Genomic DNA, 57671 nt, shown 5'->3' on the forward strand with positions numbered 1-57671 from the left:
CAGAAAACACCAACGGCGTTGCACGTCATTGTTCATCAGTCCGACCTAACGCGCGCAGACGAGTACTTCATATAAGGGAACAGCGGTCATCCGACCTATCGCGGGGCGCCAGTAGAACATCGCTACACAACGACTGTCAATGCGGCGGTCGACCGCGGACGAATTACGAAATGTTCACCTCTCAGTTCGACCGCGTACGCTCCTCGATTCGCCCCGCGAGGCGCAGCCACACCGCGCCCCGCTGCCGCGCCAGTCGTGCGACGGTCTCGAGGTGGTAGGGCGGCAGGCATGCGACAGCCCGCTCACAGCCTTGCTCGTCGAAGGTCATCGTCGCGAGCCAGCGCAGTACCCACCGACCGCCGGCCGTCCGACGCACCGCCGGGTCGCTACGCAACCGCTGCATCATCAACTCTGCGGCCATCGCATCCGCCTCACCCAACTCGGGCTCTGCAACCACAGCGCCGGACAACGTCGCTCGCTGTCGGGCGGGCAGCGGATCCTTGCCGCACCGCACCCGATTGCGCACGTCCTTAGCAGTAGTCAAGGAGATCCCGGCCTCGTCCGCAATCTGCCGCAGCGGCGTGTGCGGCCGCGACCGGATCAGTTCGGCCGCTCGCAGCCGACCCTCCACCAGCGGGCGGCGGCTGATCGTTCCGTCACGGGCAACCCGGTCGGTCGGCTGCGGAATCTCCGCGGGCGACCGCCGCCGGATTGCCCCAACCGTCTTGTCGGAGACGCCAGTCACCGAGGCGATCGATCGGTCGGACCACTCGGGATAGTCGTGGAGGATGCGGGTAGCCGCCGCTTTCCGCTCCGCCAGCGACAGTGGCAGCCCATGTGTCACATTGAGCCGAACCGCGAGGACGAACGCCTCGCGGTCGCAACCGTCGAACAGCACTGCTGTGATCGTCCGCTGACCGCACAGCAGCGCTGCCCGCACCCGATGGGCACCGTCAATTACACGCATGGTACTGCGCTGCACCAGAATCGGCGGCAGCTCCGCCCCCGACTCGGCCAGCGCACGCGCGTAGGCCAGGTTCACACCACCGAATCGCAACGCCTCGACTCCGTGAAGATCGGCGATTGGCAGCTCAGCGATCGCAGCATCGGACCGGTCATGCCCGTGGACATCCGTCACATTCCGCTCGAGCAGCGCGGCACCACCAACCGAATACCGGCCTGACATCAGTTCTCCCCCGCAATCCGCCCGTACCTCCCCCAGGAGGTTCGGATATGTCGTATCGGCTGTGCCGCATCAGGACTAACAAATGCCTGGATTGCCGATCGCAGGACCTACTGCGCCGTGCCATTGGTCAGCCGCACGATCCGGCAACCCCCAAATCTGACCGGCCCGCCGCAGCACCTCGATCGCTGCGACGCCCCCGTACCCAGCGGATCGGGAGAGATGCCGTGGGTCGGCTCCCGCCAGTGCGTCTCGACCCTCGACATGACCACAAGCACGCTGACCCACTGAGTGTCTGACCAGCGAGTCGATCCGTCAGGTGGATTTCATCGCTGTCCAATCCGCCCTCGACGTACGTGCTGTCTCGGACGTCTGGGTGGCCCGCCTGCCCCTATCCATCGCCGTGCACTTCGGAACTGGGCTCGGGGGTGACCGCCGAGTGCCCGGATACGCAGGCACAGGCGGCCGTTTCCACCAGAACGGCGTGGGCAAGGGCGAGACCGGCAGTGTGCGAAATGGAAATCTCTACCTGACCCGCGCCCCGCCTTCGCCAGACCGCCTCCACCTCGCCGTACAGGTGAACCCGCGGCTTACCCCACGGCTCGTTGACGATCTCGACATCCGTCCACCGCATCCGTGGACCTAGGCCGGTGCCGAGTGCCTTCAGGACCGCCTCCTTGGCGGCGAACCGACCGGCGAGCCGCACGAACCGGTCTCGCCGGCCGGAGCAGGCGGCCAGTTCCCGTTCTGTGAACAGCTCACTGCTGGCGGCCGGCTGCTGCTTCAGCAATGTCTGTACGCGGTCCACCTCGACGAGATCGACACCGACCCGTACTCCCATGAGATCAGCCGACGAGCTCGGTGTTCCGGTCGACCACCAGATCCACGAGATTGTCCGCAGTGAACAACCCCATGACCTCCTCCGCCGGCAGCTTCCCTCGCAGGTCCTCCACCGCGATCTGTGGCATGACCTTCTTCAGGTGGGCAAGCCCGACCTCGGAGACGACCCCCTCCGGCGTACCGAACTCCTCCTCAGGGATACCACCCTGGATGCGTTCGGCCAGGTCGCCGGCGGTGACCTTGATACCGAGGCTGCGCTCCAGCCGGAAGAGGATGTCCAGGAGATCGATGGACTCCGCGCCGAGATCACCGAACAGTGTCGCCTCCGGCGTCACCTCCTCGGGCTCGACGCCAAGCGCGTCCACCATTGCCGCTTTGACGGCGCCCACAACAACATCATGCGTGACGGCCACAATGGGTCCCTTCTTGTTGTCACCGAGCGGCCCTCGAAAGACCTCTCGCTTTTAAAGACCCGACGTGGCCCCGAGTTCGTACACCTCCACGCTAAAAATCTTTGTCCGACTCTTGGAACCGCTCGACCCGTCCCACACCGCCACACATCAAAGCGCTGCGGGTTATCCTCGCCAATAACAGACCTAAGCCGGACAAGAGCAGCCGATCACTAACCAGGCCGACAACACGTACAGCCACCTGCCGCAACCGGGTCCGTCGTTGAAAGGGTGTAACTCCGAACAAAGGGAGACACCGAGATGGGAAACGCGGTGCGCGTGAGGTCGGCGACAGCGACACCCCCCGGGTGTCCGAACGCCACCCGGGTGAGTGGCGTCACCGCCGTGAAGCACGGCTTGACGTCGCGTTTCCCAATGTCAACCAGAACATTACGGATCAAGTGGAGCCGTGAAGGAATACCACGTTGCTCCATGCTTCGGCGTCATTGGTGTGGCCCGCGGTTTCCGAGAATTATTCGCGACCGCTTGTGATGCGCTTCGAGGTGTTGTTGCCGCATGTGAAGAGCGGCAGCGAAGGTTGGCGTTGGCGACCGCCGCCAGGTTGTTGGCCCCGCCGACAGACCACCCGGGTGGTCACCGTGCGGATCGGTTGGCCAGCCGTGGCCTGCCCCCACCATCCCGGCGGGGAGTCGCTCGACCGCACCTGCGGCGAAGATCCACAACACCATCGGCAAACCCGGCGGTCAGTGGACATCGGCACTAGAAGCGGCGTCACCATCGCATGCGTTGGTGATGGTCCTGAGGAGGCCAACATTGCTCGGGTAGGTCGCCGAGAGGAGTTCGCGTACGACGGGTTCACGGTCATAGTCATCGGCCAGGCGTAAGCCGAGGATGACGTTGGCCATCATGCCGGCGGCGAGGGTCTGACTGGCTTGCTCGGGTGTGAGCTTGCCGCGGTCGACGAGCACTCGGTAGACGCGAAGGAAGCCGTCTCTGGCGAGTGGCCCGATCTCCGGATCGCTGCCGGCGGTGAAGGCGTGCGCGAGGCAGAGTTGCAAGCCCTGCTCCTTGAACAGGCGAAGGTAGGCGACACCAATACGCGGCGCGAGGTCGCCGAGTGCGTCGTCGTCGATCGTCTGCTCGAACACCTCGATCACCCTGTCGAGCGCGTGCTCGATCGCGGCTCGTATGAGCGCGTCCTTGCTGCCGAACAGGGACACCACGTAGGGCTGGCTCACGGCGGCCTCGCGGGCGATGTCTGCCGTGGTGGTTGCGGCGAAGCCCTTACTGCCGAAGATCCGGATCGCCGCAGCGAGCACGGAAGCACGCCGCTGGGACGAGGAGACTCGTTTCTGGCCCATGGTTGACATGTTATCAATCAATCAATAACCTTCGCGGCATGCGCTGCTGATCAGCCACCTCCGCGGGAGCACCGGCCATCGCGGCGACCGACTCCTGTCGTGCCTTCCCATGTGCGGTGTCACGTCGCGGATGCTGCGGCACGGCTCGCCGATGTGGCTTGGCGCCGCGCAGGCCGCCACGACGAGAGAGGAGCGGGTATGGACGTGCTGATGTTCGCCACCGTCGCCGTACTGGGGTTCACGGCGTGCGCCGAGTTCGGTTCATATGCTTTTGTGCATCCGGTGGTCAAGCGTCTGGCGCCGCGTGACCACATCCTGGTCGAACAGGGCCTGCTGCGTACCTTCGGCATTGTGATGCCGGTGGCGATGACGGCTTCGCTCGTACTGGCTATCAGCTACGCGGCCCGCCCGGATGGGGCGGGATTGCCCGAGGTGTTGCGCTGGGTAGCGGCCGCAGCCTGGGCCACGGGTATCGTCACGACCGTGGTCGTGAACGTGCCGATCAACCTGTCGACGCTGCGCTGGGACAAGGATTCCCCTCCCGAACGCTGGCAGGAGCGCCGTAACCGCTGGGAGTGGTTTCAGGGATACCGTTCGTGGGCCTATCTCGCGGCCTTCCTGCTCGTCGTTCTCTCGATAGCCACGGTCGACTGAGCCTGAGTGGGAGGAGTAGTGCCCCCAGCTCCGCGGCTCCGTCTTTTTTGATCTGTCCCGCCTAGGTGATGAGACCGCGTGCAGGGCCGCTGCCGACCTTGAAGGCGTCCTGCCGGTGGGGCTTGAGCCCGTGCCCGCGCCGCAGCGTGGCCATCCAGTGGCGGGAGACGCGCACATCCTCAATTCGTCCGACATAGATGGTCATTCTCCGCGCCGGATCCGCGCGGGCAGCTACTCACGAGGAGCGGCGTGCGAGGCACCGGTCAGGGCTGCCCCGTCAACACGCCACGTCCTTACGACTACGGCGCCATAAAAGGTGACGACCTGGACGCAGCGGTGGGTGGTTACGTCACCGATGTGCTCGCGGGACAGCCGAACATCGGCCACACTCGCGGCGAACCCCCACAACTGCGCGGACTTTTTTCGCCATTTACGGCAGATTTTTTATCCGACTTTTCCGAACGTACCGCGCCCCTATCACTCTGTCCACGCACTACAACTGTGTGTTACAGTGTCCATAACGGACGTAAGCCGGACAAGAGCAGGCGATCACGAGCCAGGCTGACAACACACACATCACTCGGAATCCCGTGCACATGATCAGGAACCGTGGACAGCCAGGCGGTCGTCGGATCGTGGAACGCGGGCAGCGGTTGGTATAGATCGATCCAGGATCCACGCGATGCGGGCGGCCTGGCTAGGCGCATCGCCGGGTTTGACCGGTATGAGAGTTCCGCGAGGCCGCCATAGGGTGGGTCTGGGCAGGCGGATTCTTGCGGGACAAAGAAATTAACAAAACTGGTACGATCGATTCAAGGCACGGGGGCCACGTCAAGGCGCGGGGCATGAATATGTCATCGAGCCCGATCGGAATGCTTACACGGCCTTAGGAGGTAGGGCATGGTTCGGCGAGTGACGCCCGATGACCCACGTCCGGCAGCGGATGAGCAGCTCCTCGCAGACCTCCGACTCGCCCTCGGAGGCGGCGTGCGCGCAGCGGAGATCGACCTCGCCATCAAGGTCCAGCAGGTCGCGCCGCCCTGGCGTGGTGCCGGCACCACGCCCGACGTGGCCCCTGGGCCAAACGTCGCTAGTGCCCTGACCACAAACGTTGGCCGGGTTGGGTGACACAGCATCCTGGGCCAACCCGATCGAAGCCCATTTCGGGCCACTACGCACGTTCGTGGTCGCCGGATCCGACCACCAAAACCACGTCGCACTGGGCCGCCACCTGCACCGATACCTAAGCTGGCGCAACGCCAACGCCCGCCACGCCGTAGCCATGGCCGCCCAACCAACCCGGCGAACGTTTGTGCTCGGGGCACTAGCACCGCGGGTTAGAGAGCGCCTCGACGAGGCGGCTCGGCGACCAGACGTCGTCCAGCGCCGGCTGTTGAGTTGCCGACACCCGACGCTGGCGACCCGAAGCGGGGACAATCAGCCTCGGACGGATGTCGCCGTTTGCGGATGTCCGTCGCCGCAGGTGATCCAGAGGCTCGCGTCAGTTCTCGGCCCCCAAGTCTAGCGCTGGTACGCTCGTCCGCCCCCGAGACGCAAGCCGGAACCTGCTCGTCTGCCGGGGACATCCGGCCGGCATCGACTTGATTCAGCGCCCTGCGAAGGTCGTTCAGGCACCGGGACCGCACCGGCCCCACCGACCCGGGAGCCAGGCCGAGTGACTGCGCGACCTGCGCGTAGCTGAACTCGTCCATCAGGAGCGCGAGCATGTGCTGACAACGAGGGGACAGCAGCTGGAATGCCTGCCGCAGCCGCTCCGCCCCTTCCCGCGAGAGAACCTCCTCCTCCGCCGAGGCCGCGCTACGCTGCCCGCGTTCAAGGATCACGACCTCGTCTGTCGGTGCCGGCAATCGCCTGCCACCCAGATGTCGTAGCACCTCGCGCCGAGCCACCATCGAAAGCCACTCGGCCAGTAGCTCCGGCTGACGCAATTGATCGAGCCGACGCCAGAGCCGCAGCCAGGTGGCCTGGCTGACATCCTCGCAGTCCGCCTGGCTCAGCCCATACGAGCGCGCGATCGCGCTGACCAACGGACCGAACCGGCGTACCAGAGTTGCCCAGGCAACCTCGTCACCCCCTCGACATGTCAACACGAGCGACTCCGTTGTGGCCGACTTCTTCACGAGGCCCCCCTACCGAAGGTGAAGAAATGCCCAATTGCGCCTCGGTGACACGTGAGACCATCCCGGAGATTCGTACCGGGCGACCACGTTCGACCGGGCATGCCTGCTGCACGAGTCCTTTGCGCTTGGTCCGGGTGATGACATGATGAACTCAAATTATATGGAGCAAATTAAGGACTCAGCATAGGAGACCGTTGATGATCTGTCAAAAAGTTATGGCCGTCTGTCGCATTTATTAACGTGCCCGTAAGGTGACCACGGAGGCGCGCACGCGCGACCGAGGTGGCGTAATTCCTTGCTCTCGCCGTGTCCATGTAGGCCCACCTGGGCATCGTCGTACGTCATCCGACCGGCGACGTGCCCGACCCGGAAATCTCAACTCTTCCGGTCGATTGCCACATCGACGCCCCCGCCGGCGTTCGCCGAACCCGGACCGCCCGGCACCCCGTTCCCGGCGGGCGCCGGCTCGTGGCCCGGGCCGTCCGGAAGACTGTCGTGCTCCTTGATGCCGTGCCGATCCCACCAGCCGGCGACGGGCGCCGGCAGCCACCACGCGGCACGTCCGAGAAGCCGCATCGTGGCCGGCACCAGCAGTCCCCGCACGATGGTGGCGTCCACCACGATGGCGATCACCAACCCGACACCGACCATCTTGATGAAGACGACTCCAGAGGTGGCGAAAGCCCCCACGACCACCACCAGCAGGAGAGCCGCACTGGTGATAATGCCGGCCGTACGTTGGACGCCGACTGCGATGGACTCGATCGGGTCACCGGTGCGGTCCCACTGTTCCCGGATCCGCGACAGCAGGAAGACCTCATAGTCCATCGAGAGACCGAAGGCGATGGCCAGCATGAGGACAGGCATTGTCACGTCGACCATGCCGGTGGGTGTGAAGGCGAGCGGTCCGGCCAGGTTGCCATCTTGGAAGATCAGTACCAGCGCGCCGAAGGACGCGCTCAACGAGAGCAGGTTCATCACGACGGACTTGAGCGGCAGCAGCACCGAGCCGAACGCGATGAACAGCAGCACTAGCGAGGTCACCAGGACAAAGAGCCCCATCCAGGGCAACCGCTCGCCGACAGACGCGAGCAGATCGACCAGTTGGGCAGGACCACCGGTGAAGAGCACCTCGGTCCCCGACGGCGGGGGCACGGCACGCAGCGCGGCGAGCATCTCCCGTGCCTGCTCGGACTGCGGGTCGAGTGCGTACCGGAGGTCGATGCGCGACACGCCCTGCCCGGTGGCGACGAGTTGGGCGCTGTCCACCCCGGACACCGCGTCGAGCCGGCCGATGTAATCCTGGACAACGGCCTGCTGCTCGGCGCTCTGAGTCGCACCGTCCGACCGGACCACCGCGGCGCTGATCAGTCGTGGCGGGCCGCCTGGGAACCGCTCGTCGAGCACCTCTGCCACGGTCCGGCTCTCCGACCCCACCGGAAGCACTCGCTCGTCCGCGTTACCCCACTCGACCCGCAGGAAGGGAGAGCCCAGGACCAACAGGAGGGCGACGATGCCGATGCTGGTCAGCACTGGACGGCGCATCACCCTGTGCACGAAGAGGTACCAGCCACGACCGGGATCCTTCGACGACGCCTCGGCCGACCTGCGCCGACGCGGCAACGGCACCCGCAGCGCGTTGATCCGATGCCCGACGACGGCCAGCACCGCCGGCAGCATCGTCATTGAGCCGACCAGCGCCAGGAGCACCGCCGCCACGCCCCCGAACCCCATCGAGCGTAGAAAGACCTGGGGGAAGAGGGTGAGACTGAGGAGCGAGATGGCGATGGTGAGGCCCGAGAAGAAGACTGTCCGCCCGGCCGTGTTCATGGTGCGTACGATCGCGTCGCCGACCGATCTGCTGATCGGCAGTTCCTCCCGGAAGCGGCTGACGATGAACAGCGCGTAGTCGATGGCGAAGCCGAGACCGAGCATCGTGACGATGTTGATAGAGAACGGCGACACGTCGAACCAGTAGGTGAGCACCCGCAGCAGGGTGAACGACCCCAGGATCACCAGGCCCCCGACGAGCAGCGGCACCAGCGCCGCGACCGCGCTGCGGAAGATCAGCACCAGCAACACAAGCAGCAGCGGGATGGAGATCGCTTCAGCGAAGAGGATGTCCTCGGCGACCTGGGCGCTGATGTCGCGTGACACCGCCGCTGGCCCGCCGAGTTGCACCGTCAAGCCGGGCGCGGCCAGGTCGTCTTCGATTTCCCGCAACGCCTCGCCACGGTCGGCCGCGTTGTCGCCGGCGAGTTGTATCGCCACGTACGTGGCGCCCCGGTCGGTCGAGACGAAAGCATCCTGGTTGGTGGACCAGTAGGACGTGGTCCGGGCGACCAGGTCGGTCGGCAGTGCGGCGATGACGCCATCCACTGCGGCGCGGAACGACGGATCGTCCACGGTTCGGCCCGCGCCGTCGTACAGCGCGATCACGTCGACCGTCTCGCGCCCCAGGGCCTGCTGGATGCGTTCCTGAGCGCGATAGGACTCGCTGGCCGGGTCGTCGAACCCGCCTTCGGCGTGCATGACACCGAACAGTCCGGTGCCCCAGACACCGGAAAATACTACAAATGTTAGGGAAAGTGCCAAGAACAACCAACGTCCGCGCATAGCGGCGCGACCCAGAACACCGAACACATCGACCCCCCGTGTTAACGCATCGGCGCAGCGACGCCCCACCCATCGACGACCGTCCGGCCCATCGCCACTCTGGCATCTGGCACAGTGGAACGTCAAGACCTTCCCTTATGCTAGGTCGTCAGAGAGCAGGCTCCACCCAGATCAAAGATTTGCCCAGGCCGCTGGTGCCCGCGACGACACCGGGGCGGGCCAGATGAGCGGGCACCAGACCCGGTGCCGGCACCACCGCACGGGGCGCGACGGGCTGCCAACCCGGACACGGCCGGCACCACGACGCAGGAGGTCGGCTATGCCCAGCAAACCGTTAAACTCCACTGCCGCCTCGATGCTGGGTCTCCTGCACCAGGGGCCAATGACAGGCTGGGACCTCCTGAGCGCCGCCGAGCGGTTGATCGGCAATTTCTGGTCGCTCACGCAGAGCCAGGTCTACCGCGAACTCGCCGCTATGGAGACGGCCGGGCTGATCACCGCCGGCACCCGCGGCCCCCGGGACCGCCGGCCCTACGAGCTGACCGATTCCGGCCGGGGCGCCTTCGCCGAATGGGTCAACCGCGAACCGGGGAAGGAGCACATCCGCATCCCACTGCTGCTCTCCATTGGATTCGGCCAGCACATCAACCCTGAACTACTAGCGCACTATGTCGCCGAGCACCGGGCCCGGCACGCCGAACGGCTAGCGAATTACATGAATGTGCTTCAGAATGCCGAGGAAAGCGGGCTCGTGCCCGACCTGTACCGGCGGGCGACCCTGCGCTTCGGCCTCATCTACGAGCAAGCGGTACTGGAGTGGTTCGACAGCCTGCCGGCCGAGATACGCGGCGAGAGCTGACCCGCGGCCGCCCGGTTCGCCGCCCAGCACGACCAGGACGAACAGAAGCGGATCCGATGACTGACGCACGCAGCCCCACCTCTTGGCGGTCGCGGGCGCTACAGGCGGTCGCCTCCCTCGCGGGCCTGGTCGTCGTACTGGGCGATGGCGCGCGAACCCGACCAGGCTGCCCGACCTTCGGGCAGGACGATCGGGCCATCCGGGGCCGACGCGATCACCATGCCGGCATCCCGTCAACGCGCTTGGCCCGAGCGTCCCAGGGTCCCAACGCGACCGCTTGAGACGCCGCACGAAAACAAACTCAACGACGGGGCAGCCGTGACGTGCTGCCGAAGAACCTCTCGGCTGGGACCGAGGGCCGCAAGGCCGGTTCGCTCGCCTCGCCGCGCGCGGTGCATTCGGAGCGCATTCCCCCGACACCGCACACGGCTACTGTCCCCTACCCGGACGTGGGCGATGCGACGTGGTTCGCCTGCGACCAGGTGCCGGCAGCAGGCACGGAGGTAAGGACCTTCACCGTGGCCGGCGCACGTACCGCGAACTAGGTAATTCTTGCCGATGTGTAGCGGTTGCCGTCTTGGCACGATCGCATCTGCCGGGTGTGGATCGGGCGGCTCGCTCTCATGCCCGGCGATCCGATGGTCAGGGACCGCAGAGAGGCTTCACGATGGAGATCATTACGGACACCGACGAGGCCGGCATTGACGTGTCGGCCCCGGTGGTCAGCCGCCACAGCGTCACGGTGACCGCGTCGGCGGAAGCCGTGTGGCGGATCCTCACCGACATCGACGCATGGACGACCTGGCTGCCAGAAATCCCGTACGCACGCGTGGAAACACCCGGTCCGCTCGCCCCGGGCTCCGTGTTCCGCTGGTCGGCCGCAGGCATGGAGATCGAGTCGACGATCGTTCAGGTACGGCCGCGGGAACGCCTCGTGTGGCGGGGATACGGTGACGGACCGGACGGGGTCCTCGGTGTCCACGTCTGGGCGCTCACTCCGGCCGGCGACGGTGTGGAGGTGTCGACCGAGGAGTCCTTCGCGGGCCCGCCTGTCGACGCCGACCCTGGGCCGTTCCAGGAGGGCCTCGACACGACCCTCGCCAGGTGGCTGGAACGACTCAAGGGCACCGCCGAGGCGGTGACCGCCCCGTGAAGAATCGTGTGTTTGCCGTCGCGACGGCAGTGGTCGTGGCCGGCCTCGTGGGCACCGCAGGTGCGCCGGCTCGGGCCGAGGTCAGGCGCGATGTCGGTGCCGACCACGCGACGCTGCGATGTGCGGGACGGACCGTCGACACTGCGGCGAAGATCCGCTATCGGACGGAGACGACGATCGACGCTCCGCTGCGAACCGTCTGGAAGTTGCAGACCGACGTGGAACGCTGGCCGTCTTGGCAGAAGCCGGTTTCCTCCAGCAAGCGGCTCGATCGTGGCCCACTGCGTCCCGGTTCATCCTTCCGATGGACGACACCGGTCCTCGAGACCGCGCTGAATCCCGCCACGACCCTCGTCGTCACGTCCAGCGTCCGGCAGCTTCAACACCAGAGGTGCCTCCGGTGGGACGGCCCGGCGATCGGTGTGGGGCTGCGCATCGACGAGGGGGTCCACGTGTGGACGTTCACCGAGATCGCCGGTCGCGTTCTCGTGCGTACCGAGGAGACGTGGCGCGGGGACCAGGTGGAGCAGGACGTCGCCTTCTCCACCGTGGCTCTCGGGGCGGGCCTGGAGACGTGGCTGACGGAGCTGAAGACGCGTGCCGAACGGGAGTGTGACCGGGCCCGGCGCCCAGCGCTGACGTGACCCAGCGGGCCCCGCCGGTCTCGTACCGGCGGGGCCCTTTCGTCGCTCGGTCGGCCCGGCTCCGTCAGCGGAGTAGTTCTCGTAGCTGCCGGCGTGAGGTGATGCCCAGCTTGCGGTAGAGGTTGCGCAGGTGGGCGTCGATCGTTCGCGGGCTGACGAACAGCAGCGCGGCGACTTCCTTGGTGCCTGCACCGGAGGCGACCTTGCGGGCGACGAGTAGTTCGCGGGCGGTCAGCCCCGCGAGCGGATCGGCGTCGTCGGCCAGGGTCGGCTCGCCGATGGCATCTAGTTCGCGGGCGGCGCGGCCGGCGAACCCGCGCGCGCCGATGGTGGAGAGCAGTTGGTGCGCGGCGCGCAGCTCCACCCGCGCCTCGGCGCGGCGGCCGACCCGTCGCAGCCACTGCCCGTAGAGCAGTCGGGCACGCGCGTAGTGGACTCGCATCCTGCTCCCGGCGAACCGGCTGATCGCGGCACGGTAGTGGTCCTGCGCGCCGAGCCCCGGGTCGAGCAGCGCACTCGCCAGTAGATGCGCACCGGTCGTCCACGCGTTCGGGTTGACCCGTGCGACATCCGCGATCCATTTGGCCGATTCCTTGGCTTCTTCGGGACGTCCGACGTACGCGGCGGCTTCGACCAGCTCGTGGTGGAAGACGGAGGCGGCGTACGCCCCGCGCCGGTGCTGGTCCCGTACGAGCAGCAGCGCGTCGATCGCGGCCTCATGGTCGCCGCTGCCGTTGCACAGAACGCCGATCGCGTAGTGCAGCGCAGTGGGTTTCACCCCCACCCAGTCGCGCAGCCTCTCCCGGATCTCGCGGAACCGTTCGACGTCCCCGCTCCAGGCGGCAAGCATCAGGTCGGACCCGACGAGGTTTGACGTCCCGGCGGCCTCGTCGACCGCACGCGCCTCGATGATGCAGAGCTGCGCGTCGGCGAAGCGACCCACGATCGTCCGGGCGACCGCCTGGAAGCGCAACGCATGGGGAAGGATCGCGTAGGCCCCCTGCGCCCGGGCGAGTTCCACCTGACGGTCGGTGATCTGCTCCATGGCATCGCTGTCACCGATGTCGACGCTCAACACACAGGCACGTTCCATCCACCACGGATCCGCGCCGGGCGTGTGGGCGTGGTCCCGGAAGGCGTCGACCGTACGCCGCATCAGGGGCATCGCCTCGTCCACCGGGCGGAGATGCTGCTCGACCAATGCCCGCAGCAGCAGATCGACCGGACGTGGCGGCTGACGCTCGGGTACCCGTTCCCGGATGTGCAGGGCGAGGCGCCGTAACCTCCCCGGCTCGTCGACGCTGAACATGAGCGACGCGAACGCCTCCAGGTAGGTTTCGCGGACCTCGTCGGGCCCCACGCCGTCGGCCGCGTCGATGAGCGCGATCGTCGCCAGGATGGTGCGCGCCACGTGATAGTCGATCGTGGCGCGCAGTAGCCGCGCGGCGTGGCGGTCGGCGGGGTCCGGGTGGAGACGCTCGGCCTCGTCCACCAACTCCCGGGCGGCAGATGGTGCCCCCGAGCCCAACCGCGCCCGGGCCGCGGCCAACAACCGGCGGGCCTGCCGCGACCGGCCGGGGGTCAGTCGGGCCGCGCGCTCGAGGAACGCGGCCACGGCCGCGAGTCCGCCGCGGCGCTGTGCCCGGCCGGCCGAACGCTCCAGCTCGGCCGCGGTCTCCTCATCCGGGTCGGTGATCGCGTTCGCCTGGTGCCAGGCGCGACGGTCGGGATCGACGTCGGCGTCCGTACCGGCGGCGAGCGACGCGTGCGCCTGCCGTCGCGCCCCGGCGCCAGTCGACAGGTACACCGCGGAACGCGCCAACGGATGCCGGAAGTGCACCCGGGGCCCGGCCACCAACAGGCCGCTGTCCTCGGCCGCGGCCAGGTCCACGGCGTCCAGCCCCTGGATCGCCATCGCGCGGCGCAGCAGAACGAGATCGCCTGTCGGCTCCGCCGCGGCCAGCGCCAGAACCGAGCGCGTGGGTGCCGGCAGCCGCAGGAACCGACTCACGAACCGGTGTTCCACGGCGCGGTGCCCGGCGTCCCCGGGTAGCCCGAACGGTCCGGCGTCGCGGGCGAACTCCACCAGGGCGAGCGGGTTGCCGGCCGCTTCGGCGAGGATCCGTTGCACGATCGCTGCCTCGTGGCCGAATGGTGCCCGATACCGCAGCAGGGTGAGGGCCTCCGAATCGGAGAGCCCGGTGAGGGTGAGGGCGGGCAGGCGACCGAGCGCCGACACCGAGGCGGCGTCGCGGGCAGCGAACACCATGGCGACCCGCTCCGCCGCAACGCGTGCCGCGACGAAGGCCAGTACCTGCCGCGAGCCGGCGTCGATCCACTGCACGTCGTCGACCACGCAGAACACCGGCCTGCGCCGGCCTACGGCACTCAGCAGGCCGAGAACGGCCAAGCCGACAAGCATCGGGGTCGGCGTGGCCCCGGCGTGCAGTCCGAACACCGCGTCGAGCGCGTTCCGCTGCGGTACGGGGAGTCCGGCGCGGTGGTCGAGCACGGGCGCGCACAACTGGTGCAGGGCCGAGTAGGGCAGCTCGCTCTCGAACTCGACACCACCGGCCCGCAGCACCCGCCATCCGTCGAGCCGCGAAGCGGCCGCACCGATGAGCGTCGACTTGCCGATCCCCGCGTCACCGAGAACGAGCTTCGCCCCGCCACGGCCCCGCGCAGCGGCTGCCGTCACCGAGGCGATCTCGCCCAACTCCGCCTCGCGAGCGACGAACAATCCCGACCTGATATCTGTCATCAGCTTCTGCGTGTCGCCGGACGAATGGTGCCCTCTGGTTGTTCGGCCCCACCGATGGTATCCAGAGCAGCGCACCGACCGGGACGGGCGCCGGGTCCGGAGTCGGCGCTCCTACGAGGGCAACTCGAACAGTTCCAGCTGGATGCCGTCGGGGTCACGGAGATAGAGGATCTTCGTCCCGGCCAGCGCCCCCGCTTCGACGCCATCGCCGTCCTGGAGCACGACCGGATCGGCGTTGACGTGCACGCCCCGCCGCACCAGGTCGCGGTGCGCCGAGTCGAGGTCGTCGACCTCAAAACACAGGTGCATCACCCCAACGTCAGAGTTGCGCCCGGTGAAGGGCCTCGGCTGCGGGCTGTCGTACTGGATGAGTTCCAGCAGGACGTTGTCACCGGCCAACGCGAAGGATGCCCGCATCGACGCGTTCTCGACCTCGACAACCGCACCGATCGCCGGGTTCGTCGCCGAGATCGTCACACCGTTCGGCGCGATGCCGAGGACGTCCTCGTACCACCTCACCGACCGCGCCAAATCGCTGACCGGCACTCCGATGTGATGCATTCTGGTCACTTTGCTCATGATCCCCATCCTGAAGGGCCGAGCCAGCACTGTGGAAGGCACAGGTCTTCCGCGTATCGCTGGTACCACCCAGCTCCCCGGAGGTCCGATGGCGGATCATGGGATCATGAATGACCTCGGCGCCGCGCTGCGGGCCTGGCGGGATCGCACGGACCCGGCCGCGGTCGGTCTCCCGAACGCCTCTCGTCGCCGCGTCGTCGGGCTACGACGCGGCGAGCTGGCGGCACTGGCCGGCATCTCCCCCGAATACGTGGCACGCCTCGAACAGGGCCGGGCCGCCACACCATCGGCGCAGGTGTGCACCTCCCTGGCCCGCGCGCTGCGACTTTCCGACGACGAGGAGGCGCACCTGATGCGCCTTGCCGGCTTCGCCGCGGCCCCGGACCGCATACCCCACCTGATCCCCAGCAGCCTGCACCGCGTCATCGACCACCTCGACGACACCCCGGCGGCCGTCTACGACGCCGTGTGGCGGCTGCTGCACTGGAACCGGCCGTTCGCGGCCGTCTTCGGCGACCCCACCGGCGCCACCGCCGACGATCGCAACGCCTTGATCGTCCAGTTCGAAACCCGAAACCCCCGAGTCCGGCAGACCGACACCGAGCGCGCCTACTTCGAGCAGTCGTTGGTGGCCGACCTGCGCGCCACCAGCGCCCGCTATCCCAACGATCCCGACGTGGCGGCACTGATCTCGCGGATGGCCGGGAACGACAGGTTCTGCCGCCTCTGGGCCCTCCGCGCGGTGGCCAATCACGAGAGCGCGCACAAGACCGCCGTACACCCGGACGTGGGGGCCATCCCGCTGGACGCCAACGTTTTGACCACCCAGAACACCGACCTGCGCCTCGTGGTCCTCACGCCTCGGCCCGGCACTGCCGCTCGCGAGAAGCTGAATCGACTGCGTTGACGTTACCGTCCAGGAGACATCCACATCGACGAGGCGCACACCGGCCGACGTGTCTACACCCGGCCGGACGCCGACGACGTCGCGTCGCTGATCTCCGAGCTGATCGACTGGCTGGCCGACGGCGAACCCGAGACCCCGCTGCTCGTCCGAACCGCCATGGCACACCTGAACCTGGTCAAGATCCACCCTGGCGGGACGGGGACGGCCGAAAGTCGCGGTCCCTCCACATCCTCGTGCTCGCCCGCGAACGTCTCGCACCGGTGGGGATGCAAACCCCAGTCCCGCCAGATCCGGGCGACCTCGGCGAAGCTGACCGGTGTGCCCTGCCTGGTCAACTGGTCCGCAGGGCTCTGGCCGACCAGTGCGTGATCCCCGACTCGGCCGGTGGTGGGTTCAGGTCGCGGTCACCACACCGGCCTCGTCGACGACCGGCGGGCGTCCCGGACGCGGCAGGTCCGCCAGGGCGGCGATCCCCCCGCGTGTACCGGGCCCGCCACGCGACCACGGTCTGACGGGTCACTCCCACCCGGCGGGCGATCTCCGCGTTGGGCAGTCCATCCGCGGTCGCGCAGGCGGCGGTGATCTCCGAATTCAAGATCCCTTCCCCGTACGATAACATCGACAAAGTCCCCCGTAACCCCAGTGGCAAGATCCGGCGTCGGATTCTCCGGGACCAGTTCTGGGTGCATGTGGACCGCGACGTCAACTGAATTGAGATTCCTATGAGCATCGCCCTTTCCACGGTGAAGGCTGGGCTGCGGGTCGCCTCGGTGGTCGTACCGGGTCTCGCCGGGAAGTGGACGTTCGCACTGTTCTGCAAGCTCCGGACCCCGTCGCGGGTGCGCCCCAACGAGGCCGAGGTCCACGCCCAGGCCCAAGTGGACAGCATCGAGTACAACGGTCGGCGGGTCGTCACCTACCAGTGGGGGGACGGCGCCAAGCCCATCCTGGTGGTCCACGGTTGGGAGTCTCGCGGCTCGCGGTACGCACCCCTGGTGGCGGAGTTGCTCGCCCGTGGATACAGCGCGGTCACCTTCGACGCACCCGGTAACGGCGACTCCGAGGGAAACCGCACCACGCTGCTGGAGTACGCGGACATCGTCGAGAAACTGTACGAGCGGCACGGCCCCTTCCAGGCGGCCGTCGCCCACTCGTTCGGGTCGTTGGCGCTCTTCCAAGCCATGCGCAAAGGGGTCAAGGTCGACCGCGTGGTGACGGTGAACGCCGTGTGCGACTTCGACTACCTGGTCCACCGGTTCAGCGAGGAACTCGGTTTGTCCGAGCGCCTAAGGAAGGATCTCAGCCGCCGGTTCGAGGGCCTGTTCCCGCAGGAGCAGGACATCTACCGCCGTTTCTCCGTCCCGTACCAGGCGGACCGGGTGACCGGTCCCGTGCTGGTGATCCACGACGAGGACGACCTCCGGATCGAGATGTCGCAGGCCAAGAAGATCGCCGCGGCCTTCCCCGACCAGTCCCGGATGATCACCACTCAGGGCTTCGGACACAGCAAGATCCTCACCGACCCTAGGACGCTGACGGCCATCGCGGACTTCGTGTCGGAATCCACCGTCTGACCGCACCGCCGGTCGTTCTCCCAGGTAACGCGCCCGGTGGGTCTGTACCCACCGGGCGCGGTCATCGTGACGATCGGGTACGGCTACCGGCCAACCTCGTCGGCAGCTCACGCAGTGCCTTGACGACCTCGGCCGGGGCTTCCTCGGCCATGAAGTGGCCGCAGGAGACCGTGGTGTGCCGCACTCCGGGAGCCCACGCCCGCCACAGCCACTGATCAGCTTCTCCGGCAGCCCGGGAGGCCGGGCCATCAGGTAGAGGTGGAACCCGACCGCCGCGGCGGCGGCCCTTCGGCTCGGCACGGTCAGATGGTGCACCTGTGGGTAGGCCGACGGGGCGGTGTTCCCGTACTCCCGGATGGAGCGTTGGTCAGGCCACGCGCGGGTCGCCCGGAGAACGTGAGGGTCACCGACGTGCCGCTGAACCGGGGGTCCACCAGGGCGGCCTGGTGCCGGGGATGGGTGCCACTCTCCGGGGTACGCAGGAACGCCGTGCCCAGTTGCGCGGCGCCCGCCCCGGCCGCCAGTACGGCGGCGACCGCACCACCGTCCATGATGCCGCCTGCCGCGATCAGGTCGAGGTCCACCGCGTCGCGGACCTCGGCGAGCAGGGGTAACAGGCCGACGCCGTTCCCCTGCGACGGCTCGGGCGTGAACGAGGCGCGGTGCCCGCCAGCCTCGGGTCCCTGGACAACCAACACATCGACACCGCCCCGAGAGCAGGCCCTGGCCTCGTCGGCACTGGGCGCCGTCCCCACCACAGCGGTGCCGACCTCGTGGAACCGGTCCACCACCGACGGGGACGGGCAGCCGTAGGTGAAGCTCACCAGCGGCACTCGTTCCTCGACCAGCAGAGCCAGCTTCTCCTACCAGCCGTCGGTGTCGCCGACCGGCGGGTCACCGAGCGTGACGCCGTACCGCTGTGCCTCCCCCGCGAGTGCCCGGCGGGAGCGGTCCAGCGCCACCGGATCGGCGGCCGACGTCGCGGGCACGAACACTGACGCCGCACAGCGCCCCGGTCCGCGCCCACACCTGCACCAGGTCGGCCCGCAGGTCGGCCGGCAACCGGTAACCGGCGGTCAGAAAACCCAGGCCGCCGGCCGCCGAAACCTCACCGACCAACGCGGGGGTCGAGGCGCCACCGGCCATCGGCGCCGCGACGATCGGGTGTCTGAGCCGCCCGAGCACGTCCCGGGTGGACGCGCCCACGGTCAGGCCGGCCAGGCCGGGGACCGACCGAGCAGCCGCAGCAGACGGTCCTGGTCCGAGCCCTCTGCCGGCAGCGGCGGCGCGAACGACGAACCCGGCAGGCTGCGGGACGCACCGACGGGTACCGCCCGTCGGGTGACCTCCAACGCCGCCTCGACGATGTCGTCGTCGAACTTCGGCGGCGCACCGAGCGCGGCACCCACATCCCACCCGTGCACCACGTAGTCGAGGAAGTGGAAGCTGATCGCCATCCGGGCCGGGAAGCCGCCGACCCGCCGGATCTCCGGCAGCCAGAACTCTCGGCGCATGACGTCCGGTCCGTCGAACGCGCCGATCACCCGTTCCGCCGACCGGAGGTAGTCACCGCCCGGGTCGGCCGCCGGCTGCTCCCGCCAGACCGAATCGTCCTCGGTCTCGCCGTCGGCCGCCGCCGCGAAGCCGTTGTTCTGGGCGGTCATGTGGGCCAGCAACTGCCGCAGGCTCCACTGCGTGCAAGGGGTGGGCAGGTCCCACTGTTCCTCCCGTGCACTGGAGACGATCTTCACGCTCTGCCGCACCGCCCGGCGGTTCAGCTCCTGGATGTCCACCACAAACCCTCTTCCCGCCGATCCATCTGCCGCCCTACCCGCCCCGGTCAATCGTCGAACTGGCCGTGCTCCCGGGTCACACCGCACCGCTTGACCGTATTACCGCAGGTCAGAACCATCGTCTCTGTCCGACGTCGGTGAGCACTTCGGACGCGGAGACCTCTTCGCCAACCTGCACCCAATCTGCTCCCAGTCTGCTCCCCCACCCGGGCTCGCACCCGGCCGCCCACCAATCGCGAGCTGTCAGCCCAGTGCCTTGGATGGCACCTGCGCTGGCTCCCACGGCCGCATCGGTCGACCGGGGAGCACGCCCACGGCCGCCGCGCCTTATCAGCCGGCTGCGCGCCCGCCCGGCGAGAGGCGTGGGAGCGTCGCCCAGCACAGCCGGTCGGTGGCGTACGAGATCTATGCTTCCGGCGCGTCTATCGCCCTATCTGGCGGTGGCTGATCGCGCGGGGGAGGCAGGTCGATGGGGGTACCGACGCTTGTCGTATCGCTGACCCGGCCGAACACGTACCGCGGGATCGGGCCGGCGGTAGCGGCTGCACCCCATGGCGCGCTGATCCTGGTGGAGCCGGGCCGTTACGACGGGCAGGTCGTCGTGCGCGCTAAGGCAGAACCTTCTACGAACCGCGAACAGCGATGGTCACCTGACCGGCGGCTCCGCCAACACAACGACACCGTCCGCCTCAACGTCGAAGCCGAGCACCGGATGGCTCCCGTCGCCGCCCTCCGAATCCATCAGCACGGCTTTGCCCAGGCACCTTCCGATCGCCGTCACGAAACTGCAAAACACATCGAGCCGCTCCTGCCCCTGAAGCTCCCGCAGATCGACATCGAAGTCGATCTCATTCGCCGCATAGAACCGGAAAATCGCCAGGACATCCACCGACGGCCAGACCCGCAGCTCCGGGCACTCAGCGCCAGCCGGGCGGGACAACACGGCCGCCGCCGCAGGCAACGGCAGCACCACCGCGCCTTCGGAGTACTGGAACGCCCAACCCTGAGCGACGACGAGATCTAGGACCGATTGCCAGTCCTCCACCGAGGCGCCAGGCACGCAGACGTCCGGCAACGCCCCCATCACCCCGGGATCGAAGAACCACCTGACGTCATCCCACAGCAGATCAGGCACCACGCCATCCTGCCCTCACCACGGCCCCCACGCCGACTCGATTCCTTGACGAAACCCACAGGGGCATCCCCCGAGGGATGCGTCTAGGGTTGTCCGGTGATCGAGATCTTGGACGACCTCGGTGTGCTCGTCCGATCCGACCTGGACCCGGAGACATTGAGCCTTGCTGGTGTGCCCTTCGGAGCGGATGCCGCTGACAGTGTCCAGCGACGCCAGATCACAGAGGCAAGCTCCTCGATCGTCCACCGCTCAATCAGCGGCACCGACAGCGCTCCGGAGTACTTCGCGGCGGATGACCGAAGGCTGACCCTCGAGGAAGTGATCGACAGCGCCATCGGGGATGGCGGCATGGTGCATTTCGCAGACAAGCTCAGCTACAAGATCGTAGGCTCGCTGGTCGTCGGGTTCGCGCTCTACGGTGCCGGCTGCGGTCATCTGGCCCACTTCGGCTATCTGCGGTCCTACGAGCAGTTACTCCTCGCGTTCGGGACAGGGGACCGGACCGAGGAATCGCGGGTCTACGGTGACCTCTTGGGATACCACAACTACTACTGGCACTCGCGGAAACACGTGTACTGGAGTGCTGGTGATGAAGACGGGACTGGTTGTCTGTCATCGATCAGTCTTGGGGACTATCCCGGCAACGCCGGACCCGAATAGGCGCAGTCGTACCGATCCGCGAACGCATCCGCTCCTCGACGTGAGCGGACACCGCCCTACCGCCTCTGAGACAGCGCCAACGCAGATGCCTTCGGATCCGCCGAAGAGGTCACCAGCCTGAAAGACGTGGTCAGGGCGTTGCCCGTGGGATCGGCGTCTCGAAAGACAGGAACTGCGGGGGAATCCCAGCAAGCTCGCCCCAACGCTTCACATCGATCTGCAGCAGACCTACAGGCAACGCGTTAAGCGACCCGAGACGCCGACCGGCGCCCGCCATCCCGGAAGCTACCCCTACGCCTGCCGAGACAACCGCTACCCGTAACGACCGGCTCGCGCCCCAGAACGCCTGACCCCCGTGGTCGAGTTGCGGTGATTTTGCGGTCAACCGCGCGGCGCTCGGTCCGTAGGAGCGTCGAGACGCCGAGCTGCACGGCTCGGCGGCGCGGGGATGGTGCCGTCAGCACGAGTCGTGGCCGCCGCAGTCGCAGCCGCAGCCTTGGATGTGCGGCGGTGGAGCGTGAGAGTCATGACCAGCACGACCAGCGCCCCGACGATCAGCCCGAGGATCGCGCTGGCCACCGTGTTGACGAGCCAGCCGACGAGCCCGCCGAGAACACCCGTGGCGTCGTGGGCGGCGACCTCCACGTGGTGCACGGCCTCGTACAGGAAGTGCAGGTTCAGCTCGTTCGTGCCTAGCAGCAGGATGTGCCCGCCCACCCACAGCATCGCCGCGGTGCCGACTACCGTCAGCACGGTGAGGACCACCGGCATCGCCCTCACCAGACCGCGGCCGAACGTGGCGACGGCGCCGGAACGTTGCGACAGGCGCAGCCCGGCGTCGTCCATCTTTACGATCAGGGCCACCACGCCGTACACCAGGACGGTTATGACGACGGCGACGACAGCCAGGATCGCCAGGCGGGACCAGAACGCCTCATCGATCACCTCGTTAAGGCTGATGACCATGATCTCCGCCGAGAGGATCAGGTCGGTTCGTACCGCCCCGGACACCAGTGTCGTCTCGTCCTGCACCGTTTCCTCGCCCGCGCCGGAGGCGCCGTGATGGGCGATCTTGGCCCACACCTTCTCCGCGCCTTCATAACAGAGGTAGGCACCGCCGAGCATGAGGATCGGAGTGAGCAGCCACGGCACGAACTGACTGAGCAGCAGCACCGCCGGCAGGATGATGAAGAACTTGTTGCGCAGCGACCCCACGGCGATGCGCTTGATAATCGGCAACTCGCGCTCGGCCGCCAGGCTCCGCACGTACTGCGGCGTGACGGCAGCATCGTCGACGACGACGCCCGCAGCCTTGGCGCCGGCCTTCGCGGCGGCCGCCCCGATGTCATCGATCGACGCTGCAGCGGCCCGGGCCAGCACCGCCACGTCATCCAGCAGGGCTACGAGTCCACCGGCCAAGGGAGGGTCCTTCCAGGGGTGTGCAGAATTCGAACTGGCCCATTCTCGCTCAGGTCCCTGCGCGCGGCACGCCACCGCCCGGGTCGCATACCGGGCGAGAGCTTGAGGTGAGCGACTATCGCGCTCGGCCGATGACCCGCCACCACCGCGGCCGGGTCATCACCTGGCGCCAGCTCAGGCCGAACCCGTCCGCCGCAGTCACCGTTAACCGGGGTCGGCGGAGATGCGTTTCGGTCGCTGTCTGGATCGGCCGCGGATGCCCTTGATCGGCGGGATCTTGTCGACCAGGGCAGTAGTTGGGTGACGCCGTGACGGTTGCCGCCATCAGGGACACGACGAGTGGGATGCCACCCCGTCGGTGATGGCGTGGTGTTTCGAGCCTGGCTTGCGGCGGTCGACCGGGCTCGGACCTGTTTTGGGCCGCCCTTGAGCGCCCGAACATACGTGCCGTCGATCACCGCCCCGGGAGATGTCCAACTGCCCGGCGATGCAGTGGATCGACGGAGCGATCGAGTCGATCGGCACGGGCTACGCACTGTCCGCCGACGAACTCTGACATCACCATGCGCAGCTAGCGACGGAGCAGCGAGAAGGCTCCTGCCGCCGTCAGCAGCAACAGCAGTGACACCGCGAACAGGGCGCGTCCAAGCGGAAGGGGCATGGAGATGAAAAACGGTGCCTGTGCGATCAACAGGCCCGCGCCGATCACGGCTTGGGCGGTTCCCACCTGCACGGGCTGGGACGGCTCTCCCACCTTCAGCCGCGCAAGCCGGACCCAGGCGGCGGGAATCCTTCGGGACACGGTCACACGCACCCCGATTACAAGCGAGCCCAGGCTGAGGACCACGACCCCCACACGCAAAGCGATCGTGACTGGGTCCTCGTCATACGGACTCATGCGCCCATCCTCGGAGAGGCGTCAAGCGCGCGAATCGGACGACAGACGCACGACAGCCTCTGGCGTCCTCCTGACCTGCCGAACGGTCACCGCCAACCCTGATGGCCTGGTCGAATTGACCCAGAGCGCCGTGCCGACTCGCAAACGTATCGACGGCCAGTGGAAGGAACTTGGTCAGCCCTTAACGGAGGGCCGAGGCGCTAACGGATAGTGAAGGTCAGCGGGTTCGAGATGCCGACGCCGCCGTGGGAATCGTGGACCCGCACGGTGAAGGTGGATGACGTGCCGGCCGACAGGGCCGTCTGGAACTGGTACCGCTGTCCGCTGTTGGTCGGCGTCACGGCCAGCCGGGTTGCGCCCAGGTAGAACTCCACCCGGCCGACGAGGTCCCCGGGATCGGTGTCGGCGACGTCGGCGACCAGCGTGACGGTCGTCGGCTCGAGGAAGTAGGTCTGCCCGCCGGGGGTGCTCAACGCCACCGCCGGCGGGTGGTTGGCGCCGGTGGACGCCGGCGTCACCACCGTGACCAGCAACGGCGGCGCAGCGCCAGACAGCGACTGGTCGGTGCCGGCCGAGACGTACAGCACGAAGGTGGTGCTGGTGCCGGGCTCCCCGGTCGGTGGCGTCCACAGCGCCTCGAACCGGTCACCGGTCGTCCTCACCCCCCGGGCCACCGTGACGCCGTCCACCCGGAACGACACCGAGGTGATGCTGTGTCCGCCTCCCACGGTCGCGGTCGCCGCCAGCGGGACGGTCCCCGGCGTGGTGTACACCGCGCCGGCGGTCGGGCTGAGCCAGGTGACGATCGCCGGCCAGTCAGCGACCGGCGGTGTGGCCGTCCGGGTCGGCGTCACGCTGGGCAGGACGCCGCCGGTGCACGTGACGCCGTTGAGCGTGAACGACGCCGGTATGGGGTTGCTGCCCGACCAGGCGCCAACGAAACCGATGTTCACGGAGCCATTCGTGCCCAGGGTCGCGTTCCAGCCCAGATTGGTCGCGCTGACCTGCTGGCCCGCCTGGGCCCAGGTGGCGCTCCAGGTTTGCGTGAGCCGCTGATCGACTGCAGGGAACGCGAACCGCAGCGTCCACCCGTTGACTAGGTCACCCAAGTTGGTGACCGCGATGTCGGCGTGGAAGCCACCGGTCCACTGGCTGGTGACGACGTAGTTCACCCGACACCCGGCCGCCGCGTTCGCCGCACTGGCGTGTGAGATCGCCGCCATCATCGCGACCATGGCAACAGCGATGGCGGCCACAGCAGTCAGCGACTTCCGCATGGGCACACCTCGCCGTAGATAGTTGCATGTCTATGAATATGTCGACTGTCCTGCTGCTCCGCCTTCCTGTCAAGGCACGCACGGCAGTCCTGCCGCCGACAGGACAACGGACAGCCCGCCCATGGCTGATCGGTAGCGGCCACAGCGCCGAGCAGGCAGATCGGAGTCTTAAATGACGGTCCTGCGGCGGATTTCGGCCCGCTGACTCGCAACGCTCTACTTGGATCTACAGCACCTGCAGGCGCGGCGTTAGGCAACTCGAGACGCCGGCCGGCGCCAGCCATCGTGGGAACAACACCACCTGACCACTTTGCACCCAATCTGCTCCCATCTGCAAGGCCAGGCCAACCAGTGGCTCCTTACCGCCTTGACCTGCGCACACTCCCCTGCCAGGTAACATGGAGCGTTGTCGACCGCTGCGCAGAACCGCAGAGCACTCCGCGCCGAAACAGGACGCCGCACCCGACCTGACCTGGGTAAACGTGGAGCCGCAGGCAGGGGTGGGTGCAGTTGAGGAACGTTCGATGCCGTTGGGCGCAGTTCAAGGCTGTTCAGGGCACGCCGACGTCTTGAGCGCCGTCAGCGCCGGCATCGGCGGTACTGCTGGTGTCACGCTCGATCGCGAACGGATCTATGCCGGCTCGCGCACGCCGCCGGCGTTGCCACCGTCGTCTGGCATCGGTTCGGTCGGAGCTTCGGGGAGCTCGTCCGGCGCGCCAGGCAGAAGCACGCCCGCGTCGTCAGGCACCGGTTCACCCGGGTCGATGGGCGGATACTGTTCGGGGTCGAGATCCGGTCCAGTCATCAGGCGAGCATCCGTCGTCTACCGGACTGCCGCTCGTCGGGCCGCGAGCCGGGCAGCCTACCCCTCGCCTCAGGCGACTGGCGGCACTGATCCGTCGGCTGCCTGCCACCTCGGGCGGCACTCATCGGCGTCGGCCGGAGCCCACTCGCCCCGATGGCCACGGTGGCGGCGGACCGGGCGGTGAGGCTACCGGGGTGTTGATCGGATCATCACCACTTGTTGAATAGATGCTGACAAATCTTGGCCAGGCTTGGCAGCATGGCTATCACTTACCGACGCCTCCTCGCCGCCACCCTCGTAGCCGGGCTGGCTCTGCTCACCGCGTGGACACCGGCACGCGGCGCGGAGCCCGCTCTGGCGCCCACGGCCACCGCACCCAACATCATCTTCGTTCTCGTCGACGACCTCGCGTGGAACCTCGTGCAATACCTGCCGCAGGTGCAGCGACTACAGAGTGAGGGGGTCACCTTCACCAACTACACGGTGACCGACTCGCTGTGCTGCCCGTCCCGCTCGTCGATCCTCACCGGCCAGTTCCCACACGACACCGGCGTGTTCACCAATGGTGGGACCGACGGCGGGTTCGCGGTCTTCAAGGGCCGGGGCAACGAGAACCACACCTTCGCGACAGCATTGCAGGGCAAGGGCTACCGGACCGGCTTCCTCGGCAAGTACCTCAACGGCTACCTGCCGGGGGACACGCAGGGTGGTTCGCTGCCGTACGTCCCACCCGGCTGGTCGGAGTGGTACGTCGCGGGCAACGGATACTCCGAGTACAACTACGACCTCAACGAGAACCACACCATCGTCCACTACGGCAACCAACCGGCCGACTATCTGACCAACGTGCTGTCCCGCAAGGGCAAAGACTTCATCCAACGCTCGGCTGCGGCGAACACGCCCTTCCTGCTGGAGGTCTCCACCTTCGCCCCGCACAGCCCGTTCACCCCGGCCAACCAAGACCTCGAGGACTTCCCCGGCCTCACGGCCCCGCGCACCGCAGCGTACGACCGGCTGCCCACCAACCCGCCGTCCTGGCTGGCCGGCAACGGGCCGCTGACCGCACAGGAGAAGAGCACCCTGGACACGAACTTCCGCAAGCGCGCCCAGTCCGTACAGGCGGTCGATCGACTGATCGGCAACCTGCGCGCCCAACTCACCACCAGTGGCATTGCCAATAACACCTACGTGGTGTTCAGCTCCGACAACGGCTTCCACATGGGCGAGTACCGGCTGACCGGTGGCAAGCAAACGGCTTTCGACACCGACGTGCGGGTTCCGCTCGTCGTCGCCGGGCCGGGCGTCGTCCCCGGATCGCAGCGCGCCGAGATCGTGCAGAACATCGACCTGGCACCAACCTTCCAACGCATCGGCGCCGCCGACGTCGGCACACACGTCGACGGACGCAACCTGCTCCCCCTCGCGCAGGGCGACCCGGCACCGAACTGGCGAACCGGGGCGCTGATCGAGCACCACGGCCCCAACCAGGCAGCCGACGACCCCGACGCCCAGGACCGACGCAACGGCAGCCCCGTCACCTACGACGCCCTACGGACAGCGACCTACACCTACGTCGAGTACTCAAACGGCGAACGGGAGTACTACAACCGCACCGTCGACCCCCACCAGCTCAACAACATCGCCGCCGGGCTCTCGGCAACGCGACTGGCGGCGCTGCACGATGCGCTCGCGGCATACGTCGCCTGCCACAGCCACTCGGCGTGCTGGACGGCCGGTCACGTGCCGGCCTGACGGCGCACCAACCGCAACGGCCCTGACCTGCGGTCTCGCCCCGTCGCAGGTCAGGGCCGATCGCCGTCCTGGCCGGGCCGGCTGCGCGACTGAGCCGGGTGCTCTCAGTTCGCCGGGATGCCGGCCCGATGCGCCAGCAGGCCGGCCTGGGTGCGGTTGTCGCAGCCGAGCTTCTCCAACAGTCGGGAGACGTACCCCTTGACCGTCGCCTCGGAGAGGTGCAGTCGTCGGGCGATCTGCTGATTGGAGCGGCCGGCGCCGAGACAGCCGAGGACCTCGACCTCCCGGGCGGTGAGCGTGGCGACCAGTTCGCGGACCCGTTCTCCGTCGTGCCGGCTCGTCACCAGCCGCTGGGTCGCGGACGGGGACAGCACCGTGTGCCCGGCTGCGGCGACCCGTACCAAGTTGACGAGATCCTCCGGCGCCGTCGACTTGAGCAGGAAACCGACGGCACCCGCCCGCATCGCCCGAAGCACGTACTCGTCGAGGTCGAACGTGGTCAGCGCGATGATCCTCGGCGGCGCCGAGGCCCGGGTGAGGTGCTCGATGGCGGTGAGCCCGTCGACGCCCGGCATCCGCAGGTCCATCAGGACCAGGTCCGGCCGGTACCGGGTCACCGCCTCCACGGCCTCTGCGCCGTCGTACGCCTCGCCGACGACCTCGACGTCCGGGGCTGCTTCGAGAATCGTCCGCAGGTACGCGCAGACCATCCGTTCGTCGTCGACGAGCAGGATCCGGATCATCGCGTGGCGGTGGTCGGCACGTGCCCGGGCAGGGTGGTCCGCACCGCGAAGCCGCCCTCCGGGGTCGCCGCCGCGGCCAGGGTGCCGCCCAGCACGTCGACCCGACTCCGCAGGCCGGCCAGGCCGGAGCCCCCGCCGGCGGCGGCGAGGTCCGGGTCGGGGGCACGATCGGGCCGGTCGTTGGTAATGGTCGCGCGGACCAGATCCGGCTGATAGCGAATCGACACGGTCACCTGCGAGCCCGGCGCGTGCTTGTGGACGTTCGTCAGGGATTCCTGTACCACCCGGAAGAGGGTGCGCCGCACGGCCGGTGCCAGTGCCGACGGGTCACCCTCCTCGTCGAGACGGACCGGCAGACCGACCGCGCGCGAGTCGGTCACGAGATCGTTCAGGCCGCCCTCCGCAGCCCGGTCCTCCGCTGCGACGCGGGTTGTCGGTGGGTCGCCATGCCTCAGCACACCGACCAGGTCGCGCAGCTCGGCCAGCGCCTGGCAGCCCGCCGTCCGCAGCTCTTCGGCGGCGCTGCGCACAGCGGGATCCGTCGCGCTGGTGCCCAGCGCCCCGGCGTGCAGCACCATCAGGTTGATCCGGTGGGTCACCACGTCGTGCATCTCGCCGGCGATCCGGAGCCGCTCGTCGCTACGGGCCTGCTCGGCAAGGAGCAGCCGCTCCCGCTCGGCTCGTTCGGCGCGGTCGAGCAGCTCCGCGACGAGCCGGCGGCGGGCACTCACGTAGAGGCCGAGCAGGGCCGAGATGGCCAGCAGTCCGGGCCCGCTGAACGGGTCGTCAACCGTCCAGAGCCGCGCGCCGAGCAGCCAGCACACCCCGAGCGCCGCGATCACCGCCCAGGACCGCCGACGGTCGCGTCCGTAGACGATCAGCGCGTACGGCGCGAGGAAGACCGCCGACGCTGGCACCAGCAGGCTGACGCCGGCGATGACCAGGGCCATCGAGTACGGCCGGCGTCGGCGCAGCAGCAGGGTGGCCGCCGCGCCGACCTGCGCCGCCGCGTAGACCCAGACCGGGGCCGGGAGATGCCTCGAACCGGCGCTCGGGAAGGCGACCTCACGGGCCACGCCGGCCGTCGCCGCGAGGACGACCAGCAGCACGTCGACGGCGATTGGCGGCACCTTTCGGCGGTCCACCGCGCTCATGCGTTGCAGGTTAGCCGGGCCGGCCCGGATCGGCGCGGCGAGCGGCATGAGTACCGACGAAGGGACCGGGGGACGCGACGAACGAAGGTTGCGGAGGCGACCTCCGGGCCTGTCCCGACCGGGTACGACTGCGGTGGCATTGCCGGATGGCACACTCGACCGATCCCGTGGCGCAACCGGCTGGGCCCCGCCGCATCGACGAACTTGACGCGCTGCGTGGGCTCGCGCTCCTCGGCATCGTCATGTTCAACATCGTTCAGATGACCCACCTGACCCGGGTTTCCGGACCGGCCGGTGAGCACCTCGGCGCGTACGTCTGGGAGCTGCTCTTCGTACAACGGCCTTTCCCGATCTTCTCGCTGCTCTTCGGGATCAGCTTCTCGCTCTTCCTGCGTACGGCGGCTCGACGCATCGACCGCCCCCGGCTGGTGCTGCTGCGCCGGCTGGTTTGGCTGGGCCTCTTCGGCGCGCTGCACACCCTGATCCAGCCCGGCGAAGTGCTGAAGTTCTACGCCGTGTTCGGGCTGGTCGTGCTCCTGCCGGCGTCGTACCTGTCCCGCCGCTGGGCGCTCGGGCTGGGCATCGTGTTGACCCTCGCCGCCGCGCTGACCTTCAACGGTCTCTTCATCATCCCGGGCCTCTTCCTGCTCGGCCTGGCAATCGCGGAGTACGACATCCCGGACACGCTGCCGTCGCGAGGCCGGCAACTCGCGGTCGCACTCGCCGTCGCGGTGCCGGTCGCCGCGGTGACTGGGTGGTTGCAGTTCCGGGCTGGAGTCGGCCCAACCGCCAACTACCGGATCCTGCCGGCCGGGCTCGCCTTCGCCTTCCTCTTCACCGTCGGGTTCCTGCTGCTGATGCGAACCGCCCTGCGACGCCCGCTCGGCGCACTGCTATCGCCGCTCGGTCGGGTGGCGCTCACCAACTACGTCGCCGCGTCGTTCCTGATCGTGGCCGGTGATGCGCTGCTCGACATCGGCTCCCGATCCTCCTACGGCGCCGTGGTCGGACTGGGCCTGGCGATCGGGGTCGTGCAGGCGATTTTCAGCGTGCTTTGGCTGCGGTCCTTCCGGTACGGCCCGCTCGAATGGCTCTGGCGGTGTCTCACCTGGTGGCAGCGGGTGCCGCTCCGCCGCGCCTGCTGCGCCCCGGCTGCTGCCCTGCGCTCCCCCGCCGCCAGCGGCGACGCCAATGCGTGCGGGGACGGGTGCTGCACCACCGACAACCGCTGAGCGGACCTGCGGACACGGCAGGTTCCGTCGGCCACCGCCGGAACCTGTTAAGCGACGAGCCCAGACGCAGCGGACTGGGCTACCTGTACTGCCCAGGCAGGTTGGTCAACCTGGCCATGAGTGTCGGCCGTCGTTTCCGCGGATCTCGCCGGAGGCGACTCGGAAGTAGTCGTCGATGACCACCGCCCCATAGGTTTCGTTCAAGTGGGCCGTCCCGGTCACCTGGGATGTGATGGCAGTTACAGCGGACGCACCGACTCATCGCTGTCGACGGCGGTGGCGGCCCACGAGGCGAGAAGAGCCAGCGCCTGGGCGGTTGGTGAGGCCGGCTCGGCGGCGTAGATGGTCAGGGTGAGGTCCGGCTCAGCGCGCAGGTCCATGCTCTCGTACGCCAGGGTGAGCTCGCCGACGACGTGGTGGTGGAACTGTTTGGTGCCCGTGCCGTGGGTGCGCACGTTGTGGGCGCCCCAGCGGCGGCGGAAGTCGTCGCTGCGGGTGGACAACTCGCCGACCAGGTCGTGTAGGCCCTTGTCGTGTGGGTCCTTGCCGGCCGCGGTGCGCAGGTTCGCGACGGTCATGTCGGCGGCGAGGTTCCAGTCGGGGTAGAAGCGGCGGGCAGCGCTGTCGAGGAACGTGAACCGACCGAAGTTGGGCACGTTAGCCGGGTCGGTGTAGACGTCGCTGTACATTGCTCGGCCGAGGTGGTTGGCGGCGAGCAGATCCTGCCGGTTGTTGACCAGAATCGCCGGAGTGGTGATGGCGTCGAGCGACCATTGCAGGCTGGGTCGGGCCGTCCACTGCTTCGGGCGGCGGCTCGGCCGCAGCAACGCGTTAGTGCCGTTTGCCTCCTGGGCGAGGCGGAGCAGGTGAGTCCGTTCGGCGTCGTCGAGTCGCAACGCACGGGCGATCGCGTCCAGCACGCTGGCGGAGACCCCGGCCAGCTGACCGCGTTCGAGTTTGGCGTAGTACTCGACGCTCATCCCGGCCAGCGCGGCGACTTCGCTGCGCCGTAGCCCTGGCACCCGGCGCTGCCCAGCGGTCGGGATCCCGGCCTGCTCCGGGCTGATCTTGGCGCGGCGGGTGGTGAGGAACTCGCGTACTTCGACTCGGTTGTCCACGACTTCGACGATACGACGGGCCGCGGAGAGGTGCGATGTACTGCTGGTACACCCATTGTCAGGGACTTTCTCGGGTGCGGCGTGCGAGATGTGCTTGATGCATGGCCGCAGTATCAACCACCCGGAGGGACGAACTGTCCCCGCTCACGTCCGCCACCGAAGCCAGTCTCGTTCCCGACCCGGTGCGCCGTCAGGCCCGGATCACCTCCGCCCTGGTCGCGACAGTGATCCTCCTGACCGCGATCGCCCCGCTGGCCACCGACATGTACGTGCCAGCGTTCCCCCGCGTCGCCGGTGACCTGACCGCGTCCGCGACGCAGGTGCAACTCACCCTGACCACGTTCTTCGTCGGCATGGCGCTGGGCCAGTTGATCGGCGGACCGGTCTCCGACCAGCGCGGCCGGCGCCGGCCGCTGATCGCCGCGATCCTGCTGATGAGCGTCGCCTCGGTCGTCTGTGCTCTCGCCCCGTCCATCGGCGTGATGATGGTCGCCCGGCTGGTGCAGGGCTTCAGTGGCGGCTGGGCGATGGTGATCGGCCGGGCGGTGATCGTCGACCTGGCGGCCGGCGCGCGACTGGTTCGCCTGCTGAACGTGATCGCCGGTGTGGGCGGCGTCGCCCCGATCGCCGGTCCGCTGCTGGGCGCGGTCATCCTGCAGGTGTCGCACTGGCGGGTGTCGTTCTGGGTTGTCGCGGCCCTGGGTGTGGTGATGACGTTGGCGGTGCTGCTCGCCGTGCCGGAGTCGCTGCCGGTGGAACGCCGGCACGGCGGGGGTCTGCGGGCGTTCGCCGTTGCTGGGCGGCAGGTCCTCGCTCGGCGCCGTTACGTCGGATACCTGCTGGTCAGCGGCTCAGCGATGGGTGCGCTGTTTGCGTATGTCGCCACCTCGGCATTCGTGTTGCAGTCGATGAATGGAATGTCGCCCATCGCGTACTCGGTCGACTTCGCCGTCAATGCCGGCGGCATGACGGTGGCGGCTCTGATCGCCGCACGGCTGGCCGGGCGGGTCGCCACCCGCAAGGTCATTCTCATCGGCCAGGTCGCGGCCCTCGCCGCGGGTGTGGCGATGCTCGTCGGCGCGCTGTGGCTCGGCACACCGATGCTGCTCGCGGTGGTGTGCTTCTTCGTGCTGATGAGCGCCCAGGGCCTCATCGGCCCCAACGGCGGTGCGCTCGCCTCCGCGGAGGTGCCCGGGCATCCCGGGACCGGTTCGGCGATTCTCGGGTTCGTCCAGTGGGTCGCCGCCGGGATCATCGCCCCGATCGCCGGGCTCGGCGGCGAGCACACCGCCGTACCGATGGCACTGCTCATGCTCGCCGGCGCGGCGCTCTCGATGATCGGCCTGCTCGTGCTGGCCCGCCCGGAAAAGACAGCGGGCGCCGCAACAACGGGTGACGGCGTCCTGCACCACCGCACGCCCTGAACTCCAGGGCCTTGCCAGCCGGAGCAGCGCCCCGCGCTTGTAAGGGGTACTGGCAGTACACCCATTGGCAGAGACTCGCAACGCCGCCACGGCTGTGGTGAGGTGCAGGTAGGTCAGCATCACGTCACCGGAGGACATCATCTTCACCGTCAACGCCATCGCCGCGCCTTCCGCCACCGAACCGCTCGTGCGTACCACGATCGAACGGCGGGACCTGGGCCCGCGCGATGTTCTCATCGAAATCCGCTACGCCGGCATCTGCCACTCCGACATCCACACCGTGCGCGGCGACTGGGGCAGCGTTCCCTACCCGCTCACCGTTGGCCACGAGATCGTCGGCCGGATCACCGAGGTCGGCGCCGACGTCACCCGCCACGCGGTCGGCGACCGTGCCGGTGTCGGTTGCATGGTCAACTCGTGTCGCGAGTGCGAGAACTGCCGCACCGGAAACGAGCAGTACTGCCTCAAAGGCAACACCCAGACGTACGCCGGCGTCGACCGGGACGGCACCGTGACCCAGGGCGGGTACTCGACCCACATTGTCGTGAACGAGGACTTCGTGCTGCGGGTGCCGGAAAGCATCCCGTACGAGGCGGCCGCGCCGATGCTGTGCGCGGGCATCACGACGTACTCCCCCTTGGCGCACTGGAACGCCGGGCCCGGCAAGAAGGTCGCCGTGGTGGGCCTGGGTGGTCTGGGCCACCTGGCCGTCAAGATCGCCGCGGCGATGGGCGCCGAGGTGACAGTGCTGTCACAGACGCTCGCCAAGAAGGACGACGGCCTGCGCTTCGGAGCCGAGCACTACCACGCCACCAAGGACCCGGCGACGTTCGAGGCGCTCCGGAACAGCTTCGATCTGATCATCAACACGGTCAGCGCACCGATCGACATGGCCAGCTACCTCGGCCTGCTGCGTCTGGACGGCACGCTGGTCAGCGTGGGTGCCCCGGCGGAGCCGCTGCCGGTCCCCGTCTTCGCGTTGTTCGGCAATCGACGCTCGTTCGCCGGCTCCAGCATCGGCAGCATCGCCGAGACGCAGGAGATGCTGGACTTCTGCGCCGAGCGCGGCATCGCCCCCGAGGTCGAGGTCATCGACGCCGAGGCAGTCAACGACGCGTACGAGCGGGTGCTCGCCTCGGACGTGCGGTACCGGTTCGTCATCGACATCGACACCCTGCGCTGATCTCCTCTGTGGCGCCAGGGTCCGCCGAACGGCGGGCCCTGGCGCGGTCAGGCCGGGGCGACCGGCAGACAGCATCGATCGCGGAGCATGACCTTGAATTGGTAGTGAAGGTCGATCTGCAGCCATGACCTTCGAGGTTGTGGTCGGAGCGCTCGGAAAACCCTGCCGTGAGATCCACAGCTCCGAGTCCGCACGCCACCGGCACCATCCCGTCTACCAGAGCGAGGACGGGCCAGCGCCACCACAGCGCCCAGGCCTAGCTCGCCTCGGAGGGCTTCCTGCGCCACCGAGCCCGCTCCGTGGAGCAGGTACCGCGGCATTGCGGTGCGGCTACGCCTTCCGGCTCTCCTGCCACGAGGGCAGGACAAGGTGTTTCTCCAGCTCGGTGGCTCGCAGGGCTATGCCGGTGGCCGTGGAAGCCCTCGCTGTTCGACGGCCAGTGGGTGTGGCTGGCCGGTGAGGGCTGCGAGGGCGGCGGCCACGGCGTGGAGGTCGGCCTTGATGTAGGTGGTGATCTTCTGCCGCAGCAGCTCGCGGGCCTGGCGGTGGTGGTGATCGGGTCCTTGATCGTTGTATGGACTGTAGTGCGTCCTGACGGTCCGTCCTGGCTAGCATGGATGCTTGCCACTCTCGTGTTTCTGGTCGTACTCAGCGGGACTTGGGTGGCGAAGACGGGGCATGCGGCATAGGCCTGAGGACAGGCGATGTCCTGTCATGACAGCTACGCGCCAAGGGCCATCACTCCGGTCGGCGACGGAGGTCCTCGGCGGGGACGGCCAGTAAGGACATCCACGGCAGTCCCCACCATCGACCATGCAGGCTTATCGTTGGAGTCAGGTTCCCGGCCGGATGAGCGTGCGGGACTGGGTGGGCGCGAGATGAAACTGGAATCGTGAGCGTTGCCGAAGAAGCAGAGAACCGCAGGATCGCACTGATCCGGGACTTGGTCGCGGGCGCGGCCGGTGTCGTGGTGGCCGCGTTCGCCGCTGCGGTGGTTTTTCCGCCGAGGAGCCGGTGGGGCGCGTCATGGTGATGGCGGCCGCCTGCGGCCTGCTCGCCGCATCGCTGTGCGATTGGCGCGCAACACTGGTCACGGCTGCGATGGCCGCTGGCGTGTTCGTCGGCGTCCTCGCTGACGGCGCACCACCGACTCCCGCTCCGCAGGGTTTTACGCCAATCTTCGTGGTAGCGGTGGTGCTGGGTGTGGGGAACAGACGCCTGCGACTGATGCGCAGTGACGAGGAGCACCGCCGGCAGTAGGTGGTCGAGGCCTCGGCAGCGGTGGGCGCCGGTACGATGGGTTCCGGTGCGCCGGGAAGTCTGGTCGGCAATTGGCTCCGACCCGTCTTCTTGAAAGTTGGCCTGCTTGTGACGTCGAACCCTCAGTTGCCCCCTCGTGTCCTCGGCCGTGGTTCCTGGGCCGAGGCGCGTCGCATTGCCGACGTGCTGCGCAAGGAGACGATCGGTGGCGCGCTGCTGTTGGTCGGTGCCGTCGTGGCGCTGATCTGGGCGAACTCGCCGTGGGCGCACCGCTACCAGGCGATGACGGCGCTCACCGTCGGGCCGCACGCGCTGCACCTTGACCTGTCGCTGGGGATGTGGGCGGCCGACGGGTTGCTGGCGATCTTCTTCTTCGTCGCTGGTCTCGAACTCAAGCGCGAGTTCGTCGCGGGTGATCTGCGTGATCCGCGCCGGGCCGCGGTCCCGGTCGCCGCCGCGGTTGGTGGCGTGCTCGTGCCGGCCGTGCTGTACGCGGTGGTGAACTGGGGTGGCGCGGTCAAGGGTTGGGCGATTCCGACCGCCACCGACATCGCGTTCGCCCTCGCCGTGCTGGCGGTGATCGGCCGGCATCTGCCGAGCGCGCTGCGGACCTTCCTGCTGACCCTGGCGGTGGTGGACGACCTGCTGGCGATCGTCATCATCGCGGTCTTCTACACCGCCCACCTGTCGGTGCTGCCGCTGCTGGCCGCGGCGGTGCCGCTGGGCTTGTTCGCGCTGCTGGTGCAGCGCCGGGTGCGCTCGTGGTGGTTGCTGCTGCCGCTGGCGTTCGCGACCTGGGCGCTGGTGCACGCCTCCGGTGTGCACGCCACCGTCGCCGGGGTGCTGCTCGCCTTCGCCGTCCCGGTGCTGCGTTCCAGGAACGCCGGGCCCGGGCCCGGTCTGGCGGAGCACTTCGAGCACCGATTCCGGCCGATCTCCGCCGGCGTCGCGGTGCCGGTGTTCGCGCTGATGTCCGCCGGGGTGGCCGTCGGCGGGCTGGACGGCCTGGCGGAGGCGGTCACCGACCCCGTCGCTGTGGGCATCATGCTCGGTCTGGTCGTCGGCAAGCCGATCGGCATCCTGCTCGCGACCTGGCTCGTCGCCCGGTTCACCCGGGCCCGGCTGGACGCGGGGTTGGCCTGGATCGACGTGGCTGGGCTGGCCGTGTTGGCCGGCATCGGGTTCACCGTCTCGCTGCTGATCGGCGAACTCGCCTTCGGTATCGGCAGCGACGCCGATGGTCGGGTCAAGATCGCCGTGTTGGCGGGTTCCCTGATCGCCGCCGCGCTCGCCATGGTCATCTTGCGGGTACGCAACCGCGTGTACCAGCAGATTTACGAGGCCGAGCAGGTCGACCGGGACCGTGACGACGTTCCCGACGTCTACCAGCAGTAGGTCGGCCGCGGACGGACTGGCACGCGGCATCAGCGCGGTCGGGGCGGCAGCCCGGGCGTATCGTCGGTGCATGCGCGCGAGCGACGTGGCGATCCAGATGGAAACCGTTACCGAGGACATGCCGGCGCGGGAGGCCGCGCGGATCCTGGCGGCGCAGGACCTGCCCGGCCTGATCGTGGTGGACACCATGGGCCGTCCCTCGACGGTGCTGGCCGGCACGCAGGTGCTGCGGATGGCGCTGCCGTCCTACTGCCAGGACGACCCGGCGCTGGCCCGGGTGATCGACGAGGCCGCCGCCGACGTGATCCTGGAGGGTATCGGTAACCGCACCGTGGCGGACCTGCTGCCGCGCAACCGTCCGGACCTGCCGGCGGTCAGCGCCGACGCCACTCTGCTGGAGGTCGCCTCGGTGATGGCCCGATCGAATGTGCCGCTGGTCGCGGTCGTCGACCGCGACCGGGTGATGACCGGCGCGATCACCCTGGACGGGCTGCTCGACCGAATGCTCGGCACCTGAGCGTCAGAAGAACCGCAGCCACAGATACGGCACCGAGATTGCCACCGAGATCACGGTGACGATGAGGCCGTACTTGGTGAACCCCCAGAACGTGATCTTGTGCCCGGCGCGGTCGGCGATGCCGAGCACCACCACGTTCGCCGAGGCGCCGACTGTAGTGGCGTTACCGCCGAAGTCAGCCCCGATGGCGAGCGCCCACCAGAGCACCTGAGCCTTGCCGAGCCCGCCTTCGGCGTTCACCAGCTCGCTCACGATCGGGCTCATCGTGGCCACGTACGGGATGTTGTCCACGATCGCCGACAGCCCGGCCGATGCCCACAGCAGCAACATGGTGGCCGGCCACAGCTTGCCCTCGACGGCCTCGGTCGCCGACCGGGCGATGCTGTCGATCACCCCGGTGGCGACCAGTGCTCCGACCATGATGAACAGGCCGGCGAAGAACACCAGCGTCGGCCACTCGACCTCCTTGGCCACGTCTTCGGCGTCCAGCCGGGACAACGCCAACAGCAGCAGGCCGCCGAGGATGGCCACCACCGACGGCTCCAGGTGCAGCACCGTGTGCAGACTGAACGCGACAAGCACCGCGCCGAGGACCACCAGGCTGATCACGACGAGGCGGCGGTCGCGAATTGCGTCCGCCTCCCGCAGCGCCATGACCCGGGCGGCGCGCTCGGCGTCGTAGCGGAACGACTTGCGGAACATGATCCGGCACAGGCCGATGAACACGACGATGACGATCAGCACCAACGGGGCCATGACGTTCAGGAAGTCGGTGAAGGTCAACCCCGACCGGCTGGCGATGATGATGTTCGGTGGGTCGCCGACCAGGGTGGCCGCGCCACCGATGTTGGACGCCATCACCTCGGCGATCAAGAATGGGATCGGCGGCACGTCGAGCCGCTCGCAGACCAGCAGTGTCACCGGCGCTACCAGCAGCACTGTGGTGACGTTGTCCAGCGCCGCCGACACCACGGCGGTCACCACGACCAGGATGACCATGATCGGGAACGGGCGGCCTCGGGCCTTCTTGGCGCTCCAGATCGCCAGGTACTCGAACAGGCCGGTGCGTTTCAGCACGCCGACGATCAGCATCATCCCCAGAAGCAGGAAGATGACGTTCCAGTCGATGCCCGCCTCTTCGGAGAAGAACGCGTGCTCGGCGTCTGTCGCCCCGATCGCCAGCATGATCGACGCCCCACCCAGGGCCACCGCCACCCGGTTGATCTTCTCCGTGGCAATCAGGACGTACGCGGCGGCGAACACGGCCACCGCGATCCAGGCCAGGGTGCTCATTCGGCGCCTCTCCTGTTCTGGTCAGCCGTCATCGCAACGCCGACCAGACTTCCCGGCACACCTGAGATCAACCTATCAGCCTGGTCGGTCAGCGACGGGCGTGCCGACCCTGGGCGACAGGCGCGTCTCCTGCGGTGACATCCTCGCTGCCGGCCAAGGTCTGGCGGAACAAGCGCCCCGGCCGGCGGGAGCGCCGGGTCCTTTCGATCGCACCCGGGCGGTGAGTGAGTGAGCGCTGCGTGTGCAGCCTTCGTCGGCCACCATCCCGGCAGTGGCCGGCTCAGCGTGGGGTGATCAGTGGGGCGTAGTCGGTGCGGCTGAGTGGCTGTTCGGACAGTGATCCGTCGGCGCGGGGCACACCCAACGGCTTGCCGTCGCGCAGGAACGACACGCTGGTGACGTCATCGCGGCTGGTGAGGGTGCAGACGATCTGCCCGAAGGCGAGGACCTCGTCACTGCGCCCGGCGTCATCAGCGGGTTCGTCGACCGCGACTCGGGCCTGGGCGCCGGTCACTGTCGCACCGGCGGCGTTGACCGCTCCCGGCAGCGCGCTGGTCAGGTCGCTGTCGCGTTCGGCCTCGGTGGGTCCGGCGAGCAGGTGCCGCAGGTGGTCCTCGATGGTGGGTGGGCGGTCCACCCCCCCGCACCGCCGGACCTCGGCTAGGTCACGGGCGGGCGTGATGCTCCCCGGTGGACCGTGGTGATCACCGGCCGAGGTGTTGCTGGGTCACATCTTTCCCGCCCACCCTGCGGGCTTCCCCACGGCTGGGCCTGCCCCTACGCCCGACCGACGGACCGCCGAGCAGACGTTCGCCGGCACTGACCTCACTTCCTTGGGTTGACAGCGCCAGAGCTGTCCGTGTCCAACTCGCCGAACCAGCGACGATCGCGGCGGAACACCTCGCGGACAGTGAGCCCGGCGGCAGCGGCCACGCCGGTGACCGCCATGGTGTCGAGCCGGGCCCACCGAAACGGTGGCCCGAGGCGCGAACTACCGCAGGCGGCCTGGATGGCCAGTTGGGCCTGACCGCGCCACAATCCGGGACCTGGTGGTTCGAGTTCGACGAGCACGGTGCCGCCGGGGCGCAGCAGGTCGTGGCACCGGCCGAGGAGGGTGACGGGGTCACCGCCGATGCCGATGTTTCCGTCTATCAGGAGCACATGCGCCCAGCGCCCTTCTGCGGGCAGTGGGGCGAAGATGTCCCGCTGGAGGGCGATCGCGCCTCGGGCTCGGGTCAGGTGGACCGCGTGCGCAGAGATGTCGACTCCGACCGATGTCAGTCCGGCCCGGGTGAGTGCCAGTGTGAGCCGGCCTGGACCGCAGCCCAGGTCGAGGGTCGGGCCGGTGCACCGGGCGACGAGTGCGGCCACCGCCGGTTCGGCTGGACCGTGCCACCGGCGTACCGGTAGGCGGCTGCGCTGGCCGTTGTCGCCGTGCACCAGCCAGTGGTCGTCGGTGCGGCACCGCAACGCGCTGGCGAATGCGTCGGCCGGTCTGTTTCGTACGCTGCGGTTCACCGTGGGATTCCGAGCGTCAGGCTGCGCCGGACCGCCGCGACCTGACGCGCGAAGCGGCTGCCGTTACCGTGCTGCTCCGGTCGGGCCTCCGGGTGGGCCGCGTCTTCGCCCCCGGACTGCCCGGGCAGGACTGCCGCGGCCCACCCAGGACAACCGTCCGCAATCACGTCGGTGGACCACCCCGACGCATCGCCGGAAGTCGACGCGGCCACCGCCAGGGCGTCAGCCCACTCGTCGACGTCTTGAAGCAGGGGTAGGGATTCGACGCGCAGACCGCGCTGGCGTAAGGCCGCGATGGTGTGGTGTCCGGTCGATGCGGTGGACATCGGCACGGTCCCCAGCACGGCGGCGTGCCGGGGGTTGTGCAGACCCAGGGCCCACCACCCGCCATCGACGGCGGGGCCGAGTACGGCGTCGGTCAGGGTGAGGCGGTGGACGGCGTCGTCGAGGTGCGCCGGCGTGAGCTGAGGCGTGTCCATACCGATCTGGAGCACCGGTCGACCGGGATAGGCGTCCGCCACGTCGGCGTGGGCGTTGGCGAGACGGTTGCCGAGGTTGGCGCCGCGCTGCGGGAGGATCTGCCAGCCGTCGATCGCGGCGGTCAGCTCGGCGGCTTCCTCGGCGTCGGCCAGCCGACCGTGCAGGGCGAGGACGGGTGTCACGCCGGGTGTGGCGCGTACGGTGTCCAGACTGTCCAGCAGTGCCGCGGCGGCGATCCGGGCCGCCTGGACGTGGCTGGCCGGTGGGCAGAGACGGGTCTTCACCGTCCCGGGCACGGGTGCCTTCGCCATCACCAGCAGGACGGTCACCGCGATCGCTCCACAGTGCGCAGGACCCCGGCGAAGTCCCGGGTCGCGCGGAGCGTGCCGCGTACCGAGCCGGAGACCTTCGACCGGGTGCCGGCGGCGCGGTGGGAGTACCGCACGTCGAGTTCCCGGATCCGCCAGCCCGCGGCGGCGGCGCGGATGAGTAGTTCCAACGGGTATCCGAAGGCGCGGTCGGTGACTCCGAGGCCGAGCAGCGCGTCGCGGCGGGCCACCCGGATCGGGCTGAGGTCGCGCAGCGGTATGCCCCGGTGCCGCAGCAGCGCCGCGACAAGCGCGGTGCCGGCGCGGGCATGCCACGGCCAGACGCCGGCGGTGACGGGCCGACGACGACCGACCACCAGATCGGCCGATCCGCTGGCCACCGGCTCGACCAGCTCCGGGAGTTGTGTCGGGTCGAAGGAGCCGTCGGCGTCGAGCACACAGACCAGTTCGGCCTCGGCAGCCTCGAGGCCGGCGTGTACGGCCGCGCCGTAGCCCCGGCGCGCTTCGTGGACGACCCGGGCGCCGTGCCGGGCCGCGACCTCCGGTGAACCGTCCCGGGAGCCGTTGTCCACCACGATCGCCCGGTAACCGGGTGGCAGGGCGGTCAGGACGCCGGGTAGTGCCGCGGCTTCGTCGAGGCACGGCAGTACCACGTCGATCGGTGATGGCATACCGGAAACGCTAGGACGCCAAGCCGCCCGAGATGGGCTAAATCGGACCATCAGCATCCTTGCCAGCGTCGCTCCCGCACCGAACGGTGGTGTCCTGCCCGTTCCCGCAGCACCGGGCCAGCGATGGCCGTACCGTCCGGTGGTCATGAAAGTGCTCGCGCCCCAGCGGCGGGGACCGGAAGTGCCCGCCCGACGCGTCGACGCCGACCTGGTGGTGCTCGGCGTCGAGGTCGCGTTGGTCGCCGCCGCGGCGGCGGTGGGGCTGCTGCTCAACGCGCGCGGTGTCGGTCTGCACGCCGACGCCGCGCCGCTCTACGCCACCTGGCGTCCGCACCTGGGCTGGGGCACGCCGGCCGCGCTTCTGGTCGCCGCCGGGGTGCTCGGCTGGGGCGTGCGGTGGGCGCGGACCGCCGGGTGGGGGCGGCTGCTGGTCGCGGCCTACCTTGCGGCGGTCGCGTGGACGATGTCGTTGGCGCTGGTGGACGGCTGGTCGGCCGGTTTCACCCGGCGACTCACCCCGCAGGCTGAATACCTGCACGAGGTGCCCCGGGTCACCGACGTCAAGGCCATGCTGGCCGGCTTCAGCGCCCGGATTCTCGACTTCCAGCCGGAGGCGTGGTCCACCCACACCGCCGGCCATCCACCGGGGGCTCTGCTGGTCTTCGTCGGGTTGGACCGGATCGGCCTCGGCGGTTCCACCGCCGCCGCCCTGGCATGCGTGCTGGTGGGAGCGACGGTGACCGTGTCGGTGCCGGTGACGCTGCGGGCGCTCGGTGCGGGGCAGGCGGCCCGTGACGTGCTGCCGTTCCTGGTACTGCTGCCCGGCGCGATCTGGGTGGGAGTCTCAGCCGACGGCATCTTCACCGGGGTGGTCGCGGCGGGCCTGGCCCTGCTGGCGGTGCGCGGACTGGTCGCCGCCGCGGTCGGGGGCCTGTTGCTCGGCTTCGCCCTCTACCTGTCGTACGGCTTCGTGCTGGCCGGGGCCCTGGCCCTGGCGGTGGTGGCGCTGCGCCTGCGGGACCGGTGGTCGGCGTTGCTCGTGGCAGTGGCCGGGGTCGGCACGGTGGTGGCCGCGTTCACCCTGGCCGGCTTCTGGTGGCTGGACGGCTACCACCTGGTGGTGGAGCGGTATCACCAGGGCTGGGCCGCAGAACGCCCGTACGGCTACTGGGTGTGGGCGAACCTGGCGGCGCTTCTGCTCTGCGCCGGCCCGGTGCTCGGGCCCGCGCTGCGCCGGAGCGCGCTCGCGTCGGCCGGTCCGGCGCGGACCGTTGCGATGCGATGGCGCGCGCCGGACCGAGCCGGGATGATCGCCCTGCGGGAAGCTGGGCCCACGGTGCTGCTGCCGCTGGCCGCCGTGCTGGCGGTCGGCACGGCTGACCTGTCCGGGCTGAGCAAGGCGGAGGTGGAACGGATCTGGCTACCGTTCGTGGTCTGGCTGCTGGTGGCCGCCGCCCACCTGCCACCGCCCGCCCGACGGGTCTGGCTGGCCGGGCAGGTGGTCACCGCCCTCGCGGTCAACCACCTGCTGTGGACGGTCTCCTGATCCGCAGGGCGACGGTCTCAGACGGTGAGGGCGGCCGGTTCCCGGAGCGGATCCGTGGCGAAGGCGGCCACGCCCTCGGCGAACCCGACGCGGGCGGTGTAGCCGAGCAGTTCCGCCGCCCGTCGGGGGTCGGCGACCACGTGTCGGACGTCGGCCGCCCGGCCGCCACCGGCGATCAGCGGCGCCGGCCCGGCCATCGCCTCGGCGAGGGCGACGGCCAGCTCACCGACCGTGTGCGGTTCGCCGGAGCAGACGTTGACCGGCACGAGGCCGCGCGGTGGCGCGGCGGTCAACGCCAGCAGGTTGGCCCGGGCGACGTCGGTGACGTGGACGAAGTCGCGGCGCTGCCGTCCGTCCTCCAGCACCCTCGGCGGCAGACCCGCCGCCAGCGCGGACCGGAAAATCGAGGCAACCCCCGCGTACGGGGTGTCCCGGGGCATCCGGGGGCCGTAGACGTTGTGATAGCGCAACGCCCAGACGCTCCCGCCGGTCTGCCGCGCCCACGCGGCACCGAGGTGTTCCTGGGCAAGCTTGGTGGCCGCGTACGTGCTTCTCGGCTCGAGTAGCGCGTCCTCAGGCACCAGAGCGGGCGAGAGGGTGCCCGCGCAGCCTGGGCAGGTTGGCTCGTACCGGCCGGCGGCCAGGTCGGCGACGCTGCGAGCGGCGGGCCGCACGGCGCCGTGCGTCGCGCAGACGTACCGACCTTCGCCGTAGACGACCATCGAGCTCGCCAGCACCAGCCGGGTCACGCCGGCGCGGTGCATCGCGGCGAACAGCACCGCCGTGGCGTAGTCGTTGTGGCTGACGTAGTCGGGGGCGTCGGACGGATCCAGCCCGTGCCCCACCATCGCCGCCTGGTGACACACCGCGTCCACACCGGCCAGAAGCCGGTCCAGCAGGCGGGCGTCCCGGACGTCACCGACCACCGGGTCGTGCCGCCGGGACCACTCGGGGAGTTCCCCGCCGTGCGCCTGAGGCAGCAACGCGTCGAGCGCCACCAGGTCATGACCCTCGGCGACGAGCAGGTCGGCGATCTGCGATCCGATGAAACCGGCCGCGCCGGTGAGCAGTACCCGCATCCCGGTGACCGTAGACGGCACTCGGCCGGGGCGCGGTCATTTCACCCGCCTTGCCAGGCGATCGGTATCGCCGGAATGCACCAGATCGGGCACCTGTGGCGTCTAGCGTCCCGTGGTATGGGTGTGACGGACCGGCCGACGGGTTTCCCGCAGCGGTGGTGGCGTGCCCTTGAACGGCACCCTCCACCAGTCCCCGGCCTGGCCACGGACCGCTGGCGCAGCCCGCTGCGCGGTCCGTGGCTCACCGCCGTCTACGGCGCCGTGCTCCTCCTCGGGCTGCCGCTGGTGATCATCACCGGGCTGCTCGACTACGCCGCCTACGGCCCCCAGTTCGGCCAGGCCCTCCCCCGCGAGGTGGGCTGGTTACGGCTGCCGCCATTCGACTGGCCGACTCGGCCGTCCTGGCTGTTCCGGGTCACCCAGGGGTTGCACGTGACGCTCGGCATCATCCTGATTCCCGTGGTGCTGGGGAAGCTCTGGTCGGTGATCCCGAAACTCTTCAGCTGGCCACCGGCCCGCTCCCTGGCCCAGGTGCTCGAACGGCTGTCCCTCCTCCTGCTGGTTGGTGGCATCCTCTTCGAGATTGCGACCGGCCTACTCAACATCCAGTACGCCTACCTGTTCGGCTTCGACTTCTACACCGCGCACTACTTCGGAGCCTGGGTCTTCATCGCGGCGTTCGTGGCGCACGTGACGCTGAAGCTGCCCCGGATGGTCAGCGCACTCCGATCCCGGCCGGCCCTGCGGGACCGCAACCGACCCGGGCAGCACGAGCCCCTGCAAGCTGAGCTGCGTACCCCGCTGGCCGCGACCCGACCCGAGCCACCCGATCCGGACGACCTAGTGGCCACCGCACCCGGCGCGCCGACGATGAGCCGACGCGGCACGATAGCCCTGGTCGGTGGTCTGTCCCTGCTGCTCGGCGCCCTCACGATCGGGCAGACCCTCGACGGACCCTGGCGCCGCACCGCGCTGCTGCTGCCCCGCGGACGTCAGCCCGGCACCGGCCCGAACGGCTTCCCGATCAACCGCACCGCCGCCGCGGCAGGCATCCCCAAGGACGAGACCGGGCACCGCTGGCGGTTGACCGTGCGGAGCGGCGATCGCCTCGTCACCCTCGACCGTCCCCGCCTGCTCGCCATGGGCCAGCACACCGCCCGCCTGCCGATCGCCTGCGTGGAGGGGTGGTCGACCCGACAAACCTGGTCAGGCGTACGACTGCGTGACCTCGCCGCCCTGGTCGGTGTGGACGATCCGGCGTCGGCGCAGGTGCGATCACTGGAGAAGGCCGGGTTGTTCAACCAGGCGATCCTCCAGGCCAACCAGGTCCTCGACGGCGACTCCCTACTCGCTCTACGGGTCAACGGTGCCGACCTCTCGGCCGACCACGGCTTCCCCGCCCGGGTGATCGTCCCCGCCCTGCCTGGCGTGCACTGCACGAAATGGGTCACCGAGATCACCTTCCGGACCAGCGTCGATGGCTGAGCCTCTCCCCCGATTCCGAGCGGCCTACGGATCGTCCCTCCAGCACCTGGTCCTCCTGATCGCCTGCTTCACCCTCACCGGCTGGGTCGCGCTCCGACTCGCCGACGAGGCCACGGCTGGCCGGATGCTGCTCTGGTTCGTCGGGGCGGCCGTCGCCCACGACCTCGTCCTCTTTCCGATCTACGCCTCGGCCGACCGGGTGCTGCGCGGCGCGCTCGGGCGCTCCGGCCCCGCCGGCCCGGATGGCCGATCGCCCGCTGCACACCACTCGATACCGGGCCGCGCGGGGCAGCCCTCACCGTTGAACCACATCCGGGTGCCGGTGCTCGCCAGCGGGCTGCTGTTCCTGGTGTATCTCCCCGGCATCCTGCGGCAGGGCCAGGAAACCTATCTCGCCGCCACCGGTCAGAACCAGCATCCGTACCTGGCCCGCTGGCTGGTAGTCACCGCCGCGCTGTTCCTGGTCAGCGGCGTCTGGTACCTCGTGCGGCAGATCCGCTGGCGACGGGTCGACGGGTCCGCGCGTTGAACGGGTGATCCCCGGCCGCTGTCCGCAGGAAGGCACGAGCATGACCAGGTACGCGGAACTGCCCCAAGCCGAGGTGGGGGTGATCGGTGGCAGTGGCCTCTACCACCTGGTAGCCGGCGGCACGGCGGTCGAGGTTTCCACCCCGTACGGCCGCCCGTCCGACCCGGTCACCGTCGGACACGTCGGCGACCGCTCGGTGGCGTTCCTGCCGCGGCACGGCGCCGACCACCGGTTCCCCCCGCACCGCATCAACTACCGAGCCAACCTCTGGGCACTGCGCGCGCTCGGGGTACGCCAGATCCTCGCACCCTGCGCCGTCGGATCCCTCACCACGGCACTGGCCCCCGGGGCGCTGGTCCTCCCCGACCAGATGGTCGACCGGACCAGCGGACGAGCCTGCACCTACTTCGACGACGGTGCGGTCCACACGTCGTTCGCCGACCCGTACTGCCCGAACGGACGCACGACTGTCGCCGCTGCCGCCCGTCATGTCGGATACGAACCCGTCGTCGGCGCCATCATGGTGGTGGTGGAAGGCCCACGCTTCTCCACGCGAGCGGAGTCACAGTGGTACGCCCGCCAGGGCTGGCAGCTGATCAATATGACCGGGCACCCAGAAGCGATCCTCGCCCGTGAACTGGAGCTGTGCTACACCCCCATCGCCGTAGTCACCGACCTCGACGCTGGACTCGACGCAGCCGACGCGGTCCGCCACGCCGAGGTGCTGCGCATCTTCGCCGCAAACGTCGAGCGACTACGTGAGGTGCTCTACCAGGCCATTCCGGCACTGCCGCCCGACCCGTCCACCTGCGCCTGCGGGCGAGGCCACGAGGGCGTCCCGCTTCCGATCACCCTGCCCTGACACACGGTGAGGAACGGGTGAAGGACAAACAGCTCGCAGCCTGTCGCCAGCGCGGTGGCTGGCTAACGCGCTGAACGCGGGGAAAGGCTGGCACCACCGGCCCTTCCCGCGCCGTTCGCAGCAGCTGTTCGCCCCGGGAGCTGCCACGAACGTGCCGTGCTGGCGAGAGGCGACGGCAACCTGCCGCTGCACGCGTCGCCGTGAGGCGCCGCCGCCTCGTCACCACACACCCAAAGGGCAGATGACGGGAAGGCTCGACCTGCCGCGCTTCAGCCCCATGGGGGTGAACGCGTGGGGCACCAAGCGGGTGATGCGAGTGTCGGTCAGTCCGGCGTCTCGGGCCGCCGACGAACGATGCCGGTCTTGGTCGCTGCGACTTCACCCATGCGTTACGGGTATAGGTTGACGGGATGGACATCGTCGCCGGCGAGGGTGCGGTCGGTCGCGATTCACCTAGACCCTCGCCAGCGCGAGGGCGAGGGTCTCAGCGCAGGTGGCACCGACCCCCTGGGGTCGATGCGCACATATGAGTCGTCGCGGCTCGCGTCCCCACGCGAGAGGAAGTTGATCTCGCGTGGGTATCCATGAACTCTGGTGTCCGAGGGGGGACTTGAACCCCCACGCCCTATACGGGCACTAGCACCTCAAGCTAGCGCGTCTGCCATTCCGCCACCCGGACCTACACGTTCAGCCTACCTTGCCGACCAGATGATCTTGCCACCCGATGGTCGGTACGGCGGGCCGCACGGGGAGTTACTGTACACGCCGCCCGTGGATCATGCACATCGCCTTCCGACGCCTTTCTCCCGGCGCTTCCGTCGCTGCTCACAGGGCCGCGGACCCGCCGTCGACCCGCCGCCCGGGGCGTGTCTGGGTAGCGTCCGGTGGCCCTCTGCCGGCAGCATTGCCACGTGTCCCATCCCTCCCCCCTGGCAGCCGCCCAGCACCGGGCCCTCGCCGTGCGCGCCACAGGTGACCTCAAGGCCGCCCGGCAGTTGCTCGCGGAGGCCGTCGGATCCGCTCCCCCGCCGTACGGCGTGGATCATCCTGAGATGCTGCACACCGCTCACCTGCTGGCGCGACTGCACCGTGAGGCGGACGATCTACTCGCCTCCCGCCGCGTGCTGGAGGAGGCGTTCGCGGCGGGCGAGCGGCGTTGGGAGCATTCCAACCCGGTGATGCTCGCGCTCGCCTTCGAACTGGCCGAGGTCGCGGAGGAACTGGGCAACCGGCACGAGGCCCGTCGCAACTACACCCGCGTCGCCACCGCCGGGCCGGCCACCCTCGGGGAGCACCACCCGTCGGTACGCGCCGCCCGCGCCTACCTCGGCCCATCCGCGCCGACGCCGACCGAGCAGGATGGGCCGGTCTCCGATCCGGCCCCGGTCGACGCGGCGGCGGAGTCCGGCGTCCGGTCGGCACTGTCCGGCCCGACCCTGTCCATGGCGACCCTGGCCGCGATGCGGCCCTCCGCCGATGGCCTGGCGCCCGCCAACTCGCCCTGGCCTCCGCCGACCGCACCCCAGGCAACCCCTCCGGGGGTACACGGCCCCGCCGCACCCCAGTCACCCGGCAACGCCGCCGCACCCGGGGTGGCGCCCCGCCAACGCGCCGACGAGCAACCACCCGGGTCCGCCCGGCCGGCGGTCAGCCAGCCATCCCAGCCAGTGTCGGAGAGCCAGCCGCTCCGACTGGGGGCGGACGGCCAGCCGACCCAGCCGAGCGCCCAGGGCCAAACACCCCGGCAACGGACTGAGAGCCAGCCACCACCGTCTGGTCAGCGGCCCCCACCGCCACCGACGGCCGGGCCGACCGCCCCGCCCCGTCAGCGGACGGGCGAGCAGTCGACCCACCCGGCGGTCGACGTGCCGCACCCGTCGTCGACCCCACCCGCCCCGGCGCCGGCCGTCCCGGCGCCAACGTCGGGGCCGCCGGCACCTCCGTGGGACAACCCCACGATCCAGGTACGACAGATCGAACCGCTCCTCGCCGAGGAGGCTGCCCGAGCCGCAGCTGGACCCGCCGGGGCGACCGGACCGGTCGTCGCGTCCGCCGTCGACGTGACAACGTCGGGTCGACCGTCCCCGGCGGCCGGGCAACCAGGGCCGGCGCATCCGGTCAGCGGACCACCAGGCGCTGCACCACCGGCCACGACGCCGCCCGGCCACCCCCACCCGGTCTCCGGGCCACCGGCACACCCGTCCCCGACGTCCGCACCACCAGTCTCCGCACCGCCCGGACACGCCTACCCCGTCTCCGCACCACCCGGGCAGACCTACCCGGTCTCCGCACCACCCGGGTACACCCAGCCCGTCTCCGCACCACCCGGGCAGACCTACCCGGTCTCCGCACCGCCCAGGCACACCCAGCCCGTCTCCGCGAGGTTCGATCAGACCGAGGTGATCCCGGCCGTCCAGCCGGACAGCGATCCGACCAGGGGTGACGCCATGTCGGCCCCGTCCGTCGCCTTCCAGCCAGCGCCGACCGCCGCATGGTCGAGTGCCGTCGTGCCGTCCGCCGAGCCAACCCCGGCGGCCTGGTCGACGGACGCAGGCGTCGAGGCGGCGGGGTCGCGGCCGACCGCGCCGCGAGCGGCACCGCCGAACCACCACGACCAGTACCCAACGCACGACCAGTACCCGACGCAGGGCCAGTACCCGACGCACGACCAGTACCCGAGGCAGGACCAGTACCCCAGGCAGGACCAGTACCCGCCGCAGGGCCAGTACCCGACGCACGATCGGTACCCCACGCACGACCCGTACCCACGCCGGGAGCACCAGCCGGCGCAGGTGCCGTACCCGGGTCAGCAGTACCACCCGGTGCACGACGGGCACCGGCCCTCGTACGCGGGTGAAGGCGGGTCGGCGGGGCGCAACCGGGCGACGCTGATCGGGGCGGCGGTGGCGGCCGGGGTGGCCGTCGTGGCGGTGGCCGGCCTGGGTGTGGTGGTGTTGACCCGCGACGATCCGCCGCCCGCGGGGACCTCGCCGACCGCTGCGGCGCAGGCGTCGGTCGGGCCACCCCCCGGCGATCTGCAGCTCCGCGACGACGCGACCACCATCACGCTGACCTGGACGGACCCGTCCGGCGGTGCGGTGCCGTTCATGGTCGCCGCCGGTCGGGCCGGGCAGCCCCTGGGGGTGATGGCCACCGTGGACCCGGGTGCGACGAGCTACACGGTCAACGGGTTGAACTCGCGGCTGGATCACTGTTTCACGGTGTTGGCGGTCTACTCCACCGACAGCTTCGCGACCTCCGGACAGGTCTGTACGACGCGGGAGCGCACCACCCCGTCGAGCGGCAGGCCGTCGGGCCGACCGTCGCCGAGCTGAGGCGTGCCGAGCTGAGGTGCGGGCTGAACCGAGCTGAGCTGGGCGTCCACTGCGCACACGCTCGGTATCCACAGGGGTGACGGTGCGGGTTCCCCCGTCACCAGCAGCGCCATATGATGGCACCCGGCTCAGGGGAGGGGTGGCCGCGATGCGCGTCACCTGCCATGACTTACGGGAGGCAGCCGGCTGTGGCCAGCATCGAGGACGCCGTACAGACCAACGCCCCCCGCTCCCGGCTGCGCGGCGGGCTGGTGACCGTCGGCACGGTGGCCGCGCTGCTGGCGGCCATGGGTCTGACCGTCCTCGGGCTCGGCGCGGCCGACAACGCGGTGGCCAACTACGACGCGAGTTCGTGGCTGTGGAGCGCGGCGCGCAGCGAGCTGGCCCGGGTCAACGGGGTCACCGCCAAGGTGGACACCCGCACCGAGATCCCCAACGCCGTCCGGCACCCGATGCAGATCACCCAGACCGACCGGCTGCTGGTCCTGCGTGACCTGCACACCGGGCAGGTCAGCTCACTGGACCTGGCCACGCTGCAGCTCACCGCGACCACCCGGACCACCCCTGGCCTCGGTGTGAGTGTCGCTCTGCACGAAGATTCGGCGTTCGTCGTCGACGCCGTGCAGGGCATCGTGCGGCAGCTCGACCCGCGGTCGCTGACCCCGGTCGGCGAGCCGGTGCACTATCCCCCGGGCATCACCGGCGGGACGTTCGACGGCGAGGGCCGGCTCTGGATCGCGGTGCCGAGCCAGGGCACCGTCTCGGCGATCACCGCCGCCACGTTGCCGTCCACGCCAGCCTCGGCCGCGCCCGCCGGCCCTGGGCTCAGCCCGAAGCAGGTCGAGTCCTACGACGTCGCCGAGGCGAGCCACGAGCTTGTGGTGTCCACCCTGGACGAGGGGGTGGCGGTGCTCGACCGCACAGCCGGGAAGCTGGTGCGGGTGCAGCAGGGCAAGGTTCACCCGACGCCGTTGACGCTGTCCGGTGCGGCGGCGATGCCCACGCGCACCAGCGGGCAGCGGGTTCCGGTCACCGTGCCCGCCGAACGGCGGGTGTTGGTGGTGGGTGACGGTGGGGAGGAGCAGGCGTTCACGGTGCCGGGCGAGGGCGACCGGCTCAGTCCGGCGGTGGCCTGGGCGGACCGGTTCTACTGCGCCGACGAGGCCACCGGCACGATCTACGCCTTCGACGCGGGTGGTCAGCTGGTCGAGACCATCAAGGGGCGGGCGAACGGGCCGCTGGAGCTTGAGGTGCGGGAGAATCGCCTGTTCATCAACTCTCCCGACGCGGCGACCGCCCGGGTGGTGGACGACAAGCACCAGGTGCGCGATGTCGACAAGTACGCCAACGACGTGCTCGGCGGCGACCCGCCACCGGTTGCCCCGCCGCCGCCCCCGCCGCCGCCGAAGAAGCCCCGCGTGAACAAGCCGAGCGCGCCGCGCAGTGTCACCGCCGCCGCCGGCAACGCGCAGGCGCGGGTGAGCTGGCGGCCGGCCGCCGCGAACGGCGCCGAGATCATCAAGTACGTGGTGGAGGGTGGCGGCCAGCGCCTGGAGGTGGGTGCCAACCAACGCGCGGTGGAGGTCACGGGTCTGACCAACGGCGAGACGTACCGTTTCGCGGTGCACGCTGTCAACGCCAAGGGCGACGGTCCGCCGCGCACCAGCAACCCGGTGATCCCGACGGCCGCGGTGCCCGACCCGCCGGCGAGCGCGACCGCCCAGGAGCGACCGGACGGCACGGTGCTGGTGACGTGGCCGGCGGCGAACGGCCAGGGCAACACCATCGCGCGGTACGCGGTGACGGCCAGTTCGGCGGGGACGAACGCGCCGGTCGGTGAGTCGACGAAGACCGAGCTGGTGGTGCCCGCCGGTGAGTTGGAGTTCGGCACCCAGTACGCGTTCACGGTTGTGGCGGTCAACGACAAGGGCGCCGGTTCGGCGGCGTCGCCGGTCAGCAACACGGTGGTGCCCTTCACGACGCCCGGTGCGCCGCTCGACCTGCGGGCCGCCACGGTCGCCGACCAGCCGGGCGCGGTCACCGTGCAGTGGGCGCCCGCCGAGGCCAACGGCCGACCGGTGTCGAAATACCTGGTGGACGTCGGTGGACGGGCCAGCGAGGTGAACGACACCCGCACGACCGTCACCGGGCTGGGCAACGGCCAGAACGTGGTGGTGAAGGTGAAGGCGGTCAACGAGGCGGGTCCCGGCCCGGAGGCCACCGCCACCGCGCGTACGGTCGCCGAGCCACGGGTCACGGTGACCGGCTCGTCGTCGACGGCCACCGCGGCGACCGTGACGTTCACGGTGGACGCGGGCGGCGGTCAGGCCACCTGCGCGGTGAGCACGCCGGGTGAGCCGACGAAGGCCGGGGCGTGCTCCAGCATCACGATGACCGGACTGACGCCGGGCACGGCGTACGCGTTCACGGTGACGGCCACCAACGCCGCCGGTAAGGGCACGGCCACGAAGGGCGAGACCACCCAACCGCTGTACGGGATCGCGACCTGCCGCAATGGCGCTTCCGGGCCGGAGGCGAGCTACTGCACCCGGGAGGTTGCCGGCGCGCGCAACGGCAACGAGATCTTCAAGGTTACCGAGCAGGACAATGACCGGCAGGCAGGATGGGTGGCCAACGGGACCCGGCTGAAGGCGTTCTGCAAGAAGTCGGGCGAAGAGGTCTACGCGTACATCTACAACAACGACAAGCGCAGCACCTGGTGGGTGCAGGTCGAGTACGAGGGGAAGAACTACATTCCCTGGGCCTGGCTCAACCTGGAGGGCGGCGACAACATCAACGTCCTGCCCACCTGCTGAACCACCAGGCAAGGAGCACCGCCGACCGTGAACACCCACGAGCCGCTCACCCAGCCGGAGGTGCAGGGTTTCGCTGCCCTGGCCGCCCGGCTGGCCGAGAACGTCAACGCGGTGGTGCTCGGCAAACCGCAGGTGGTTCGGCTGGCGCTGACCGCGCTCTTCGCGCAGGGTCACGTGCTCCTGGAGGACGTGCCGGGCGTCGGTAAGACGACCCTGGCGCGGGCCATCGCCGCCACGGTGAAGGGGCAGTGGCGGCGCATCCAGTTCACGCCCGACCTGCTCCCGTCGGACGTGTCCGGGGTGACCATCTTCAACCAGGCGAGCCGGGACTTCGAGTTTCATCCGGGGCCGGTCTTCGCCAACATCGTCATCGCCGACGAGATCAACCGGGCGTCGCCGAAGACCCAGTCGGCGCTGCTGGAGGTGATGGAGGAACGCACCGTCACCGTGGACGGGGTCCGGCACCCGGTGCCGTCGCCGTTCCTGGTGGTGGCAACGCAGAACCCGGTGGAGATGGACGGCACCTACCGGCTCCCCGAGGCGCAGCTGGACCGTTTCCTGGTGAAGCTGTCCGTCGGCTACCCGGACGAGGCGGTCGAGGTGGAGGTGCTGCGCGGCGCGACCGTGCGCTCCCCCGAGGCGCTCGCCCCGGTCACCGACACGGCCACCGTCGGGGAGATGGTCCGGATGGCCCGTCGGGTGCACATCGCCGAGCCGCTCTACGCGTACGCGGTCCGGTTGGCCGCCGCGACCCGCACCCACCCGCAGGTGCGGGTCGGGGTCAGTCCCCGGGGCGTGATCGCGTTGACCCGCGCGGCGTGCTCGTACGCGCTCATCGACGGGCGAGGTTGGATCATGCCGGAGGATCTGAAGGCGCTCGTCGAGTCGGTGTTCGCGCATCGGCTGCTGCTGACGCCGGACGCCCAGGTGCGCGGGCTGACCGCCGCCGAGGTGCTGCGTCAGGCCGTCGCCTCGGTGCCGGTGCCACTGCCGTCGGGGCAGCCCGCTCCGGTGCAGGGCTGACCGGCACCAGCGCGATGGGGATCACCGCCCGTGGGATCGGGCTGCTCGTCGCCGCCGTGGTGCTGCTGGCTGTGGGTTTCCGGTTCGCGTACCCCGAGTTGACGTTGCTGGGCGCGGCGGCCGGCGCGGCCGTCGGCTACGCCGCGCTGGTCGCGGCCTGGCGGCCCCGGCTGACGGTGACCCGCCACGCCGATCCGGACCGGGTGGCCCGCGGCGAGCCGGCGAGCATGAGTTTGACCGTGCGCAACGCGGGCCGGCTGCGGTCGGCGAACCTGCTGGCCGAGGACCGGTGCGGGGAACGCAGTGTGCCGGTGCCGGTGTTGCGCCTGCGGCCCGGTCGGGACACCGAGGTCCGCTACGACGTGCCGACCCATCGGCGTGGGGTGGTGCCGGTGGGGCCGCTGCGGGTGACCCGACGCGATCCGCTGGGGTTGGTGGCGTTGGCCCGCCCGTACGGCGCGGCGGTGCCGGTCTGGGTCTACCCCCGGGTGCATCCGCTGACGGCGGTGCCGCGCGGTGCGGGGCGCAGCCTCGACGGCCGGGTGGACGGGGTGCCGCACGGGTCGATCACGTTCGACTCGTTGCGGGAGTACGTGGTGGGCGACGAGTTGCGTCGGGTGCACTGGCGGACCAGCGCCCGGGTGGGTGAGCTGATGGTGCGGGAGAACGTGGACACCAGCCTGCCGCACCTGATCGTGCTGCTGGACAATCGCGCCGTCGCGCACCCTCAGCGGGTGGGTGGGGTGGCGGAGTCGTTCGAGGCGGCGTGCGAGGCGGCGGCGTCGATCGTCACCGCCGCACACCGTGCCGACCTGCCGGTGGTGTTGTTGTTCGCCGGCGCGGAGCCGGCCGCGCCGGGTGGGACGCCGGACGTCGGCGCGGCGCTCGGTCCGCTGGACCGGCTCGCTGCCGCCGCGCTCTCGGATGCCGACGAGGCGGTCCGCGCGGCTGCCACCCGGCTGCGCCAGGACCGGCTCGGTGACACGTTGATCTTCCTGACCGGGCCGGGTGGGCGGGACGACCTGGGGCACGTCGGCGCGCTGCGGGGCGCGTACCCGTCGGTGGTGGTCGGGGTGTTCGGCGCGGCCGAGCCGACGCCGCCGGGCGCGGCCGGCCTGGTGGTGGTCGACGCTGCGGACGGCGCGCAGTTCGCCGCCGAGTGGGACGGGGTACGCCGGTGGTGACGCGTGCCGGACGAGTGCTGCGGGCGGCGGTCGTCCCGCTGGTGCTGATCGGGTTGATCGCGCTGGCCGGGGTGGTGCTGGGCCGGGTGTACGCGGGAAACCTGCTGATCGGGCTGGTCGTCGGTGCGGCGGCCGGTTCGGTGCTGGTCAGCGTGGCCGCCCGGCGGCTGCCGTCCTGGTTGGTGGCGCCGGTGTCGGTGGCCGCGATGGCCGGCTGGACACTGTGGTCACTGCGGCTGGCCGCCGATCGGGCCGAGCTTCCGGGTGGTCTGCTGGAGATCACCGCTGACGCCGCGCGCAACGGTATTCCGCGGCTGCTGACCGCGATGATCCCGGTGGAGCCCACTCCGGACACGGTGCTGGTGCCCGTGGTGGCGGCCTGGCTGGCCGGGCTGGCCGGTGCGGAGGTCGCCTTGCGCACCGGCCGGGTGCTGCTGGGCTACCTGCCGGCGGCGGGGCTCTACGCCGCCGCCCTCTACGTGGTGGGTCCGAATGCCGCCCCGGCGGTCGGGGTGACGGTGGCGTTCGTCGCGGTCGCGGCGGCTGGTCTGGCGACCCCCACCGGTACCGCGTCGGCCGCCGCCGACCCCACTGCCGAGCTGGCTCCCCGGGTACGCGCGGCGGTGCGGCTGCGGCTGGCCACCAGCGCGGCACTCGGGGTGGCGCTGGTGGTCGGGCTGGTCGCGCTGCTCGCACCGGTCGTCGCCGACCAGGTCGACGGCCGGCCGGTGGACCCCCGCCGGTACGTGGAGCCGCCGCAGGTGCAGACGCTCGACGAGAACCCGTTGATTCGGATCTCCGGCTGGGCGCTGCGCCCGGAGCAGAAGCTCCTCGACGTGAGCACGGAGCGGACCGGTGTCGCACCTCCCGCGTCCGGTAGCGCCCCACCGGGGGACGAGCCGGCCGGCGACGCCGGTCGCGGTGTGCGGATGCGGTTGGCGGTGCTCAGCGACTACGACGGGGTGACCTGGCGGGTCGGTGCGACGTACCGCAACGCGGGGCGGATCCTGCCGGCCCCCGCCCCGTCCCGGGACAGCACGGTGGAGACCGTCCGCCAGCAGATCACCGTGGCGGAGCTGAGCGGTCGGCTGCTGCCCGCTGTGGCGACGCCCCGGGAGGTCAGCGGCGCACGGGTGGCGTACGACCCGGCGAGCGGGACGCTGATCCGGCCGGAGGGGTTGACGCCGGGGCTGCGGTACGCGGTGACCTCCGCCGAGGAACAGCCGGACTCGAACCTGTTGGCCACTGCGAACGTGCCCGCCGGCGAGGAGGTGGCCCGGGTGCTGCGGGTGGCCGACGGGGTGCCCGACCCGATGCGCCGGCTGGCCACGCAGCTCGCCGAGGACAACGGCGCCCCGTTCGCGCGGGCTCTGGCGATCGAGCAGTTCCTGGCCGAGCACTACCGGGTGGTGGCGGACGCGCCGAGCGGGCACGCGTACCCGAATCTGGGTTTCTTTCTCTTCGGGCCCCGCGCCGGCGGTGGGCAGGAGGGCACCTCGGAGCAGTTCGCGGCGGCGTTCGCGGTGCTCGGCCGGTTGTCCGGGCTGCCGACCCGGGTGGTGGTGGGTTTCCGGGCCGGCGGGCAGGGGCCGGTGCTCGCCGGTGACGCGTTCGCCTGGCCGGAGGTGCTGTTCGACGGGCTGGGTTGGGTGCCGTTCGATCCGCTGCCCCGCCCGAACGAGCAGCCGAGGCCGGTGGAGGAGGACTTCCGTCCGACACCGGAGGATCCGCCACCGTCGGAGGCGCCGGCGCCCACCGTGGAGCCCACCGCGTCACCGGAGCCGGTCGCCGCTGGTGACGGTCCGCCCGGCCGGGGCGGCGTGTCCACTCCGCTGCTGGTCGCCGGCGGCAGCGGCGGTCTGCTGCTGCTGGTCGGGGCGCTGCTGCTCACCCTGCTGGCGATGCGCCGTTCACTCACCCGCGCCCGGCTGGTCCGGGGTGACCCCGGTCAGCGCATCGCCGGCGCCTGGCGGGAGGTCACCGACGCGCTCCGGCTGGCCGGCCGCCCGGTCGGCGACGACCTGGCCGCCACCGAGGTGGCCGGACACGCCCGCCAGGCCCTCGCCGCCGCCCG

Annotated in this window: 50 protein-coding genes, 1 tRNA gene and 4 pseudogenes (2 of these 55 only partly in view); 23 read left to right on the forward strand and 32 right to left on the reverse strand. The window is 69.7% G+C overall.

The window, feature by feature from the left end; genetic code table 11:
* The 5 genes from fabD to AB0O48_RS20340 form a co-directional block, all read right to left on the reverse strand.
* Positions 1 to 36, reverse strand: partial view of an ACP S-malonyltransferase gene (gene fabD, locus AB0O48_RS20320; protein WP_357252475.1) — the 5' portion only. Its footprint begins 942 nt before the window's first position; 36 of the gene's 978 nt are visible here — the first part of the coding sequence; its start codon is at positions 34 to 36; its stop codon lies beyond the left edge, outside the window.
* Between the two features lie 145 nt (positions 37 to 181).
* A complete protein-coding gene (locus AB0O48_RS20325; protein WP_357252478.1) occupies positions 182 to 1186 on the reverse strand; it encodes a ParB/RepB/Spo0J family partition protein in 1005 nt (334 codons plus the stop codon).
* A gap of 388 nt (positions 1187 to 1574) precedes the next feature.
* Positions 1575 to 2024: a holo-ACP synthase gene (acpS, locus tag AB0O48_RS20330; protein ID WP_357252480.1), complete on the reverse strand. Its 450-nt coding sequence runs from the start codon at positions 2022 to 2024 to the stop codon at positions 1575 to 1577.
* Between the two features lie 4 nt (positions 2025 to 2028).
* Positions 2029 to 2436 (reverse strand): acyl carrier protein, encoded by a 408-nt coding sequence (locus AB0O48_RS20335; protein WP_357252483.1) that lies wholly within the window; start codon positions 2434 to 2436, stop codon positions 2029 to 2031.
* Between the two features lie 740 nt (positions 2437 to 3176).
* Positions 3177 to 3794, reverse strand: a complete 618-nt coding sequence (locus tag AB0O48_RS20340; RefSeq protein WP_357252486.1) for a TetR/AcrR family transcriptional regulator — start codon at positions 3792 to 3794, stop codon at positions 3177 to 3179.
* A 198-nt stretch (positions 3795 to 3992) separates the two neighbouring features.
* Here AB0O48_RS20340 and AB0O48_RS20345 point away from each other — a divergent pair, with 198 nt between their 5' ends.
* Entirely contained in the window at positions 3993 to 4448 is a 456-nt protein-coding gene (locus AB0O48_RS20345) for a DUF1772 domain-containing protein (RefSeq protein ID WP_357252489.1), read from the forward strand.
* Between the two features lie 61 nt (positions 4449 to 4509).
* Here the strand turns inward: AB0O48_RS20345 and AB0O48_RS20350 are convergent, their stop codons facing one another.
* The 3 genes from AB0O48_RS20350 to AB0O48_RS20360 form a co-directional block, all read right to left on the reverse strand.
* The gene (locus tag AB0O48_RS20350; RefSeq protein WP_357252492.1) at positions 4510 to 4653 is read right to left on the reverse strand and encodes a hypothetical protein; all 144 of its coding nucleotides are present in this window, start codon (positions 4651 to 4653) and stop codon (positions 4510 to 4512) included.
* Positions 4654 to 5785: 1132 nt separating this feature from the next.
* Complete coding sequence (locus AB0O48_RS20355) at positions 5786 to 6589, reverse strand: sigma-70 family RNA polymerase sigma factor (protein WP_357571310.1); 804 nt, start codon at positions 6587 to 6589, stop codon at positions 5786 to 5788.
* Positions 6590 to 6964: 375 nt separating this feature from the next.
* Positions 6965 to 9190, reverse strand: a complete 2226-nt coding sequence (locus AB0O48_RS20360) for an MMPL family transporter (protein ID WP_365067505.1) — start codon at positions 9188 to 9190, stop codon at positions 6965 to 6967.
* 334 nt (positions 9191 to 9524) lie between these two features.
* On the opposite strand from AB0O48_RS20360, the gene AB0O48_RS20365 reads away from it, so the two are divergent.
* Positions 9525 to 10064, forward strand: coding sequence for a PadR family transcriptional regulator (locus AB0O48_RS20365; RefSeq protein WP_365067508.1), 540 nt, complete (start codon positions 9525 to 9527; stop codon positions 10062 to 10064).
* A 98-nt stretch (positions 10065 to 10162) separates the two neighbouring features.
* On the opposite strand, the gene AB0O48_RS20370 is transcribed toward AB0O48_RS20365, so the two are convergent.
* Positions 10163 to 10285, reverse strand: coding sequence for a hypothetical protein (locus AB0O48_RS20370; protein ID WP_357571312.1), 123 nt, complete (start codon positions 10283 to 10285; stop codon positions 10163 to 10165).
* A gap of 446 nt (positions 10286 to 10731) precedes the next feature.
* On the opposite strand from AB0O48_RS20370, the gene AB0O48_RS20375 reads away from it, so the two are divergent.
* Both AB0O48_RS20375 and AB0O48_RS20380 read left to right on the forward strand, forming a co-directional pair.
* Positions 10732 to 11217: an SRPBCC family protein gene (locus tag AB0O48_RS20375; RefSeq protein WP_357252503.1), complete on the forward strand. Its 486-nt coding sequence runs from the start codon at positions 10732 to 10734 to the stop codon at positions 11215 to 11217.
* Complete coding sequence (locus tag AB0O48_RS20380; protein ID WP_357252506.1) at positions 11214 to 11861, forward strand: SRPBCC family protein; 648 nt, start codon at positions 11214 to 11216, stop codon at positions 11859 to 11861. The genes AB0O48_RS20375 and AB0O48_RS20380 overlap by 4 nt, the downstream gene beginning before the upstream one ends.
* Positions 11862 to 11925: 64 nt before the next feature.
* On the opposite strand, the gene AB0O48_RS20385 is transcribed toward AB0O48_RS20380, so the two are convergent.
* Positions 11926 to 14622: an AAA family ATPase gene (locus AB0O48_RS20385; protein WP_365067513.1), complete on the reverse strand. Its 2697-nt coding sequence runs from the start codon at positions 14620 to 14622 to the stop codon at positions 11926 to 11928.
* 111 nt (positions 14623 to 14733) lie between these two features.
* Positions 14734 to 15183 carry a VOC family protein gene (locus AB0O48_RS20390; RefSeq protein WP_231396707.1) on the reverse strand — a complete coding sequence of 150 codons (450 nt, stop codon included), beginning with the start codon at positions 15181 to 15183 and terminating at the stop codon, positions 14734 to 14736.
* Between the two features lie 124 nt (positions 15184 to 15307).
* Here AB0O48_RS20390 and AB0O48_RS20395 point away from each other — a divergent pair, with 124 nt between their 5' ends.
* Positions 15308 to 16108: a helix-turn-helix domain-containing protein gene (locus tag AB0O48_RS20395; protein WP_365067516.1), complete on the forward strand. Its 801-nt coding sequence runs from the start codon at positions 15308 to 15310 to the stop codon at positions 16106 to 16108.
* Between the two features lie 331 nt (positions 16109 to 16439).
* Here the strand turns inward: AB0O48_RS20395 and AB0O48_RS20400 are convergent, their stop codons facing one another.
* Positions 16440 to 16838, reverse strand: a complete 399-nt coding sequence (locus tag AB0O48_RS20400; protein WP_357252514.1) for a helix-turn-helix domain-containing protein — start codon at positions 16836 to 16838, stop codon at positions 16440 to 16442.
* On the opposite strand from AB0O48_RS20400, the gene AB0O48_RS20405 reads away from it, so the two are divergent.
* Entirely contained in the window at positions 16831 to 17682 is an 852-nt protein-coding gene (locus AB0O48_RS20405; protein ID WP_365067519.1) for an alpha/beta hydrolase, read from the forward strand. The genes AB0O48_RS20400 and AB0O48_RS20405 overlap by 8 nt on opposite strands.
* Positions 17683 to 17984: 302 nt before the next feature.
* Here AB0O48_RS20405 and AB0O48_RS20410 read toward each other — a convergent pair whose 3' ends face one another.
* From AB0O48_RS20410 to AB0O48_RS20430, 5 genes and pseudogenes are all read right to left on the reverse strand, one after another.
* A complete protein-coding gene (locus AB0O48_RS20410) occupies positions 17985 to 18539 on the reverse strand; it encodes a nitronate monooxygenase (RefSeq protein WP_365067684.1) in 555 nt (184 codons plus the stop codon).
* Between the two features lie 6 nt (positions 18540 to 18545).
* On the reverse strand, positions 18546 to 18671 hold the full coding sequence (locus AB0O48_RS20415; protein ID WP_357571341.1) for a hypothetical protein: 126 nt from the start codon (positions 18669 to 18671) through the stop codon (positions 18546 to 18548).
* A 31-nt stretch (positions 18672 to 18702) separates the two neighbouring features.
* Positions 18703 to 18888, reverse strand: a pseudogene (locus tag AB0O48_RS20420) (nitronate monooxygenase); the annotation flags it as partial.
* Positions 18889 to 18890: 2 nt separating this feature from the next.
* Positions 18891 to 19478 carry a TIGR03086 family metal-binding protein gene (locus tag AB0O48_RS20425; RefSeq protein ID WP_357571317.1) on the reverse strand — a complete coding sequence of 196 codons (588 nt, stop codon included), beginning with the start codon at positions 19476 to 19478 and terminating at the stop codon, positions 18891 to 18893.
* Between the two features lie 643 nt (positions 19479 to 20121).
* Positions 20122 to 20610 (reverse strand): hypothetical protein, encoded by a 489-nt coding sequence (locus AB0O48_RS20430; RefSeq protein WP_357252554.1) that lies wholly within the window; start codon positions 20608 to 20610, stop codon positions 20122 to 20124.
* A gap of 96 nt (positions 20611 to 20706) precedes the next feature.
* On the opposite strand from AB0O48_RS20430, the gene AB0O48_RS20435 reads away from it, so the two are divergent.
* Positions 20707 to 21270: a hypothetical protein gene (locus tag AB0O48_RS20435; protein WP_357571318.1), complete on the forward strand. Its 564-nt coding sequence runs from the start codon at positions 20707 to 20709 to the stop codon at positions 21268 to 21270.
* 381 nt (positions 21271 to 21651) lie between these two features.
* On the opposite strand, the gene AB0O48_RS20440 is transcribed toward AB0O48_RS20435, so the two are convergent.
* The 5 genes and pseudogenes from AB0O48_RS20440 to AB0O48_RS20460 form a co-directional block, all read right to left on the reverse strand.
* Positions 21652 to 22689 carry a DUF808 domain-containing protein gene (locus AB0O48_RS20440; RefSeq protein WP_365067524.1) on the reverse strand — a complete coding sequence of 346 codons (1038 nt, stop codon included), beginning with the start codon at positions 22687 to 22689 and terminating at the stop codon, positions 21652 to 21654.
* Between the two features lie 216 nt (positions 22690 to 22905).
* Positions 22906 to 23106 (reverse strand): annotated as a pseudogene (locus AB0O48_RS20445) (IS5/IS1182 family transposase); the annotation flags it as partial.
* 154 nt (positions 23107 to 23260) lie between these two features.
* Positions 23261 to 23587, reverse strand: a complete 327-nt coding sequence (locus AB0O48_RS20450; protein ID WP_357571320.1) for a hypothetical protein — start codon at positions 23585 to 23587, stop codon at positions 23261 to 23263.
* Positions 23588 to 23787: 200 nt separating this feature from the next.
* Positions 23788 to 24864: a cellulose binding domain-containing protein gene (locus tag AB0O48_RS20455; RefSeq protein ID WP_365067528.1), complete on the reverse strand. Its 1077-nt coding sequence runs from the start codon at positions 24862 to 24864 to the stop codon at positions 23788 to 23790.
* A gap of 631 nt (positions 24865 to 25495) precedes the next feature.
* Positions 25496 to 25669, reverse strand: a complete 174-nt coding sequence (locus AB0O48_RS20460) for a hypothetical protein (protein ID WP_357256158.1) — start codon at positions 25667 to 25669, stop codon at positions 25496 to 25498.
* Positions 25670 to 25927: 258 nt separating this feature from the next.
* Between AB0O48_RS20460 and AB0O48_RS20465 the strand changes: the two genes are divergently transcribed.
* A complete protein-coding gene (locus AB0O48_RS20465) occupies positions 25928 to 27421 on the forward strand; it encodes a sulfatase (protein WP_365067531.1) in 1494 nt (497 codons plus the stop codon).
* Between the two features lie 104 nt (positions 27422 to 27525).
* On the opposite strand, the gene AB0O48_RS20470 is transcribed toward AB0O48_RS20465, so the two are convergent.
* Both AB0O48_RS20470 and AB0O48_RS20475 read right to left on the reverse strand, forming a co-directional pair.
* On the reverse strand, positions 27526 to 28164 hold the full coding sequence (locus AB0O48_RS20470) for a response regulator transcription factor (RefSeq protein WP_365067534.1): 639 nt from the start codon (positions 28162 to 28164) through the stop codon (positions 27526 to 27528).
* Positions 28161 to 29318: a histidine kinase gene (locus AB0O48_RS20475; RefSeq protein WP_365067538.1), complete on the reverse strand. Its 1158-nt coding sequence runs from the start codon at positions 29316 to 29318 to the stop codon at positions 28161 to 28163. The genes AB0O48_RS20470 and AB0O48_RS20475 overlap by 4 nt, the downstream gene beginning before the upstream one ends.
* A gap of 146 nt (positions 29319 to 29464) precedes the next feature.
* Between AB0O48_RS20475 and AB0O48_RS20480 the strand changes: the two genes are divergently transcribed.
* Complete coding sequence (locus tag AB0O48_RS20480) at positions 29465 to 30550, forward strand: DUF418 domain-containing protein (protein WP_357256152.1); 1086 nt, start codon at positions 29465 to 29467, stop codon at positions 30548 to 30550.
* A gap of 239 nt (positions 30551 to 30789) precedes the next feature.
* On the opposite strand, the gene AB0O48_RS20485 is transcribed toward AB0O48_RS20480, so the two are convergent.
* Positions 30790 to 31668 (reverse strand): helix-turn-helix transcriptional regulator, encoded by an 879-nt coding sequence (locus AB0O48_RS20485; protein WP_357256150.1) that lies wholly within the window; start codon positions 31666 to 31668, stop codon positions 30790 to 30792.
* Positions 31669 to 31769: 101 nt separating this feature from the next.
* On the opposite strand from AB0O48_RS20485, the gene AB0O48_RS20490 reads away from it, so the two are divergent.
* From AB0O48_RS20490 to AB0O48_RS20510, 5 genes are all read left to right on the forward strand, one after another.
* Positions 31770 to 33092 carry a multidrug effflux MFS transporter gene (locus AB0O48_RS20490; protein ID WP_357571326.1) on the forward strand — a complete coding sequence of 441 codons (1323 nt, stop codon included), beginning with the start codon at positions 31770 to 31772 and terminating at the stop codon, positions 33090 to 33092.
* 139 nt (positions 33093 to 33231) lie between these two features.
* Positions 33232 to 34275 (forward strand): NAD(P)-dependent alcohol dehydrogenase, encoded by a 1044-nt coding sequence (locus AB0O48_RS20495; protein WP_365067687.1) that lies wholly within the window; start codon positions 33232 to 33234, stop codon positions 34273 to 34275.
* Positions 34276 to 35301: 1026 nt separating this feature from the next.
* A complete protein-coding gene (locus tag AB0O48_RS20500; RefSeq protein ID WP_365067544.1) occupies positions 35302 to 35535 on the forward strand; it encodes a hypothetical protein in 234 nt (77 codons plus the stop codon).
* 108 nt (positions 35536 to 35643) lie between these two features.
* The gene (gene nhaA / locus AB0O48_RS20505; protein WP_365067546.1) at positions 35644 to 36930 is read left to right on the forward strand and encodes a Na+/H+ antiporter NhaA; all 1287 of its coding nucleotides are present in this window, start codon (positions 35644 to 35646) and stop codon (positions 36928 to 36930) included.
* Between the two features lie 70 nt (positions 36931 to 37000).
* Positions 37001 to 37447 carry a CBS domain-containing protein gene (locus AB0O48_RS20510; RefSeq protein WP_357571329.1) on the forward strand — a complete coding sequence of 149 codons (447 nt, stop codon included), beginning with the start codon at positions 37001 to 37003 and terminating at the stop codon, positions 37445 to 37447.
* 3 nt (positions 37448 to 37450) lie between these two features.
* On the opposite strand, the gene AB0O48_RS20515 is transcribed toward AB0O48_RS20510, so the two are convergent.
* The 5 genes and pseudogenes from AB0O48_RS20515 to AB0O48_RS20535 all read right to left on the reverse strand — a co-directional run bounded on the left by AB0O48_RS20515 (position 37451) and on the right by AB0O48_RS20535 (position 41738).
* Positions 37451 to 38740 (reverse strand): ArsB/NhaD family transporter, encoded by a 1290-nt coding sequence (locus tag AB0O48_RS20515; RefSeq protein ID WP_365067550.1) that lies wholly within the window; start codon positions 38738 to 38740, stop codon positions 37451 to 37453.
* A gap of 280 nt (positions 38741 to 39020) precedes the next feature.
* Positions 39021 to 39377 (reverse strand): annotated as a pseudogene (locus tag AB0O48_RS20520) (GerMN domain-containing protein); the annotation flags it as partial.
* 188 nt (positions 39378 to 39565) lie between these two features.
* On the reverse strand, positions 39566 to 40210 hold the full coding sequence (locus AB0O48_RS20525) for a class I SAM-dependent methyltransferase (protein WP_365067690.1): 645 nt from the start codon (positions 40208 to 40210) through the stop codon (positions 39566 to 39568).
* Positions 40211 to 40449: 239 nt separating this feature from the next.
* Positions 40450 to 41067 (reverse strand): annotated as a pseudogene (locus AB0O48_RS20530) (TIGR04282 family arsenosugar biosynthesis glycosyltransferase); the annotation flags it as partial.
* Entirely contained in the window at positions 41064 to 41738 is a 675-nt protein-coding gene (locus AB0O48_RS20535) for a glycosyltransferase family 2 protein (RefSeq protein WP_357256137.1), read from the reverse strand. The gene AB0O48_RS20535 and the pseudogene AB0O48_RS20530, both read right to left, overlap by 4 nt.
* A gap of 145 nt (positions 41739 to 41883) precedes the next feature.
* On the opposite strand from AB0O48_RS20535, the gene AB0O48_RS20540 reads away from it, so the two are divergent.
* Entirely contained in the window at positions 41884 to 43284 is a 1401-nt protein-coding gene (locus tag AB0O48_RS20540) for a hypothetical protein (protein ID WP_365067553.1), read from the forward strand.
* Positions 43285 to 43301: 17 nt separating this feature from the next.
* Here AB0O48_RS20540 and AB0O48_RS20545 read toward each other — a convergent pair whose 3' ends face one another.
* The gene (locus tag AB0O48_RS20545; RefSeq protein WP_365067556.1) at positions 43302 to 44363 is read right to left on the reverse strand and encodes an NAD-dependent epimerase/dehydratase family protein; all 1062 of its coding nucleotides are present in this window, start codon (positions 44361 to 44363) and stop codon (positions 43302 to 43304) included.
* A 117-nt stretch (positions 44364 to 44480) separates the two neighbouring features.
* On the opposite strand from AB0O48_RS20545, the gene AB0O48_RS20550 reads away from it, so the two are divergent.
* The 3 genes from AB0O48_RS20550 to AB0O48_RS20560 are packed head-to-tail and all read left to right on the forward strand — an operon-like array spanning position 44481 to position 47239.
* Complete coding sequence (locus AB0O48_RS20550) at positions 44481 to 45848, forward strand: molybdopterin-dependent oxidoreductase (RefSeq protein WP_365067559.1); 1368 nt, start codon at positions 44481 to 44483, stop codon at positions 45846 to 45848.
* A complete protein-coding gene (locus AB0O48_RS20555; protein WP_365067561.1) occupies positions 45841 to 46377 on the forward strand; it encodes a hypothetical protein in 537 nt (178 codons plus the stop codon). Before AB0O48_RS20550 ends, AB0O48_RS20555 begins: the two co-directional genes overlap by 8 nt.
* A 40-nt stretch (positions 46378 to 46417) precedes the next feature.
* On the forward strand, positions 46418 to 47239 hold the full coding sequence (locus AB0O48_RS20560; RefSeq protein ID WP_365067564.1) for an S-methyl-5'-thioadenosine phosphorylase: 822 nt from the start codon (positions 46418 to 46420) through the stop codon (positions 47237 to 47239).
* Positions 47240 to 47831: 592 nt separating this feature from the next.
* Here AB0O48_RS20560 and AB0O48_RS20565 read toward each other — a convergent pair.
* Positions 47832 to 47918 (reverse strand) — tRNA-Leu (locus AB0O48_RS20565).
* A 232-nt stretch (positions 47919 to 48150) separates the two neighbouring features.
* Between AB0O48_RS20565 and AB0O48_RS20570 the strand changes: the two genes are divergently transcribed.
* The 5 genes from AB0O48_RS20570 to AB0O48_RS20590 form a co-directional block, all read left to right on the forward strand.
* Positions 48151 to 50574: a hypothetical protein gene (locus AB0O48_RS20570; protein WP_365067567.1), complete on the forward strand. Its 2424-nt coding sequence runs from the start codon at positions 48151 to 48153 to the stop codon at positions 50572 to 50574.
* Positions 50575 to 50762: 188 nt separating this feature from the next.
* Positions 50763 to 53390: a fibronectin type III domain-containing protein gene (locus AB0O48_RS20575; protein ID WP_357248408.1), complete on the forward strand. Its 2628-nt coding sequence runs from the start codon at positions 50763 to 50765 to the stop codon at positions 53388 to 53390.
* A 27-nt stretch (positions 53391 to 53417) separates the two neighbouring features.
* Complete coding sequence (locus AB0O48_RS20580) at positions 53418 to 54413, forward strand: MoxR family ATPase (protein ID WP_357248411.1); 996 nt, start codon at positions 53418 to 53420, stop codon at positions 54411 to 54413.
* Between the two features lie 14 nt (positions 54414 to 54427).
* Complete coding sequence (locus tag AB0O48_RS20585; protein WP_365067571.1) at positions 54428 to 55597, forward strand: DUF58 domain-containing protein; 1170 nt, start codon at positions 54428 to 54430, stop codon at positions 55595 to 55597.
* Positions 55591 to 57671: the 5' portion of a transglutaminaseTgpA domain-containing protein gene (locus tag AB0O48_RS20590; RefSeq protein WP_365067574.1), read on the forward strand. It continues 250 nt past the right edge of the window; 2081 of the gene's 2331 nt are visible here — the first part of the coding sequence; the start codon lies at positions 55591 to 55593; its stop codon lies beyond the right edge, outside the window. The genes AB0O48_RS20585 and AB0O48_RS20590 overlap by 7 nt, the downstream gene beginning before the upstream one ends.

It is taken from the genome of Micromonospora sp. NPDC085948 (assembly GCF_040686315.1).
Lineage (GTDB): Bacteria > Actinomycetota > Actinomycetes > Mycobacteriales > Micromonosporaceae > Micromonospora.

Bases quoted from the DNA above. Each gene is read 5' to 3' on its own strand.
- AB0O48_RS20480 (WP_357256152.1), top strand. From the start codon at position 29,465: ATGGCACACTCGACCGATCCCGTGGCGCAACCGGCTGGGCCCCGCCGC.
- AB0O48_RS20515 (WP_365067550.1), bottom strand. From the start codon at position 38,740: ATGAGCACCCTGGCCTGGATCGCGGTGGCCGTGTTCGCCGCCGCGTAC.
- AB0O48_RS20535 (WP_357256137.1), bottom strand. From the start codon at position 41,738: ATGCCATCACCGATCGACGTGGTACTGCCGTGCCTCGACGAAGCCGCG.
- AB0O48_RS20470 (WP_365067534.1), bottom strand. From the start codon at position 28,164: ATGATCCGGATCCTGCTCGTCGACGACGAACGGATGGTCTGCGCGTAC.
- AB0O48_RS20340 (WP_357252486.1), bottom strand. From the start codon at position 3,794: ATGGGCCAGAAACGAGTCTCCTCGTCCCAGCGGCGTGCTTCCGTGCTC.
- AB0O48_RS20390 (WP_231396707.1), bottom strand. From the start codon at position 15,183: ATGCATCACATCGGAGTGCCGGTCAGCGATTTGGCGCGGTCGGTGAGG.
- AB0O48_RS20585 (WP_365067571.1), top strand. From the start codon at position 54,428: ATGGGGATCACCGCCCGTGGGATCGGGCTGCTCGTCGCCGCCGTGGTG.
- AB0O48_RS20450 (WP_357571320.1), bottom strand. From the start codon at position 23,587: ATGAGTCCGTATGACGAGGACCCAGTCACGATCGCTTTGCGTGTGGGG.
- AB0O48_RS20550 (WP_365067559.1), top strand. From the start codon at position 44,481: ATGGGTGTGACGGACCGGCCGACGGGTTTCCCGCAGCGGTGGTGGCGT.
- AB0O48_RS20345 (WP_357252489.1), top strand. From the start codon at position 3,993: ATGGACGTGCTGATGTTCGCCACCGTCGCCGTACTGGGGTTCACGGCG.
- AB0O48_RS20375 (WP_357252503.1), top strand. From the start codon at position 10,732: ATGGAGATCATTACGGACACCGACGAGGCCGGCATTGACGTGTCGGCC.
- acpS (WP_357252480.1), bottom strand. From the start codon at position 2,024: ATGGGAGTACGGGTCGGTGTCGATCTCGTCGAGGTGGACCGCGTACAG.
- AB0O48_RS20400 (WP_357252514.1), bottom strand. From the start codon at position 16,838: ATGCTCATAGGAATCTCAATTCAGTTGACGTCGCGGTCCACATGCACC.
- AB0O48_RS20325 (WP_357252478.1), bottom strand. From the start codon at position 1,186: ATGTCAGGCCGGTATTCGGTTGGTGGTGCCGCGCTGCTCGAGCGGAAT.
- AB0O48_RS20560 (WP_365067564.1), top strand. From the start codon at position 46,418: ATGACCAGGTACGCGGAACTGCCCCAAGCCGAGGTGGGGGTGATCGGT.
- AB0O48_RS20510 (WP_357571329.1), top strand. From the start codon at position 37,001: ATGCGCGCGAGCGACGTGGCGATCCAGATGGAAACCGTTACCGAGGAC.
- AB0O48_RS20350 (WP_357252492.1), bottom strand. From the start codon at position 4,653: ATGACCATCTATGTCGGACGAATTGAGGATGTGCGCGTCTCCCGCCAC.
- AB0O48_RS20385 (WP_365067513.1), bottom strand. From the start codon at position 14,622: ATGACAGATATCAGGTCGGGATTGTTCGTCGCTCGCGAGGCGGAGTTG.
- AB0O48_RS20395 (WP_365067516.1), top strand. From the start codon at position 15,308: ATGAATGACCTCGGCGCCGCGCTGCGGGCCTGGCGGGATCGCACGGAC.
- AB0O48_RS20500 (WP_365067544.1), top strand. From the start codon at position 35,302: ATGGTGATGGCGGCCGCCTGCGGCCTGCTCGCCGCATCGCTGTGCGAT.
- AB0O48_RS20465 (WP_365067531.1), top strand. From the start codon at position 25,928: ATGGCTATCACTTACCGACGCCTCCTCGCCGCCACCCTCGTAGCCGGG.
- AB0O48_RS20555 (WP_365067561.1), top strand. From the start codon at position 45,841: ATGGCTGAGCCTCTCCCCCGATTCCGAGCGGCCTACGGATCGTCCCTC.
- AB0O48_RS20405 (WP_365067519.1), top strand. From the start codon at position 16,831: ATGAGCATCGCCCTTTCCACGGTGAAGGCTGGGCTGCGGGTCGCCTCG.
- AB0O48_RS20490 (WP_357571326.1), top strand. From the start codon at position 31,770: ATGGCCGCAGTATCAACCACCCGGAGGGACGAACTGTCCCCGCTCACG.
- AB0O48_RS20475 (WP_365067538.1), bottom strand. From the start codon at position 29,318: ATGAGCGCGGTGGACCGCCGAAAGGTGCCGCCAATCGCCGTCGACGTG.
- AB0O48_RS20365 (WP_365067508.1), top strand. From the start codon at position 9,525: ATGCCCAGCAAACCGTTAAACTCCACTGCCGCCTCGATGCTGGGTCTC.
- AB0O48_RS20455 (WP_365067528.1), bottom strand. From the start codon at position 24,864: ATGCGGAAGTCGCTGACTGCTGTGGCCGCCATCGCTGTTGCCATGGTC.
- AB0O48_RS20370 (WP_357571312.1), bottom strand. From the start codon at position 10,285: ATGGTGATCGCGTCGGCCCCGGATGGCCCGATCGTCCTGCCCGAAGGT.
- AB0O48_RS20540 (WP_365067553.1), top strand. From the start codon at position 41,884: ATGAAAGTGCTCGCGCCCCAGCGGCGGGGACCGGAAGTGCCCGCCCGA.
- AB0O48_RS20545 (WP_365067556.1), bottom strand. From the start codon at position 44,363: ATGCGGGTACTGCTCACCGGCGCGGCCGGTTTCATCGGATCGCAGATC.
- AB0O48_RS20460 (WP_357256158.1), bottom strand. From the start codon at position 25,669: ATGACTGGACCGGATCTCGACCCCGAACAGTATCCGCCCATCGACCCG.